The 56822-nt window shown below is 75.2% G+C and carries 56 protein-coding genes (2 of these 56 running past the window's edge); 15 read left to right on the plus strand and 41 right to left on the minus strand.

The features are described 5' to 3' along the window. Positions 1 to 108, plus strand: the 3' end of a protein-coding gene (locus ACI781_RS08895) for a GGDEF domain-containing protein (protein WP_456565727.1). The gene continues 819 nt to the left of window position 1, outside the view; the window shows 108 of its 927 coding nt (coding positions 820-927); its start codon lies off the left edge, out of view; its stop codon occupies positions 106 to 108. Between the two features lie 16 nt (positions 109 to 124). Here ACI781_RS08895 and ACI781_RS08900 read toward each other — a convergent pair whose 3' ends face one another. Together ACI781_RS08900 and ACI781_RS08905 are read right to left on the minus strand one after the other, a co-directional pair. Continuing rightward, entirely contained in the window at positions 125 to 931 is an 807-nt protein-coding gene (locus ACI781_RS08900) for an SDR family oxidoreductase (protein WP_456565728.1), read from the minus strand. Between the two features lie 39 nt (positions 932 to 970). Then, complete coding sequence (locus ACI781_RS08905; RefSeq protein ID WP_456565729.1) at positions 971 to 1939, minus strand: helix-turn-helix transcriptional regulator; 969 nt, start codon at positions 1937 to 1939, stop codon at positions 971 to 973. Between the two features lie 91 nt (positions 1940 to 2030). Between ACI781_RS08905 and ACI781_RS08910 the strand changes: the two genes are divergently transcribed. Then, complete coding sequence (locus ACI781_RS08910; protein ID WP_456565730.1) at positions 2031 to 2561, plus strand: DinB family protein; 531 nt, start codon at positions 2031 to 2033, stop codon at positions 2559 to 2561. A gap of 43 nt (positions 2562 to 2604) precedes the next feature. Here the strand turns inward: ACI781_RS08910 and ACI781_RS08915 are convergent, their stop codons facing one another. The 4 genes from ACI781_RS08915 to ACI781_RS08930 all read right to left on the minus strand — a co-directional run bounded on the left by ACI781_RS08915 (position 2605) and on the right by ACI781_RS08930 (position 7352). Further along, on the minus strand, positions 2605 to 3570 hold the full coding sequence (locus tag ACI781_RS08915) for a hypothetical protein (protein ID WP_456565731.1): 966 nt from the start codon (positions 3568 to 3570) through the stop codon (positions 2605 to 2607). 88 nt (positions 3571 to 3658) lie between these two features. Beyond that, complete coding sequence (locus tag ACI781_RS08920; protein ID WP_456565732.1) at positions 3659 to 5260, minus strand: hypothetical protein; 1602 nt, start codon at positions 5258 to 5260, stop codon at positions 3659 to 3661. Further along, on the minus strand, positions 5257 to 6180 hold the full coding sequence (locus tag ACI781_RS08925) for a phosphatase PAP2 family protein (protein ID WP_456565733.1): 924 nt from the start codon (positions 6178 to 6180) through the stop codon (positions 5257 to 5259). Before ACI781_RS08925 ends, ACI781_RS08920 begins: the two co-directional genes overlap by 4 nt. 329 nt (positions 6181 to 6509) lie before the next feature. Continuing rightward, complete coding sequence (locus ACI781_RS08930; protein WP_456565734.1) at positions 6510 to 7352, minus strand: phosphatase PAP2 family protein; 843 nt, start codon at positions 7350 to 7352, stop codon at positions 6510 to 6512. A 574-nt stretch (positions 7353 to 7926) separates the two neighbouring features. On the opposite strand from ACI781_RS08930, the gene ACI781_RS08935 reads away from it, so the two are divergent. After that, the gene (locus tag ACI781_RS08935) at positions 7927 to 8241 is read left to right on the plus strand and encodes a YciI family protein (RefSeq protein ID WP_456565735.1); all 315 of its coding nucleotides are present in this window, start codon (positions 7927 to 7929) and stop codon (positions 8239 to 8241) included. 10 nt (positions 8242 to 8251) lie between these two features. Here the strand turns inward: ACI781_RS08935 and ACI781_RS08940 are convergent, their stop codons facing one another. From ACI781_RS08940 to hppD, 4 genes are all read right to left on the minus strand, one after another. Further along, positions 8252 to 9139, minus strand: a complete 888-nt coding sequence (locus tag ACI781_RS08940) for an NAD(P)H-hydrate dehydratase (RefSeq protein ID WP_456565736.1) — start codon at positions 9137 to 9139, stop codon at positions 8252 to 8254. Beyond that, a complete protein-coding gene (locus tag ACI781_RS08945; RefSeq protein WP_456565737.1) occupies positions 9132 to 9905 on the minus strand; it encodes a histidine phosphatase family protein in 774 nt (257 codons plus the stop codon). The genes ACI781_RS08940 and ACI781_RS08945 overlap by 8 nt, the downstream gene beginning before the upstream one ends. A 96-nt stretch (positions 9906 to 10001) precedes the next feature. Next, positions 10002 to 10892 (minus strand): phenylalanine 4-monooxygenase, encoded by an 891-nt coding sequence (locus tag ACI781_RS08950; RefSeq protein WP_456565738.1) that lies wholly within the window; start codon positions 10890 to 10892, stop codon positions 10002 to 10004. Positions 10893 to 10900: 8 nt separating this feature from the next. Next, complete coding sequence (hppD, locus tag ACI781_RS08955; protein WP_456565739.1) at positions 10901 to 12103, minus strand: 4-hydroxyphenylpyruvate dioxygenase; 1203 nt, start codon at positions 12101 to 12103, stop codon at positions 10901 to 10903. Positions 12104 to 12259: 156 nt separating this feature from the next. On the opposite strand from hppD, the gene ACI781_RS08960 reads away from it, so the two are divergent. Further along, positions 12260 to 12784 (plus strand): Lrp/AsnC family transcriptional regulator, encoded by a 525-nt coding sequence (locus ACI781_RS08960; protein WP_456565740.1) that lies wholly within the window; start codon positions 12260 to 12262, stop codon positions 12782 to 12784. Between the two features lie 19 nt (positions 12785 to 12803). Here the strand turns inward: ACI781_RS08960 and arr are convergent, their stop codons facing one another. From arr to ACI781_RS08985, 5 genes are all read right to left on the minus strand, one after another. Next, positions 12804 to 13214: an NAD(+)--rifampin ADP-ribosyltransferase gene (arr, locus tag ACI781_RS08965; protein ID WP_456565741.1), complete on the minus strand. Its 411-nt coding sequence runs from the start codon at positions 13212 to 13214 to the stop codon at positions 12804 to 12806. A gap of 409 nt (positions 13215 to 13623) precedes the next feature. Continuing rightward, a complete protein-coding gene (locus ACI781_RS08970) occupies positions 13624 to 16497 on the minus strand; it encodes a vitamin B12-dependent ribonucleotide reductase (RefSeq protein ID WP_456565742.1) in 2874 nt (957 codons plus the stop codon). A gap of 92 nt (positions 16498 to 16589) precedes the next feature. After that, the gene (nrdR, locus tag ACI781_RS08975) at positions 16590 to 17147 is read right to left on the minus strand and encodes a transcriptional regulator NrdR (protein WP_456565743.1); all 558 of its coding nucleotides are present in this window, start codon (positions 17145 to 17147) and stop codon (positions 16590 to 16592) included. Positions 17148 to 17622: 475 nt separating this feature from the next. Then, on the minus strand, positions 17623 to 18207 hold the full coding sequence (locus ACI781_RS08980; protein ID WP_456565744.1) for a hypothetical protein: 585 nt from the start codon (positions 18205 to 18207) through the stop codon (positions 17623 to 17625). Between the two features lie 137 nt (positions 18208 to 18344). Further along, positions 18345 to 18641, minus strand: a complete 297-nt coding sequence (locus tag ACI781_RS08985; protein ID WP_456565745.1) for a LysM peptidoglycan-binding domain-containing protein — start codon at positions 18639 to 18641, stop codon at positions 18345 to 18347. 502 nt (positions 18642 to 19143) lie between these two features. Between ACI781_RS08985 and lexA the strand changes: the two genes are divergently transcribed. After that, complete coding sequence (lexA, locus tag ACI781_RS08990; RefSeq protein ID WP_456565746.1) at positions 19144 to 19917, plus strand: transcriptional repressor LexA; 774 nt, start codon at positions 19144 to 19146, stop codon at positions 19915 to 19917. Positions 19918 to 20043: 126 nt separating this feature from the next. Here lexA and ACI781_RS08995 read toward each other — a convergent pair whose 3' ends face one another. From ACI781_RS08995 to hflX, 3 genes are all read right to left on the minus strand, one after another. Beyond that, positions 20044 to 21123 carry a hypothetical protein gene (locus ACI781_RS08995; RefSeq protein ID WP_456565747.1) on the minus strand — a complete coding sequence of 360 codons (1080 nt, stop codon included), beginning with the start codon at positions 21121 to 21123 and terminating at the stop codon, positions 20044 to 20046. Continuing rightward, complete coding sequence (locus ACI781_RS09000; protein WP_456565748.1) at positions 21095 to 21841, minus strand: phosphatase PAP2 family protein; 747 nt, start codon at positions 21839 to 21841, stop codon at positions 21095 to 21097. The genes ACI781_RS08995 and ACI781_RS09000 overlap by 29 nt, the downstream gene beginning before the upstream one ends. Positions 21842 to 21915: 74 nt before the next feature. Next, entirely contained in the window at positions 21916 to 23412 is a 1497-nt protein-coding gene (gene hflX, locus ACI781_RS09005; RefSeq protein ID WP_456565749.1) for a GTPase HflX, read from the minus strand. 164 nt (positions 23413 to 23576) lie between these two features. Between hflX and ACI781_RS09010 the strand changes: the two genes are divergently transcribed. Next, complete coding sequence (locus ACI781_RS09010; RefSeq protein WP_456565750.1) at positions 23577 to 23780, plus strand: hypothetical protein; 204 nt, start codon at positions 23577 to 23579, stop codon at positions 23778 to 23780. Here the strand turns inward: ACI781_RS09010 and dapF are convergent, their stop codons facing one another. From dapF to ACI781_RS09025, 3 genes are read right to left on the minus strand one after another with little or no spacing between them, the layout of a single operon-like run. After that, positions 23781 to 24683: a diaminopimelate epimerase gene (gene dapF, locus ACI781_RS09015; RefSeq protein WP_456565751.1), complete on the minus strand. Its 903-nt coding sequence runs from the start codon at positions 24681 to 24683 to the stop codon at positions 23781 to 23783. It abuts the gene before it with no gap. Further along, positions 24680 to 25609: a tRNA (adenosine(37)-N6)-dimethylallyltransferase MiaA gene (miaA, locus tag ACI781_RS09020; protein WP_456565752.1), complete on the minus strand. Its 930-nt coding sequence runs from the start codon at positions 25607 to 25609 to the stop codon at positions 24680 to 24682. Before miaA ends, dapF begins: the two co-directional genes overlap by 4 nt. Continuing rightward, entirely contained in the window at positions 25606 to 26328 is a 723-nt protein-coding gene (locus ACI781_RS09025; RefSeq protein ID WP_456565753.1) for a hypothetical protein, read from the minus strand. The genes miaA and ACI781_RS09025 overlap by 4 nt, the downstream gene beginning before the upstream one ends. A 40-nt stretch (positions 26329 to 26368) precedes the next feature. On the opposite strand from ACI781_RS09025, the gene ACI781_RS09030 reads away from it, so the two are divergent. Then, the gene (locus ACI781_RS09030; protein ID WP_456565754.1) at positions 26369 to 28015 is read left to right on the plus strand and encodes a DUF349 domain-containing protein; all 1647 of its coding nucleotides are present in this window, start codon (positions 26369 to 26371) and stop codon (positions 28013 to 28015) included. Positions 28016 to 28076: 61 nt separating this feature from the next. Here the strand turns inward: ACI781_RS09030 and miaB are convergent, their stop codons facing one another. Next, positions 28077 to 29555 (minus strand): tRNA (N6-isopentenyl adenosine(37)-C2)-methylthiotransferase MiaB, encoded by a 1479-nt coding sequence (miaB, locus tag ACI781_RS09035; protein ID WP_456565755.1) that lies wholly within the window; start codon positions 29553 to 29555, stop codon positions 28077 to 28079. A gap of 142 nt (positions 29556 to 29697) precedes the next feature. Here miaB and ACI781_RS09040 point away from each other — a divergent pair, with 142 nt between their 5' ends. The 5 genes from ACI781_RS09040 to ACI781_RS09060 all read left to right on the plus strand — a co-directional run bounded on the left by ACI781_RS09040 (position 29698) and on the right by ACI781_RS09060 (position 33524). Beyond that, positions 29698 to 30426, plus strand: a complete 729-nt coding sequence (locus ACI781_RS09040; protein ID WP_456565793.1) for an amino acid ABC transporter ATP-binding protein — start codon at positions 29698 to 29700, stop codon at positions 30424 to 30426. 32 nt (positions 30427 to 30458) lie between these two features. Further along, entirely contained in the window at positions 30459 to 31358 is a 900-nt protein-coding gene (locus ACI781_RS09045; RefSeq protein WP_456565756.1) for a glutamate ABC transporter substrate-binding protein, read from the plus strand. Between the two features lie 85 nt (positions 31359 to 31443). Further along, positions 31444 to 32094, plus strand: a complete 651-nt coding sequence (locus ACI781_RS09050) for an amino acid ABC transporter permease (RefSeq protein ID WP_456565757.1) — start codon at positions 31444 to 31446, stop codon at positions 32092 to 32094. Then, on the plus strand, positions 32091 to 32996 hold the full coding sequence (locus ACI781_RS09055; RefSeq protein ID WP_456565758.1) for an amino acid ABC transporter permease: 906 nt from the start codon (positions 32091 to 32093) through the stop codon (positions 32994 to 32996). Before ACI781_RS09050 ends, ACI781_RS09055 begins: the two co-directional genes overlap by 4 nt. Positions 32997 to 33101: 105 nt before the next feature. Beyond that, positions 33102 to 33524, plus strand: a complete 423-nt coding sequence (locus tag ACI781_RS09060) for a hypothetical protein (RefSeq protein WP_456565759.1) — start codon at positions 33102 to 33104, stop codon at positions 33522 to 33524. 98 nt (positions 33525 to 33622) lie between these two features. On the opposite strand, the gene ACI781_RS09065 is transcribed toward ACI781_RS09060, so the two are convergent. The 8 genes from ACI781_RS09065 to ppk2 all read right to left on the minus strand — a co-directional run bounded on the left by ACI781_RS09065 (position 33623) and on the right by ppk2 (position 40334). After that, positions 33623 to 34264, minus strand: a complete 642-nt coding sequence (locus ACI781_RS09065; protein ID WP_456565760.1) for a regulatory protein RecX — start codon at positions 34262 to 34264, stop codon at positions 33623 to 33625. 4 nt (positions 34265 to 34268) lie between these two features. Further along, positions 34269 to 35303 (minus strand): recombinase RecA, encoded by a 1035-nt coding sequence (recA, locus tag ACI781_RS09070; protein ID WP_456565761.1) that lies wholly within the window; start codon positions 35301 to 35303, stop codon positions 34269 to 34271. 241 nt (positions 35304 to 35544) lie between these two features. Further along, a complete protein-coding gene (locus tag ACI781_RS09075) occupies positions 35545 to 35739 on the minus strand; it encodes a DUF3046 domain-containing protein (RefSeq protein WP_456565762.1) in 195 nt (64 codons plus the stop codon). A gap of 9 nt (positions 35740 to 35748) precedes the next feature. Beyond that, the gene (locus ACI781_RS09080; protein ID WP_456565763.1) at positions 35749 to 36387 is read right to left on the minus strand and encodes a hypothetical protein; all 639 of its coding nucleotides are present in this window, start codon (positions 36385 to 36387) and stop codon (positions 35749 to 35751) included. Beyond that, positions 36384 to 36836, minus strand: a complete 453-nt coding sequence (locus ACI781_RS09085; protein ID WP_456565764.1) for a MarR family winged helix-turn-helix transcriptional regulator — start codon at positions 36834 to 36836, stop codon at positions 36384 to 36386. The genes ACI781_RS09080 and ACI781_RS09085 overlap by 4 nt, the downstream gene beginning before the upstream one ends. 152 nt (positions 36837 to 36988) lie before the next feature. Next, on the minus strand, positions 36989 to 38260 hold the full coding sequence (locus tag ACI781_RS09090; protein WP_456565765.1) for an MFS transporter: 1272 nt from the start codon (positions 38258 to 38260) through the stop codon (positions 36989 to 36991). Between the two features lie 2 nt (positions 38261 to 38262). Next, positions 38263 to 39408, minus strand: a complete 1146-nt coding sequence (locus ACI781_RS09095) for an acyl-CoA dehydrogenase family protein (protein ID WP_456565766.1) — start codon at positions 39406 to 39408, stop codon at positions 38263 to 38265. 50 nt (positions 39409 to 39458) lie between these two features. Next, the gene (gene ppk2 / locus ACI781_RS09100) at positions 39459 to 40334 is read right to left on the minus strand and encodes a polyphosphate kinase 2 (protein ID WP_456565767.1); all 876 of its coding nucleotides are present in this window, start codon (positions 40332 to 40334) and stop codon (positions 39459 to 39461) included. A gap of 105 nt (positions 40335 to 40439) precedes the next feature. On the opposite strand from ppk2, the gene ACI781_RS09105 reads away from it, so the two are divergent. Beyond that, a complete protein-coding gene (locus ACI781_RS09105) occupies positions 40440 to 45041 on the plus strand; it encodes an ATP-dependent helicase (protein WP_456565768.1) in 4602 nt (1533 codons plus the stop codon). 4 nt (positions 45042 to 45045) lie between these two features. Here ACI781_RS09105 and ACI781_RS09110 read toward each other — a convergent pair whose 3' ends face one another. Continuing rightward, positions 45046 to 45696, minus strand: coding sequence for a maltokinase N-terminal cap-like domain-containing protein (locus ACI781_RS09110; protein ID WP_456565769.1), 651 nt, complete (start codon positions 45694 to 45696; stop codon positions 45046 to 45048). Between the two features lie 43 nt (positions 45697 to 45739). After that, complete coding sequence (locus ACI781_RS09115; RefSeq protein ID WP_456565770.1) at positions 45740 to 46312, minus strand: antibiotic biosynthesis monooxygenase; 573 nt, start codon at positions 46310 to 46312, stop codon at positions 45740 to 45742. 99 nt (positions 46313 to 46411) lie between these two features. Between ACI781_RS09115 and ACI781_RS09120 the strand changes: the two genes are divergently transcribed. Continuing rightward, on the plus strand, positions 46412 to 47269 hold the full coding sequence (locus ACI781_RS09120; protein ID WP_456565771.1) for a DNA-formamidopyrimidine glycosylase family protein: 858 nt from the start codon (positions 46412 to 46414) through the stop codon (positions 47267 to 47269). A gap of 43 nt (positions 47270 to 47312) precedes the next feature. On the opposite strand, the gene ACI781_RS09125 is transcribed toward ACI781_RS09120, so the two are convergent. Further along, positions 47313 to 48155, minus strand: coding sequence for a PspA/IM30 family protein (locus ACI781_RS09125; RefSeq protein ID WP_456565772.1), 843 nt, complete (start codon positions 48153 to 48155; stop codon positions 47313 to 47315). Positions 48156 to 48298: 143 nt separating this feature from the next. On the opposite strand from ACI781_RS09125, the gene ACI781_RS09130 reads away from it, so the two are divergent. Next, positions 48299 to 49312 carry a carbohydrate kinase family protein gene (locus ACI781_RS09130; RefSeq protein WP_456565773.1) on the plus strand — a complete coding sequence of 338 codons (1014 nt, stop codon included), beginning with the start codon at positions 48299 to 48301 and terminating at the stop codon, positions 49310 to 49312. Between the two features lie 24 nt (positions 49313 to 49336). Here ACI781_RS09130 and ACI781_RS09135 read toward each other — a convergent pair whose 3' ends face one another. The 8 genes from ACI781_RS09135 to pgsA form a co-directional block, all read right to left on the minus strand. Further along, entirely contained in the window at positions 49337 to 50632 is a 1296-nt protein-coding gene (locus tag ACI781_RS09135) for an ABC transporter ATP-binding protein (protein WP_456565774.1), read from the minus strand. 67 nt (positions 50633 to 50699) lie between these two features. Beyond that, entirely contained in the window at positions 50700 to 51533 is an 834-nt protein-coding gene (locus ACI781_RS09140) for a carbohydrate ABC transporter permease (protein WP_456565775.1), read from the minus strand. Beyond that, positions 51533 to 52492 carry a carbohydrate ABC transporter permease gene (locus ACI781_RS09145; RefSeq protein ID WP_456565776.1) on the minus strand — a complete coding sequence of 320 codons (960 nt, stop codon included), beginning with the start codon at positions 52490 to 52492 and terminating at the stop codon, positions 51533 to 51535. The genes ACI781_RS09140 and ACI781_RS09145 overlap by 1 nt, the downstream gene beginning before the upstream one ends. Continuing rightward, the gene (locus ACI781_RS09150; protein ID WP_456565777.1) at positions 52489 to 53748 is read right to left on the minus strand and encodes an extracellular solute-binding protein; all 1260 of its coding nucleotides are present in this window, start codon (positions 53746 to 53748) and stop codon (positions 52489 to 52491) included. Before ACI781_RS09150 ends, ACI781_RS09145 begins: the two co-directional genes overlap by 4 nt. 163 nt (positions 53749 to 53911) lie before the next feature. Beyond that, positions 53912 to 55144 carry a DUF4032 domain-containing protein gene (locus ACI781_RS09155; RefSeq protein ID WP_456565778.1) on the minus strand — a complete coding sequence of 411 codons (1233 nt, stop codon included), beginning with the start codon at positions 55142 to 55144 and terminating at the stop codon, positions 53912 to 53914. A gap of 103 nt (positions 55145 to 55247) precedes the next feature. After that, positions 55248 to 55757: a TetR/AcrR family transcriptional regulator gene (locus ACI781_RS09160; RefSeq protein WP_456565779.1), complete on the minus strand. Its 510-nt coding sequence runs from the start codon at positions 55755 to 55757 to the stop codon at positions 55248 to 55250. A 67-nt stretch (positions 55758 to 55824) separates the two neighbouring features. After that, positions 55825 to 56229 (minus strand): helix-turn-helix domain-containing protein, encoded by a 405-nt coding sequence (locus ACI781_RS09165; protein WP_456565780.1) that lies wholly within the window; start codon positions 56227 to 56229, stop codon positions 55825 to 55827. Positions 56230 to 56433: 204 nt separating this feature from the next. Continuing rightward, positions 56434 to 56822 carry the 3' portion of a CDP-diacylglycerol--glycerol-3-phosphate 3-phosphatidyltransferase gene (gene pgsA / locus ACI781_RS09170; RefSeq protein ID WP_456565781.1) on the minus strand. The gene runs 286 nt beyond the window's last position, so 389 of the gene's 675 nt are visible here — the last part of the coding sequence; the start codon falls outside the window, past its right edge; its stop codon occupies positions 56434 to 56436.

The following is a 56822-nucleotide window of genomic DNA, read 5'->3' on the forward strand; positions in this document are numbered from 1 at the left end:
CCGTGGTCGCTGGGCCTGGCCACCGCGCGGCCCGGGGACACGCTCGACGAGCTGCTGCGCCGGGCCGACGAGGAGCTCTACCGGGCCAAGCGGGCCCGCGTCCGCTGACGGCGTCCCCGCACGCTCAGCCGCGACGCCAGTCGTCCCGGCGCAGGTGGGAGCCGGCCATCGGCCCCATCTGCAGCATCCCGCCGTCGACCGCCCACGAGGCGCCGGTGACGTACCCGGCCGCCGGCGAGGCGAGGAACGCCACCACGGCGGCGACCTCCCGGGCGTCCCCGGGACGGCGCAGCGGCACGCCCGGCCGCTCGTGCCCGGGAGCAGTCGGGTCCTCGTCCTCCTGCCCGGTCATCGCGGTGGCGATCTCCCCCGGCGCGACCGCGTTGACCGTGATGCCGTGCTCGGCCAGTTCCAGCGCGGCCACCTTCGTCAGCAGCCCGAGGCCGCCCTTGGCCGCGCAGTAGGCGGCGGCGCCCACCCGCGGGGCGACCTCGTGCACGCTGGTGACGTTGACGATCCGCCCGCCGCGGCCGCCGGCCACCATCCGCCGCGCCGCCCGCTGCAGGCACAGGAACGCGCCGTCCAGGTCGGTGGCCAGCACCTCCCGCCACGTGGCGAGGTCCAGCTCCAGCAGCGGCGTGCGGTGCCCGGTGCCCGCGTCGTTCACCAGGACGTCGAGGCCGCCCAGGGCGTCGGCGAGCTCGTCCACCACGTCGGCGGCCGCGGGCAGCCGGGTCAGGTCCAGCCGGCGCAGCTCGGCCCGCCGCCCCAGCGACCGCACCTGCTCGACCGTGGCCCGCCCGGCCGCCTCGTCCCGGTACCAGGTGACCCCGACGTCGTGCCCCTGCTCGGCGAGCGCCACCGCGACCGCGCGCCCGATCCCGGACTCCGACCCCGTGACCACCGCGACCCGGTGCCCGTGCTCGGTCACGCCTGCCCGCTCCCGACCGCCGCCCCCATGCCCTGCACGCTAGGCAGGTGCCGCCGGGCCCGCAGCCCGGAGGAAGCGCTCGCCCCAGCCCCGCAGCCGGTCGAGGAGCTCCGGCGGTTCGAGGACGGTGAACTCCGCCTCCGTCGTCCCCAGGGCGAACACCGCCCACTCCAGCGCGTCGGACTCCATCGACACCCGGGCGCCGCCCGCACCGTCGTCGGTGACGGTGGCCCAGCGGCCGATCCGGGCGCGGACCTCGGCGGCCGGGGCCCGGACCAGCGCGGTCACCGGCGTCCCCGGCCGCATGCCGAGGCCGGCCTGCACGAAGGCGACCACGTCGTCGGCCGGGAGCCGGCGGGGCGCGAAGCGGGCGCCGGTGGCCCGCGGCCCGGCCACCCGGTCGAGGCGGAACGTGCGCCAGTCGCCCCGGCCGGTGTCGAAGGCCACGAGGTACCAGCGGCGGCGCAGCGGGACCAGCCGGAAGGGCTCGACGAGCCGCTCGGAGCGCTCCCCGGCCCCGGAGGTGTAGTCGAAGGCCAGCCGCACGGTGTCGCGGCAGGCCTGCGCGACCGTGGTGAGGACGGCGGCGTCCACGCTGCCGTCGCCCGTGTCCCACGGGACGGCGACGGTGGCCGCGGCCAGCGCGTCCACCCGGCGGCGCAGCCGCGGCGGGAGCACCGGCACGACCTTCGCCAGCGCCCGCACCGACGACTCCGCCATGCCGGTCACGGCCGCCTGCGCCGCGGCCTGCAGCCCGACGGTGAGCGCGACGGCCTCCTCGTCGTCGAGCACCAGCGGGGGCAGGGACGCGCCGGGCGCCAGCCGGTAACCGCCGGAGACGCCGGGGCTGGCCTCCACGGGGTAGCCGAGGTCGCGCAGCCGCTCGACGTCCCGGCGCAGGGTGCGCAGCGAGACGCCCAGCCGGTCGGCGAGGTCCGGCCCCGCCCAGTGCCGGCGGTCCTGCATCAGCGACAGCAGTCGGAGCGTGCGGTTCCCGGTGTCGGCCACGATCCCAGAGTCTCCGCCATCGCGGCCAGGATCTGACACCGATCGCCGACAGGCTCCTCCCATCGGATCCCGACGACGGAAGGCGGACGCCATGAGCAGCACCACGGAGACGAGCACCCTGACCCGCGAGCGCGCCGACATCCTGGAGACCCTGCGCGCCCACCGCTTCTTCCTCCGCTTCACCGTGCAGGGGCTCACCGAGGAGCAGGCCCGGCAGCGCACCACCGTCAGCGAGCTCACCCTCGGCGGGCTGGTCAAGCACGTCGCGCACACGGAGAGCAGCTGGGCGGACTTCATCGAGCAGGGCACGTCCGCGATGGCCGGACCCGACGACGCCGAGCAGATGGCCCGCTGGCAGGCCGAGTGGCACCTGGCCGACGGCGAGACGCTGGCCGACGTCCTCGCCCACTACGACGAGGTGGCCGCCCGCACCGACGCGCTGGTCGCGACGCTGCCCGACCTGGACGCGGACCACCCGCTGCCGCCCGCGCCGTGGTTCGAGCCGGGTGCGCGCCGCTCGGCCCGCCGGGTGTTCCTGCACATCGTCGCCGAGACCGCCCAGCACGCCGGGCACGCGGACATCCTGCGCGAGTCCCTCGACGGCCAGAAGACCATGGGCTGACCGGCCGCCCCGTGCGCGACCGCGCCCCTGCACGGGGGCGGGGTCAGCCGCCGTCCGCGAGCTCGCCCAGGTGGGCCTCGGCGCGGTCGCGGGCGGCGGCCGCGTCGCGGGCCTGCCGCTCGGCGGTCGTGCGGTGCCGCTGCGCCCGGCGCAGCTCGGCGGCGACCTCCCCGGCCTCCTCCTCCGCCCGGGCGAGCTCGGCGGTCAGCGCGTCGACGCGGGCGCGCAGCTCCTCCTCGCGGGCGGCCAGCGCGTCGGCCCGCTCCCGCTCCTGCGCGGCGCGCTCGGCGGTCTCCTCGGCCAGCGCCGCGGCGGCCCGGGCCTCCTCGCGCGCCTCGGCCACCTCGCGCCGGTGCCGCTCCTCCGCGGCACGGCGCGCGGCCTCCTCGCGCTCCCGGCGCCGCTCCTCCTCGCGGGCGCGGCGGTCGCCGGCCGCCTCGCCGCCGCCCGCCGCCCCGCCGTCCGCCCGCCGACCCCGGCGCGGTGGCTCGGCCGCCGGCTCGGGGACGACGCGCAGCGCGGGGCGGATGCCGGTGACGCCGCCCATCCCGCTGTAGGACAGCGGCGAGGTGAGCCGGCCGGCCAGCACGGCCTCGCCGGCGGCCGGGTCGGCCATCGCGGCGCGCAGCGTGTCCTCGACCTGCCCGGAGACCGCGGAGCTCACCGTCGCCCCGTGCTCCCGGGCGCCGGCCGCGGCCTGGCGGGTCAGCGCGGACAGCAGCCGGCCGCGCTGGGTGTTCAGCTCGCGGAGCTGGTCCCCGGCCAGGGACTCCTGCGCCTCGCGCAGCAGGCCGCCCAGCTCGACCAGCGACCGGATCTCGTCCCGGTGCGCGCGCACGAGCAGGTTGACCACCCAGGCCGCCGTCGAGGGCTTGGCCAGCCCGCCGATCGCCGTGGCCAGCGGCCGGTCCCCCGCCGCCCTCGCCTCGTCGACCCGCGCCGTGCGGGCCGCGACGAACTGCTCGGGCGGCACCGCGTACAGCGCGTCGGCGACGTCGTCCAGGTCCACGCCGTTCCCTCCCCGGTCGCCGTCCGGCCCGCTCCCGTGTTCGTAGCACCCGGGCGCCCCCGCCGTCGCGGGGCGCCGGCCGGACCGGTCAGCCGCAGCCCTCCGGCGCCTCGCCCAGCACGGTGGACACGGTGAGCTCGCCCTCCAGCACGTAGCGGCCCGGGACGGGGACCCGCAGCTGGACCCAGCCGGCACCGGTCGCGCCCAGGCAGGCCACGGTCGCCGGGTCGTCGAGGCCGTGCGCCACCAGGTAGCGGCTGGCGCGCACCCGGATCTCGTGGGTGCCGGTGTCGGGGACGTCGACGACCATCCGCGCCGGCGTGGTCTCCACCAGGGTCAGCGGCGCCGGGACGATCGGCGTGGGGTCCGCGACCCGGTAGAGCGTCCAGTTGCGGTCGGACCAGACCTCGGTGAGGTAGGGCAGGCCGGCGCGCACCAGCCGGAGCTCGGACCGGGTGCGCACGTTGTCCAGGGGCTGCGCCGCGACCGCGACGTAGGCGACGGCGTTGTCGTCCAGCCACGCGCGGTAGCCCGGGGCGTCGACCGCGTGCGGCTCGATGAGCACCTCGTTGTAGCGGGCGTCGGTCTGGTTCTCCCAGCCGCGCGCCAGCGCGATGTCGGGCCCCAGCTCGTGCGAGCCGGCGTGCGAGGTGTTGTCGAGCAGCTCGACCCGGTGCCCGTCGAGGTCGGGCAGCGCCGCGAGCGCGTCGCGCAGCGGCGCGTAGTCCGCGGCGGTGTAGCCCGTGTCGATGGCCGTGACCTGGTCGGTGACGCCCGCGTAGACCATCCAGGCGGCCGCGGGCAGCAGCGCGAGGAGGACGCGCCACCGGCTCCAGGCGCTCCAGGCCAGGACCAGGCACGGCAGCACGAGGTAGGAGAACCGGCCGAGGTTGGAGCCGACGCCGGTCGGCACGAGGAACAGCACGACCGCGGTGACGGCGGCCAGCGGCACCAGCCAGCGCTGCGGCCGGCCGTGCAGCGCCGGGTAGGCCCCCAGCGCCACGGCGCCGCACCAGATCAGCGTGGTGAGCGGGAACGGCTGGAAGCCCGGCGCACCGAACAGCACGTACGGGACGACGACGCCGACCGTGGCCCCCGCGAGCGTGGCGAGCACCGGCCGCGAGCGGTTGCCGGCCAGCAGCAGCGGGACCGCGGCGAGCCCGGCGAACGCCGGCACCAGGGGGCTGGCCAGGCCGGACGCGGCCAGCGCCACGGCACCGGGGACCGGCCGCCCGGCCCGGACCGCCAGCACGCCGGCCAGGGCGAGCGCGGCCCCGACGGCGAAGGCCACCCGGCCCGAGGCCATGTTGCTCACGACCCCGGCGGCCACCGCCCAGCGGAACAGCACCGGGTGCGCGGTGCCGCGGGACAGCGGGTACGCCGCGGCCACCACGGCCAGCGAGGCGAGGAAGAGCAGGCCGGTGGACCCGACCAGCTGCGACAGCAGCGGGACCACGAACGAGTAGCTGCCGGGTGAGACGCCCCCGTACCAGCCGAACCAGTAGGTGAGCCCGACCCCCGCGCCGGCCGCCTGCTCCCGCGCGATGGCCGCCTGCAGGTCGGCGACCGGGGAGTCCAGCAGCCAGACGACGGCGACGCCCGCCAGCGTGGCCAGCAGCGGCCCGGCCAGCAGGAACCGCGACCGCGCGCCCCGCGGGCCGCCCCCGGGGACGCCCGCGACGGCGGTCACGCGGCGGTGGCCGGCGCCTGCCGGGCGGCGGGCTGCCGGCCGGCCGGCCGCCGGGCGCGCAGGTGGCGGGTGCCCAGGTGCAGGACCGCGCCGACCAGCGCCAGCAGGGCGACGCCGGCGACGATGTCGAGCAGGTAGTGGTTGCCCGTGCCCATGACGACCACGAAGGTGCTCAGCGGGTAGAGCACCGCCAGGACGCGCACCCAGGTGCGGCGGACCAGCAGGTACACCGTGATGCCGCACCACGCCGCCCAGGCGCAGTGCAGCGAGGGCATGGCGGCGAACTGGTTGCTGATCGTGTCGGGGCCGGGCGCGCCGGAGGTGGCCCACCAGCCCCACGTCGAGGTCTCGCGCATGACGTCGACGAAGCCCTCGCCGTCCATGAGGCGGGGCGGCGCGGTCGGCAGCAGGTAGAAGCCCACGAGCGCGAAGAACGTCGTCCCCACCCACACGGAGCTGACCATCCGGTAGGCGGCCCGGCGCCGGCGGTACACCCAGATCATCACGATCGGCGTCACGTAGAAGTGCAGCGTGGCGTAGTGCAGCGCCATCGCGCCCGAGAGGAACCACGAGTCGCTCACCCACGCGTTGAGGGTGCGCTCCACCGACAGGTACAGGGAGTCCTCGAACGCCAGGATGTCGCGGCCGTTGGCGTAGGCGGCGGTCCGGGCCTCCCAGCCGACGCCGTTGCGGATCACCGAGTAGAAGCGGTAGAGGCCGTAGAGGAGGACGACCTCGAACCACCACGGGAGGCCACCCGAGCCGCACACGAACCGCGTCAGGCGTGCGCGGACCGCCGACGGCGCCGCCGGTGCGGGCGGCGCCGCCGGTGCGGGCGGTGCGAGCGGCGCGGACGCGTCCGGACGGTCGGCCAGGTCCCCGGTCGCCCGGGTGTCGCTGCCCGCGACGGTCTCGGTCACGCCCACTCCCTCTGCTCGGTCCTCGTGTCCGTGCCGGCTGCCCGGACACGCACCCCGGAACCGGGAGGCTGGCCCCCTCGGGTCCGGCGCCCCGGAGGCGCGTGACACCCACCGCGAGCGGTGCACCGCCGGGCGTAGCCGGCTGGGAGGACCCGGTCCCGGGTGGGGACGTCGGCCGGCCCCGCCCGCGCGCGGCGCCGGACGCCCCCGTGAGGGGGCTCGTCAGCGCCGCCCGGCCAGCCTAGGCGAGGACGGGCCGTTCCGGTTGGTCCGGACACGGCGTGCCCGGCTCCCGGACCGTGGGCCCGGACACGGCACCCGGGCGGGCGTCAGGCGGTCAGCGACACCAGCCGCCGGTTCTGCAGTTGCCGGTGCCCGATCAGCACCGCGCCGCCCACCAGCAGCAGCAGGCCCGCGCCGGCCACCACGTCGAGCACGAAGTGGTTTCCCGAGCCCATCACCACGAAGAAGGTGCTGAGCGGGTAGAGGACGCCGAGGACGCGCACCCACGTGCGGCGCACCATGACCGCCAGCACGATCCCGCACCACAGGGCCCACGCGCAGTGCAGCGACGGCATGGCCGCGAACTGGTTGCTGATCGCGTCGCTGGCGGGCGCGCCCGAGGACGGCCACCAGCCCCAGCTCGCCGTCTGGCTCATCACGTCGACGAAGCCCTCGTGCGGGAGCAGCCGCGGCGGAGCGGTGGGCAGGAGGTAGAAGCCCAGCAACGCCACGGCGGTGGTGGCCATCAGCGTCGCGCTGACCAGGCGGTACTGCTCGCGGCGGCGGCGGTAGAGCCAGACCAGGACCGCGGGGGTGACGATGAAGTGCAGCGTGGCGTAGTGCAGCGCGACCAGCGCGGCCAGCACGCCGGAGCCCTGCACCCAGTCGTTGAGCCCCCGCTCCACCGCGAAGTCCCAGGCGTCCTCGAGGTGCAGGATCGCGCCCGCGTTGCGGAAGGCGACGACGCTCACGTCCCCGACGCTGTTGCGGACCAGCGAGTAGATCCCGTACAGCGCCGCGAGCAGCAGCACCTCCGACCACCAGGTCAGCCCCGTCGCGCTGCGCAGCCAGGAGCGGCGGGCGCCCGGCACCGGGGCGTCCGGCGCGACGGCACCCGGGCGGTTGTCGTGCACGAGCGGCCCCCGGGGGGCCACCGTCGTCTCAGCCACGCCCGCTCTCCCGTCTCGCCGTCCTGCTGTCGCCGTCTCCATCGGCGCGTCCGCGGTCGGACCTGACCGATCTGGACCCGACCGGTCCGGAACCCTCACCCTTCCAGGGGGGTCCGACAGGCACCGGTCCGGCGCGCCGGGGGCCCGGAGGCGGCGGACGGGCACGGGGTCGACGCGGGGGCGGGGCGGTGGCTCATGGTGGGCTCGTCCTCTCCGTCCGACCGCGGCCTCGGGGCGGGCGCGGGAGCGCGCCCGGCGGGACGCCGCCTCCGGCGGGCCGCGTCCTGCCCCCTCCCGGGGGCCGGCGGTGGTCGGGGTGGTCGGACTCCCCTCCCGCGCCGCGCGCAGCGCCCGGCCCGACCCGGTGGCGGGCGTGCCGAGGCTGCGGAGAGTCACCCTACGCACCGCCGCCGGATCCGGTGAACAGGACGTATCCGTCCGCGAGCCGCCGCGCCGGGGACGACGCTCACCGCTGGTGACCGGGACCTCACCGGCTCACCGGCCCCTGGACGCGGCGCGGGGCGCGGGCGTTGGATGTCGCCCGGCGGACCGCCGCACCCGAGGAGGAGCTCCCGTGACCGGCAAGCAGTACTTCCTCTACAAGCTCCTGCCGCCCCGCCCGGACTTCGCCTTCACGATGTCCGAGGAGGAGGCGGCGGTCATGGCCGAGCACGCCGCCTACTGGCAGGGCCTGCTGACCGGCGGCACCGCCGTCGCCTTCGGCCCGGTCGTCGAGCCGGCCGGCGCCTGGGGGCTGGGCCTGCTCGAGGTCGACGACCCCGCCGAGGCCGAGGGGGTCCGGGAGGGTGACCCCGCCGTCCGCTCCGGGCGGCTGACCGCCGAGGTGCACCCGATGGTCACCGCCACGGTGCGGCCGGCCGCCGGCTGAGGCGTCCCCCTCAGATCTCGATCTCGGCGAGCACGCGCGGGATCTCCGCCGGCAGCTCGCGGGCGAGGAAGCCGAGCCCGCCGACCGCGGCGGCCAGCCGCTCCCCCGCGCGCCCGTGCAGGTGCGCGGCCCAGACCGCGGCCTGGTCGGGCTCGGCGCCGCGGGCCAGCAGCCCGGCCGTCACCCCGGCGCGGACGTCGCCGGAGCCGGAGACGCCGAGCCCGGCCCCGCCGCTCTCGTCGCGCCACACGTCCCCGCCCGGGGAGGCGATCCAGGACACGACGCCGCCGACGGCGACCGTGACGCCCGTGGCCCGCGCCAGCTCCCGCGCGGCGCCGGCGAGGTCGGCCTCCATCTCGTCCTCGTCGCGGTGCAGCGTCAGCGCCAGCTCGGTCGGGTTGGGGGTGAGGACGGCGCGCCCGTCCAGCCCGCCGAGGCACCCGGCGTCCGCGGTGACGCTGGCGATGCCGAGGGCGTCCAGGACGACCGGGCAGCGCAGCTGCGGCAGCAGCCGGTCGGTGAGCCGCTGCGCCTCCTCGACGTCGGTCATGCCCGGGCCGACGAGGACGGCGGAGGCGCCGGCGGCCAGCTCCTCCAGCCGATCGACGCCCTCGGCGGCCAGGGCACCGCTGTCGGTCTCGGGCAGGGCGCGCACCAGCGCCTCGGGCAGCGCCACCGAGAGGGTGCTGGCGACGCTGGCCGCCGTCGCCACCTGGAGCTTGCCGGCGCCCGCGCGCATCGCGGCCTCGGCCGCGAGCAGGACCGCGCCGGGGACCTCGGCGCTGCCGCCGACGATCAGGATGCGGCCGCGGGACTCCTTGCCGCCGGTGGGCGAGGGCAGCGGCCAGCGGCGCAGCAGCTGCGGGGTGACCAGTTGCGGCCCGGGACCGTCAGCCACGGCCACCGGCCACGGCGCCGACGCCGGGTTCCCCGGGCACCGGCTCCTCCTCGGTGACGGCCTCGTCGCGGCGGGTCAGGTGGTCCACGGCGTTGGCCTCCACCAGCGCCAGGACGCCGTCGTCGCCGGCCTCGTAGCGGGTGATCGAGCAGTTGGCGATGCGCTCCTGCTTGTCCAGGTCCAGCAGCTGGCGCTCGGTGAGCTCCTCCAGCACGTAGCGGAAGACCATCACCACGGCCTGGTGGGAGGTCACGAGGAGCCGCTCCCCCGGGTGGTCCAGGCGCGCCTCGAGCAGCACGGCGCGGATCCGCATGGCGACGTCGGCCCAGCTCTCGCCGCCCGGCGGGCGGTAGTAGAACTTGCCGAGCAGGTCGCGGCGGTGGGCCTCGGCCGGGTACTCGGCGCGGATGCCGGCGCCGGTCATGCCGTCGAAGGCGCCGAAGTCGCGCTCGCGCAGCCGCTCGTCGCTGCGCACCGGCAGGTCGATCCCGGCGGTCTCGACGGCGATGCGCAGGGTGTCGGCCGCCCGCGTGAACGGCGAGCTCAGCAGCACGGTGGGCCGCTGCGCGTCGGGCAGCTCGCGCAGCCACGCGCCGACCGCCTCGGCCTGGCGGCGCCCGGTGTCCGACAGCGGGACGTCGGGGTCGCGGACGTCGAGCTCCAGCCGCGCCGCCCCGCTCTCCCCGGCGGCGGCGTCGGCGAGGTTGCCCTGGCTCTCCCCGTGCCGCACCAGCCACAGCGCGCTCGGTCCCGGTGTCGCGGCCATCTGGCTCCCGTCGGCGTCGGCGTCGCACCGGGGTCCCGGCGCCGTCGCCCCCTAGCCGGTGCGCCGACCCGCCAAACGGGGCGGTCGGGGCGGCGGTCAGGCGGGCGCGGCCGCCGCCAGGCGCCGGGGCGTCTCGTCGTCCATCCCGGCGAAGAACCCGCCGACCACGTCGAGCAGGTGCTGCAGCGACTCCGCGCGGTAGAGCACCGGTTGGAAGTGGGTGATGTCGTACTCGGCGGTGCCCATCGCGAGCAGGTCCAGGGCGCGGACGTCGGCGGAGCGGAACTGCTCGATCTCGCCGTAGGAGGACAGCAGGCCGGCGCCGTAGCAGCGCAGCTCGCCGTGCTCGACGACGACGCCGAACTCGCAGGAGAACCAGAAGACCTTGGCCAGGAAGCGGAGCGCCGCCTCGTCGGTCAGCCGGCGGGCCGCCTCACCGGTGAGCCGGTGCAGCTCGGCGAACGGCGGGGCGGCCAGCATGACGCCGTGCCCGATCACCTCGTGCACCAGGTCGGGCTCGGGCGTGTACAGCGGCTGGGAGGGGTGGCGCAGGTACTGGGTGGAGTGGAAGGTGCGGTCGGCGAGGGCGCCGTAGAACTGCCGCAGCGGCACCAGCCCGGGCGCGGGGTCGAAGGTGAACCCGGTGCGGGCGCCGACGCGGGCGGACACCTCGGTCAGCTGCGGCACCCGGTCGGTGGGCAGGTCGACGTCCTCCCAGGCCGCCAGGTACGCCGAGTGGGCCAGCCGCCGGTGCTTGGCGGTGAGCTCGCGGCAGACGGTGCGCCAGACCTCGTGCTCCTCGTCGGTGTATTCCACGGCGGGCACCGGCTCCCCCGGCCGCCAGTCGAGGGCGACCCGGGCGATCTGCCCGCGGCGGGCGAGGTAGGCGGCGTCGTCGCCCCCCGGGTGGTTCGGGGCCAGGTGGACGGTGACCCGACCGGCGGCGTCCACCTCGACCGGCGAGTAGAGCTGCCCCTCCTCGAACACGGCTCCTCCTAGGAGTTCCCGCGCCGCGCCTGCTCACGCTCGATGGCCTGGAACAGCGCCTTGAAGTTGCCCTTGCCGAACCCGAGGGAGCCGTGCCGCTCGATCAGCTCGAGGAAGACGGTCGGCCGGTCGCCGATCGGCCGGGTGAAGATCTGCAGCAGGTAGCCGTCCTCGTCGCGGTCGACCAGGATGCCGCGGGACTGCAGCTCCCCGATCGGCACCCGCACCTCGCCGATCCGCGCCCGCAGCTCCGGGTCCTCGTAGTAGCAGTCCGGAGTGGCGAGGAACTCGACGCCCTCGGCGCGCAGTGCGTCGACGGTGCCGAGGATGTCGCCGGTGGCCAGCGCCACGTGCTGGGCGCCGGGGCCGCCGTGGTACTGCAGGTACTCGTCGATCTGCGAGCGCTTCTTCCCCGGCGCCGGCTCGTTGAGCGGGAACTTCACCCGGTGGTTGCCGTTGGCCACGACCTTGCTCATCAGCGCTGAGTAGTCGGTGGCGATGTCCGCGCCGACGAACTCCGCGAGGTTGGTGAAGCCCATGACACGGTTGTAGAAGGCCACCCACCGGTCCATCTCGCCGAGTTCGACGTTGCCGACGACGTGGTCGATGGCCTGGAACAGCCGCCGCGGGGCGCCGGGGCGGCGGACGTGGGTGGAGGTGCGGGCGACGTAGCCGGGCAGGTGCGGGCCGGTGTAGCGGGACCGGTCGACCAGGGTGTGCCGGGTGTCGCCGTAGGTGGCGATGGCGGCCGTGCGGACGGTGCCGTGCTCGTCGGTGACGTCGTGCGGCTGCTCCAGGACGGTCGCGCCGGTGGCGGCCGCGTGGGCGATGCAGCGGTCGACGTCGGGCACCGTCAGCGCGATGTCGGCGATGCCGTCGCCGTGGCGCCGGTGGCGCTCGGCGAGGGGGCTGGCGGGGTCGTAGGCGCCGGTGAACACGAAGCGGGCCGCGCCGGAGCGCAGCACGTAGGCGAGGTGGTCGCGGTTGCCGGTCTCCGGGCCGGAGTAGGCGATGAGCTCCATGCCGTACGCGGACTGGAAGTGGTGCGCGGTCTGGGTGGCGTTGCCGACGACCCACACGAGCGAGTCCCAGCCGGCGACGGGGAACGGGTCGTCGGCGGGGTCGTGCTCGACCCAGCCGACCAGCCGCCGGAGCTGCTCGAGGTCCAGCTCCGCGGCCCGCTCGTCATCGAGTTCCTGCTCCAGGGTCATGCCGGTCCCTCCGTCGAGCAGTGCGTCTTGTGGTGCAGGACACACCCGGCCACGCTGCTGGGCAACCGGCGTCGCTGGAGGTGTGCCGGCTGCCCAGCCGGCCCAGCCGGCGGGGTCGGGAGCTGGTCGCGGTGGCCAGTTCGACGGGAGGCGGACATGGCGGACGGCGTCACCCTGGACGCGCTCGACGTGGCGCTGCTGGAGGCGATGCGCGAGCACCGGCGGGCCGGGGTGCTCGAGCTGGCCCGGCTCACCGGCGTCGCGCGGGGCACGGTGTCGGCCCGGCTGCAGCGGATGGAGGACGCCGGGGTGGTCACCGGGTACGGGCCGGAGGTCGACGTCCGCGCGGCGGGGTTCGGCGTCGAGGCGTTCGTGACGCTGGAGATCGCGCAGGGCGCCGTCGACGAGGTGCAGCGCGACCTCGAGGACATCCCGGAGGTGCTCGAGGCGCACGCGACGACCGGGCGCGGGGACGTGCTCTGCCGGGTGGCCGCGAGCTCGCACGAGGCGCTGCAGCGGACGCTGGTGCGGCTCGACCGGTCCTCCTGCGTGGTCCGCTCGACCAGCGTCGTCGTCCTGTCGCGGCTGGTCCCGCTGCGGGCGCTGCCGCTGCTGCGCACCGGAGCGGCGCCGGACGCCGGCCGGTCCGCGCACCGCGGCCCGGCGTCCACCGGGGAGTGACCCGGCCGGCGCTGCGCCGTCAGTTGATGATCTCGCCGCGCTCGACGGTGAGGATGGCGGCCAGCCGGTCGCGCCACGCCTGCAGCGCCTCTGGGGTCAGGCGTGTCCAGTCGGGCACCTCACCGACGATCCGGAGCGGGGCGGTGCTGCGGTAGGAGCGAGTGGGGTTGCCCGGGAACTTCTTGTCGGTCACGTTCGGGTCGTCCTCGAACGGGCCGGTGGGCACGACCTCGTAGACCCGCGGCGCACCCGGGCCGGCGGCGAGCTCCGCGGCCAGGCCGGCGCCGTCGCGGAGCGCGGTGAAGTACACGTGGTTCATGACGATCTCGGGGCGGTAGTTCGAGCGGAACCCCGCCGTCAGCAGGTCGCCGACCTGCAGATCGGCCTTGGTGCCGTGGAAGAACGGCCCGTCGTCGGTCGCCTGGCGCACCGCGGGAGTGTAGATGGCGACCGTCCCCGCGCCGGGCTCCCGCGGACACCGTCTCCCGCGAACCCCGTCTCCCGCGAACCCCGTCTCCCGCGAACCCCGCCTCCCGCGCCCACGTCTCCCCGCGGAGACCGTCTCCCGCGGGAGCCCGGGGTGGTCCGGGAGCAGGGCCGGCCCGCGCGGTCCGCTGGGAGCCGGACCGGACACGACCGCCCCCGTCCTCCGAGGAGGGCGGGGGCGGTCGTGGGGCTCAGGGCTGCGACGGGAGTCCGCGGTGCCGGCCGGCCGGCCGGAACCGGACGGTCGGCTCCGGTGACGTCCCGCCGGAACCGGTCTCGGCTCCTAGGGACGCCCCGACGGGCTCACCGGGGCGTCCCGCGTCGATCGCGGGACGTCCCGGCGAGCACCGGTGTCAGCTGCAGCCGCTGGTGGAGCCGCAGCCCTCGCAGACGTAGCAGCTGCCGGCCGGGCGCATCTTCGTGCCGCAGGTCATGCACAGCGGCGCGTCGGTGGCGGTCCCGGTCACCAGCTCCAGCAGCTCGGCGGAGCTGTGGGCCTCCTTGAGGTCCTTCTTCGGCGCCTCGGGCTTGACGGGCGTCTCGGTCGGGACGGAGCCGCGCAGCGCTTCGACGTCGACCTCGTCCTCCGCCTCGACGACCGCGGCGGTCGAGGCGGGGGTGTCGTAGCCCGACACCTGCGCGGCCCGCTCCTCGGCGCTGAAGATGCCCAGGTTGGCCCGCTTGTCCACCGGCAGGTGGTCCAGCGCCAGGCGACGGAAGATGTAGTCCATCACCGACTGGGCGATCCGGATGTCCGGGTCGTCGGTCATGCCGGCCGGCTCGAAGCGCATGTTGGTGAACTTCTGGATGTAGGTCTCCAGCGGCACACCGTGCTGCAGCGCGATCGAGATGCCGATCGAGAAGGCGTCCATGACACCGGCCAGGGTCGAGCCCTGCTTGCCGAGCTTGAGGAAGACCTCGCCGAGGCTGCCGTCCTCGTACATGCCGGCGGTCATGTAGCCCTCGGCGCCGGCGACGCTGAACGACGTCGTCAGGCTCGTCCGCTTCTTGGGCAGGCGCTTGCGGACCGGGTGGGACAGCGCCGCGGGCGCGGCCGCCTCGACCGTCTCAGTGCCGGCCTTGGCGCCGTCGTTCTTGCCCTTGCCGTCGGACAGCGGCTGGCCGACCTTGCAGTTGTCGCGGTAGATCGCCAGCGCCTTGAGGCCGAGCTTCCAGCCCTGGAAGTAGATGTTCTCGACGTCCTCGACGGTCGCCGTCTCCGGCATGTTGACCGTCTTGCTGATCGCGCCGGAGATGAACGGCTGCACCGCGGCCATCATCCGCACGTGGCCCATCGGGGAGATGGCCCGCTCGCCCATCGCGCAGTCGAAGACCTCGTAGTGCTCCGGGCGCAGGCTCGGGGCGTTCACGACGTGGCCGTGCTCGGAGATGAACTCGACGATCGCCTCGACCTGCTCGTCCTGGTAGCCCAGGCTGCGCAGCGCACGCGGCACGGTCTGGTTGACGATCTGCATGGAGCCGCCGCCGACCAGCTTCTTGAACTTGACCAGCGAGAAGTCCGGCTCGATGCCGGTCGTGTCGCAGTCCATCATGAAGCCGATGGTCCCGGTGGGGGCCAGCACGGAGGCCTGGGCGTTGCGCCAGCCGTTGTCCGCGCCGATCTCCAGGCACTCCTGCCACTGGGCGGTGGCGGCCCGCAGCACGTCGGCGTCGTCCGCACCGAGCGGGCGGATCGCGTCGTTGGCGGCGGCGTGCTTGCGCATGACCCGGGCGTGCGCCTCGGCGTTGCGGGCGAAGCCCTCGTACGCCCCGACGATGCCGGCCAGCTCGGCCGAGCGGCGGTAGGCGGTGCCGGTCATCAGCGAGGTGATGGCCGCGGCCAGCGTCTGCCCGCCGCGCGAGTCGTACGCGTGGCCGGTCGCCATCAGCAGCGCGCCGAGGTTGGCGTAGCCGATGCCCAGCTGCCGGTAGGCGCGGGTGGTCTCGGCGATCGGCTCGGTCGGGAAGTCGGCGAAGCAGATGGAGATGTCCATCGCCGTGATGACCAGCTCGACGGCCTTGACGAAATTCTTGGCGTCGAAGGTGCCGTCGTCCTTGAGGAACTTCATGAGGTTCAGCGACGCCAGGTTGCACGAGCTGTTGTCCAGGCTCATGTACTCCGAGCAGGGGTTGGACGCGTTGATCCGGCCCGTCTCGGGGTTGGTGTGCCAGTCGTTGATCGTGTCGTCGTACTGGATGCCCGGGTCGGCGCACTCCCAGGCGGCCTGGGTGACCTTGCGGAACAGGGTCTTGGCGTCGACGGTCTCGATGACCGAGCCGTCCATCCGCGCACGCAGACCGAACTCCGTGCTGTCCTCGACCGCACGCATGAACTCGTCGGAGACGCGGACCGAGTTGTTGGCGTTCTGGTACTGGACGCTGGTGATGTCCTTGCCGCCGAGGTCCATGTCGTACCCGGCGTCGCGCAGCGCGCGGATCTTGTCCTCCTCGCGCGCCTTGGTCTCGATGAACTCCTCGATGTCGGGGTGGTCGATGTCGAGGACGACCATCTTGGCCGCGCGGCGGGTGGCGCCACCGGACTTGATCGTGCCGGCCGACGCGTCGGCACCGCGCATGAAGCTGACCGGGCCGGAAGCGGTGCCGCCGGAGGAGAGGAGCTCCTTGGAGGACCGGATGCGGGAGAGGTTCAGGCCCGCGCCGGAGCCGCCCTTGAAGATCAGGCCCTCCTCGCGGTACCAGTTGAGGATCGAGTCCATCTCGTCGTCGACGGCGAGGATGAAGCAGGCGCTGACCTGCTGCGGGGCGCTCGTGCCGACGTTGAACCACACGGGCGAGTTGAAGCTGAAGTACTGGTGCAGCAGCATCCAGGTCAGCTCGTGCTCGAAGATCTCGGCGTCGCCCTCGGTGGCGAAGTAGCCGTGCTCGCGGCCGGCCGCGCCGTAGGTCAGCACCACCCGGTCGATGAGCTGGCGCAGGCTGGTCTCGCGCTGCGGCGTGCCGACGGCACCGCGGAAGTACTTCGTCGTGACGATGTTGGTGGCGTTGATGCTCCACTCGGCGGGGAACTCCACGCCGCGCTGCTCGAAGTTGATCGAGCCGTCGCGCCAGTTGGTCATGACGACGTCGCGCCGCTCCCAGGTCACCTCGTCGTACGGGTGCGCACCGGGGGTGGTGAAGACCCGCTTGATCTTCAGGCCCTTCCCCCGCGCCGGCGCCTTGGCGGTGCGACGCGTGCGGCCCGACAGGCGGTCCTCGGTCTCGGTCACTGAGCTCTCCCTCGGTTGTGGCTCTGCTGGTGTCGCTGACGGCTTGGGGAAGAGAGCCGCACTCTGTTCTAACGGGCGGTACTGACGTTTTCTCACGGGACGGCGACGGTGCCGTCGGACGGGGTCGGGCCGCGCGAACCACCCCGCCGGCGACCGGCCGGCGGTTCCGGCTGCATGCCCGGCAGCGGCAGGGTGCCGGCGGTCAGGTGCCGGGCCCGCAGCTCGGTGATCTCCTTCTCGAAGTCCTCGATCGAGGTGAAGGCGCGGTAGACACTGGCGAACCGGAGGTAGGCCACCTCGTCGAGCTCGCGCAGCGGCCGCAGGATCGCCAGCCCCACCTCGTGGCTGGGCACCTCGGCGGCGCCGGTCGCCCGGATCGCGTCCTCGACCTGCTGGGCCAGCTTCTGCAGCTGGTCCTCGTCGACCGGCCGCCCCTGGCAGGCGCGCCGCACGCCGGCGACGACCTTGCTGCGGTTGAACGGCTCGCTCACGCCGCTGCGCTTGACGACGGCGAGGACCGCCTCCTCCACCGTCGTGAACCGGCGCCCGCAGGCGGGGCAGGAACGACGCCGGCGGGTGGTGGCACCCTCCTCGGCCTCCCGGGTCTCGATCACCCGGCTGTCCGCGTTGTGGCAGAAGGGACACCGCACGGCGACTCCTCCTCCCTCGCCTCGTGCACCGCCGCCCCTCCCGGGGTGGACCGGCCGCCCGCGGGGTCCGCTGTGGACCCTCCTGGGGACAACCGGTGCACATCCCGGGGAGGAGCTGAGGACGCCCTGTGGACGGACTTACATCGGTGCAACTACTAGATGTAGGGGAACCCTAGGCGGGCCTCCACTAGATGTGCAAGAGCGGCACGGTGTGGCGTGTTCCCGCGCAACACGGTCGTGACCAGCGGTCGACCGACACACCAGCAGTCACACGGACACGCCGACGAGCGCGTCGAGAGGGGTGCGGGACCACCCGTGCGCGGTGTGGTGGCGTGTCGCCGAGGCGTCGTACCGGCCGCCGGGCCCGGAGGCGGCGACCCCGGGACACGCCGCACACCACGGGCCCAGGGCCCAGGAGGCGCGAGACCTCGGAGGAGCGGGGGCCCCGCACGGGTGCGACCGCCCCGCCGCGCGCTCAGCCGAGGGGTGAGGTGGCGCTCCACGGCCGGCCGGCGACATCGCCGAGGCGGATGGGCCGGGTGAGCGGCTCCCCCGCGCCGGCGAGGGGCACGGAGCCGGCCAGGGCGCCGACGCCGGGGCGGGCGGCAGTGGCGGGGACTTCGTCGCCGGCCCGGTGACGACCGGCGGGCACCCCGGCCCGGTGGCGCCCCTCCGCCTCGGCGCAGCGCACCACGGGCAGCTCGGCGGTGAGGTCACTGGCGTGCCGGCGCCGTCGAGCGACACCCCGGGCGGGCAGCCCGTCCCCGAGCATCCGGCGCAGCTCGACCCGGCTCATCTGGACGGTCTCGACGCTCCCGGACAGCCGCGCGGCCGGGCCGACCTCGGCGACTCGGGCGACGATCGGCTCCGCGGCGGGCGCCGGGACCGGCTCGGGCAGCCGTACCGCGGCGAGCTCGACCCACATCTCGCGTGCCGCGGCACCGATCAGGGCGCGCACCGAGGCCTCGCAGGCCCCGGACCGGTCGTGGCGCCAGCCCAGGACCGCACCGGGCCACCACGTCCCGTCGACGTACACCTCGGCGTCGAGGGGCTGGGACATGGCGGCTGCTCGTCCGTGCTGGTCCAGTGGCACGCCGGGAACGGTAGGTCGGCACCCCCTGGCGAGCGGGGCAGGACGCCGCCCCGAGGGTTGACGAAGATGGGCCGCAGGATTGTGCACGTCGCCGCGCCGACCGCTCACGGGACGGCGAGGACCTGGCCGGGCACCACGACGGCTCCCTCCAGGTCGTTCAGCTCCTCGATGGCGTCCACCACCGCCCGCACGTCCTCCCCCGGGCCGGCGACCTCCGCGGCGATGGACCAGACCGTGTCCCCGGGCCGGACCACGACGTCGCTCTCCCCCGCGGGCCGCAAGCCCTCCGGCCCGGCCACGAGCGCCGACAGGACCAGCAGGCCCAGCGCGGCCACCGCGACGGTCAGCGCCGTCAGCGCGCACCACCCCCGGCGGGTCAGGCGCAGCGGGACCCGCGGCACGTCCGCACGGCCGCGCCCACCGGCCGGCCGGACCCGTCGCACGGGCGGCTCCCCCAAGCGCACCGGACGCGCGCCCGGGCGCACCGTGTCGCGACGGACCGGCGGCGCCCCGGCCACCGGTCCTCCGGCCCGCACCGCGGCCCGGGACACCGCCCGCCCGGGCACCGGGCGCACCGGCCCGGCGACCCGCAACCCCGTGCCGTTCCCCGAGCACCCCGCCACACCGCGCTCCGCGACCGCCACCCCAGCGCCTCCTCCACGACGGCCACCGGCAGCGCCGGCGACCGAACACGCGTTCGATTCGAACATCAGTGCGATGTCTACCGCACGGCGCCGACAGGATCGACCCGACACCCGAGGACTTCGAACATGTGTTTGAGGACGGGGCCCGGACACGCTACGGTCCGACTGACACCACCCCCGCGCCGGTCGCACCGCACGTGGCCGACGACGAGGAGGGCGGACGGACGAGTCGTGGGGACACGGCCGGCGAGGAGGAGACGTGGCGGGCACGAGCGGGACGTCGGGCGGGCGCGGCGGGTCGCGCCGGGCGGGCGGCACGGCCACCGGCGGCGCACCGGAGAGCACCGCGCAGGTGCGCACCTTCCCGGACCGCGGCGAGGCCGGTGACGGGTTGACCCAGCGGCAGCGCCGCGTCCTGGGGGTCATCCGCGACTCCATCGACCGCCGCGGCTACCCGCCCTCGGTGCGCGAGATCGGCGAGGCCGTCGGGCTGTCCTCGGCCTCCTCCGTCGCCCACCAGCTGTCGGTGCTGCAGAAGAAGGGGTGGCTGCGCCGGGACCCGAACCGGCCGCGCGCCCTCGACGTGCGTCTGCCGGGCGAGATCGCCGCGGCCGCGGCCGGCCCGCCGCCTCCGGTGGCCGAGGACTCGGCGAGCCCGGCGCCCACCTACGTGCCGCTCGTGGGCCGCATCGCCGCCGGCGGCCCGGTGCTCGCCGAGCAGGCAGTGGAGGACGTCTTCCCGCTCCCCCGCGAGCTCGTCGGCGAGGGCACGCTGTTCATGCTCAAGGTCACCGGTGACTCGATGGTCGAGGCAGCGATCTGCGACGGCGACTGGGTCGTGGTCCGCCAGCAGCCCACCGCCGAGAACGGCGAGATCGTCGCCGCGATGATCGACGGCGAGGCGACGGTGAAGACCTACAAGCGCAAGGACGGGCACGCGTGGCTGCTGCCGCACAACCCCGCCTACGAGCCCATCCCCGGCGACGACGCGACCGTCCTGGGGCGCGTCGTCACGGTGCTGCGCCGCGTCTGACCGGCGCCGCGCCGGGGAGCCGCCACGAGCGGCCGCCCCGGCGCGGGGCGGCCTCAGCGCAGGGCCGCGCCGGCGCGGGGCCGCACCGGCGCGGGGCGGCCGCAGCACGGAGCGCCGGCGACGGGCTCAGGCCCGGGAGGACCCGCCCGGCGGGGAGCCACCACGGCGCAGCCGGCCCACCAGCCAGAGCAGCACGCTGGCCACGGCGGCCGCGACCAGTGCGGCGGTGACCGGGCTGACCCCGTCCTCGGTCTCGGTGAGGACGTCGGGCAGGGAGCCGTCGGTCGCACCGGTGGCCCCCGCGGGCACGGTCGCGGCCGGCACCGGCACCACGGTGACGTCGCTGGGCAGGCCCTCGCTGGCCACGACCAGGGACGTGCCGTCGGCCGAGAAGCTGATGGCCTCGCCCTGCGGGGAGTCCGGCAGCGCCACCCGCACCGGCTCGGCCGCCAGGGCGGCGGGCACGTCCGACCCCGCCAGCGGCCAGACGTAGGCGTCGGTGTAGGTCCGCAGCGCGATCGCGTGCCCGTCGGACGCCACCGCGCCCCCCGTGACCAGCAGCTGGCCCGCCCGACCCACCGGGCCGCCTGGGGTGCCCGTCAGGGTCAGGTCCACCGAGGCCACCTCGACCAGACCGACGGTGCCGGCGGGCTCCAGCGCCGCAGCCGGGCGGAAGACGTCGCTGGCGCCCAGGACCTCCTTGGTCACGACGTAGGGCGTGCCGTCCGGAGCCAGCAGCAGCGCCTCGGCGTCGCGCGGGCCGTCGGGATAGGTGAGCCGGAAGACGTCCGTCGTCCCGTCGGGGTGCAGGGCGATGAGGGCCACCGTCTCCCGGGTGCCGTTGTTGTCGCCGGTGTCGCAGAGCCAGACGCTCCCGTCCGGCCCGACGGCCAGGTCCTCGGGGTCGTAGGGGTCCACGTCGGCGGTGTGCACGTCGGTCACGGCGCAGGCCGCGTCGAGGACGTACACCGTGACCTGGTCGCCGCCGTCGTTCATCGCGAGCATGTTCCCGTCGCCGCCCACGACCAGCCCGGACAGCTCGGGCAGCCGCGGGTCGGTGATCTGGCACTGCGGGACCGGCGCGGCCTCCTCGGCCGACGCCGCCGGGGCGGGGACGAGCGCGAGGGCCGGGGCGCACACCGCGAGCGCCGCGACGGTCAGCCCCGCGGGCAGCCCGTCACGACGTCGGGGGAACGGGCCGCGCACCCGACCAGCGTGACAGCACGCGCGCGTCGAGCGCGTGAACCACGCCCAACAGCAGCAGGCCGACCGCGGCGCCGACCACGGCGTCGCTGACCCAGTGGAAGTCGAGCGCGACCATCGACAGCGTCGTCAGCACGGGGCCCACCACGGCCAGCGCCCACAGCGCCCGCTGCACCCACGGGTGCATGCCGTACTCCACCGCCTGCCAGCGGACCACGCCCCACAGCAGCACGGCGTTGGCCACGTGCCCGGAGGGGAAGGACTGGCCGTCGGGGTCGTGCAGGAAGTGGCCCGGGTGCTGGGGCGCGGTCCGGCCGATGCCGTACTTGATGCTGTAGACGACGAGGCCGAGCAGCAGCATCGCCAGCAGCAGCCGCACCAGGGGCAGGAACGTGCGGTGGCGGCCGGCCAGAAACGCGACGACCGCGAACAGGTACAGCTGCATCGTGCCCTGGCCGCCGATGCGGGTGACCACGTACAGCGGGCCGTAGGCGTCGGAGTCCCGCAGCCCCCAGCCGCCGACGGTGTCGGAGACCCAGATGTCGATCTGCTCGGTGACCCCGCGGGCCAGCAGGTCGACGGTCACCCACACCGCGATGAGCAGCGCCAGGACCAGCGCCCACCACGGCGGGCGCCCCACGGTGACCACGCGCGGGTGCTCCGGCACCGGCAGCCCGCTGGGCGAGGCGCCGAGCGAGCGTCGCACCACCCCGCTGGTCACCGCCCGAGCGTACCGGCCCGTGACCGGTTCGTGACCTCGACCGGCCGGTACGGCGGGCCGCACCGGCCGACCGGTCAGCCGACGGGCGAGGAGAAGCCCTCGAGTGCCGAGGCCAGCGCGCCGTCCACGCGCGCGGACAACCGGGTGCCGCCGGCCTCGTGGCTCTCGCTGAGCACCTCGCCGTCCCGGTGCACCCGGGAGACCAGGTCGCCCCGGTGGTAGGGCACCAGGACCTCGACCTCGACGTCGGGATGCGGCAGCCGGGCGGCGACGACGTCGCGCAGCCGGTCGATCCCCTCTCCCGTCCGCGCCGAGACCCAGACGGCGCCGGGCAGGGCCTGGCGCAGGGTGAGGACGTCGTCCTCGGTCATCGCGTCGACCTTGTTGACCACGATGAGCTCCGGCACCGCGGAGGCGTCGATCTCCTGCAGCACCACGTGGACCGCGTCGATCTGGCCCAGCGGGTCGGGGTCGGAGCCGTCGACGACGTGCAGCAGCAGGTCGGCGGCGGCCACCTCCTCCAGGGTGGAGCGGAAGGCGTCCACCAGCTGGTGCGGCAGGTGCCGGACGAAGCCGACCGTGTCGGTGAGCGTGTACTCCCGGCCCTCGTCGGTCTGCGCGCGCCGGACCGTCGGGTCGAGGGTGGCGAACAACGCGTTCTCCACCAGCACCCCGGCGCCGGTCAGCCGGTTGAGCAGGCTGGACTTGCCGGCGTTGGTGTAGCCGGCGATCGCCACGCTGGGGACGGCGTTGCGGCCGCGGCTGGCCCGCTGCGTCTCGCGGGCGGTGGCCATGCCGGCGATCTCCCGCCGCAGCTTGCTCATCCGCGAGCGGATGCGCCGCCGGTCGGTCTCGATCTTCGTCTCACCCGGGCCGCGGGTGCCGATGCCGCCACCGCCGGCGACGCGGCCACCAGCCTGCCGGGACAGCGACTCACCCCAGCCGCGCAGCCGCGGCAGCATGTACTGCATCTGGGCGAGCTCGACCTGGGCCTTGCCCTCCCGGCTGCTCGCGTGCTGGGCGAAGATGTCGAGGATCAGCGCCGTCCGGTCGACGACCTTGACCTTGAGGATCTTCTCCAGGGCGTTGAGCTGGCCGGGGGTCAGCTCGCCGTCGCAGATCACGGTGTCGGCGCCTGTCGCCGCGACGATGTCGCGGATCTCGTTGGCCTTGCCGGAGCCGACGTAGGTGCCGGCGTCGGGGGTCTGCCGGCGCTGGCTGACGGCCTCGAGGACCTGCGAGCCCGCCGTCTCGGCGAGTGCGGCCAGCTCGGCGAGGGAGCGGTCGGCGTCGGCCTGGGTGCCCTCGGTCCACACGCCCACCAGCACGACGCGCTCCAGGCGCAGCTGGCGGTACTCGACCTCGGTGACGTCGGCGAGCTCGGTCGACAGCCCGGCGACGCGCCGCAGCGCGCCGCGCTGCTCGAGGTCGTAGCTGCCGGTGGTGTCGTCGGGCTCGTCCCACTGGCCGGCCGGCGCGGGGCGCACGGTCTCCTCGGTGGGCGCGCCGGTGGCGCGGTCGGCGCGGGCCTGCGCGTCGGCGAGCACGGCGCGGTTCTGTGCGGTCGTCATCGGGTCCAGCGTGGCACGCCCCTCGCGGCGGGGCACGTGAGTTGTCACTTCCGGGGAGGTCCCTGCTCGTGTCATCGCCGGGTGCAACACCGCCGGGCTCCGCATGCATCCCGCCGCGGGGCGGGTAGGGGCAGGCCGACGAGCACGCCGACCGAGGAGGAACCGTGAGCACGAGCAGCACCGAGGGCATCGACGACCCGGGCCGCGACCCGAAGGGGCTGAACCCGCCGCGCAACCCGTTCGGGGGCGCCGACCAGGACACCGGCCGCGGGGAGCCGCGCGGTACCGGGAACGTGGGTCCGGCCGACAAGCCCGAGGCACCCACCGACGAGCCGGAGACGCGGGCGGACGAGCCCGACCGGCCCTGATCAGCCGCGGGTCGCCGCCGGGGTGCCCGCCAGCCACTCGGCGGTGAGCTCGCCGGCGGCGACCACCACGGCCGGACCGCGCAGCACGGTGGTCTCCGGGGTCACGTCGACGGTGAGCCGGCCACCGGGGACGTCGACCACGACCGTCCCGGCGGTCGCGCCGCCGGCGGCGAGCGTCGCGTAGGCGACGGCGCACGCGCCCGTGCCGCACGAGCGGGTCTCCCCCACCCCGCGCTCGTGCACCCGCAGCCGGACGTGCGCGTCCGCCCCCTCGCCGGCCGCCCGCAGCACGGTGACCAGCTCGACGTTCACGCCGTCGGGGAACAGGGTGGGGTCGAAGCGCGGGGCCCCGGTGAGGTCGAGCGCGTCGAGGTCGACGTCGGTGAGGCACGCCAGGTGCGGGTTGCCCATCGACACCGCGAGCCCGTCGAAGCGGCGCCCGTCCAGCTCGGCGGACCCGCGGCCGAACTCCCGGGCCGGCCCCATGTCGACCCAGTAGCTGCCGTCGGGGCCGGCGCCGACCCGCCGCGGGCCGCCGCGGGTGCCCACCCACACGCCGTCGGCGCAGGCGCCGCGGTCCAGCAGCCCCTCGGTCACCAGCACGTGCAGGAACAGGCGGATGCCGTTGCCGCACATCTCGGCCAGCGACCCGTCGGCGTTGCGGTGGTCCATGAACCACTCGCAGCGCGCCAGGTCCGCGCCGAGGACGGCGGGGGCGTCGGGCACGTGCACGCTGCGCACCACCCGCAGGACGCCGTCCCCACCGAGGCCGGCGCGGCGCTCGCACAGCCGGGCCACCATCGCCGCGTCCAGCCGGGCCTCGGGCCAGCGGTCCCCGTCGGGGTCGGGCAGGACCACGAAGTCGTTCTCCGTGCCGTGCCCGACCAGCACCCGCTCAGTCACGTCCCGATGGTACGGGCGGCCAGCAGCGCGCCGACGGCGTCGACCAGGTCGGGCCGGCCCGCGTCGAACCAGGTGGTGCCCGCGTCGCGGCGGAACCAGGACCGCTGCCGGCGGACGAACCGCCGGGTGGTGACCACGGTGCGCTCCCGCGCCTCGTCGGCGGACAGCTCGCCGTCGAGCTGCGCCAGCACCTGGGCGTAGCCCAGCGCCCGGGAGGCGGTCGGGCCCTCCCGCAACCCGTCGGCGGCCAGCGCCTCCACCTCGGCGACCAGCCCGGCCGACCACATCCGGTCCACGCGCAGCGCGATGCGCCCGTCCAGCTCGGCCGGTTCCCGGTCCAGGCCGACCACGACCGCCGGGTAGTGCGGCCGCGGCTCGGGCAGCGACGCGCGGAACGGCCCGCCGGTCAGCTCGACCACCTCCAGTGCCCGCACGATCCGCCGCCCGTTGCTGGGCAGGACGGCGGCCGCGGCGACCGGGTCGACGGCGGCCAGGCGGGCGTGCAGCGCGGCCGGCCCGACCTCGGTCAGCTCGGCCTCCAGCCGCGCCCGCACCGCCGGGTCGGTGCCGGGGAAGTCCAGCTCGTCGAGGACGGCGCGCACGTACAGCCCCGAGCCGCCGACCAGCAGCGGCACCACGCCGGCGGCCCGCAGCCGGTCGACCTCCGCCCGGGCGCGCCGCCGGTACTCCGCGACCGACGCCGGCTCGCGGACGTGCCACAGGTCCAGCAGGTGGTGCGGGACGCCGCCGCGTTCGGTGAGGTCGGGCTTGGCGGTGCCGATGTCCATCCCGCGGTAGAGCTGCATCGAGTCGGCGTTGACGACCTCGCCGCCCAGCCGCTGCGCCAGCGCCACCGCCAGCGCCGTCTTGCCCGTGGCGGTGGGGCCGACCACCGCGACCACCGGGGGCGGCGCCACCGCCGTCACGGCGCCGTCCAGGTGGCCACGAGGTAGCCGACGCCGAAGGGGGCGGCGTCGTGCAGCAGCCGCGGCGCGACGACCGCCCGGCCGCCGAGGACCCGCCCGACCGCCCGCCACACGGGGACGCCGGCAGCCAGCAGCCGCTCCCCCGCCGCGGCGTCGAGGCCGGCGAGTGCGCCCGCGTCCCCGGAGGCCAGCGCCGCGGCGACCGCGGCGTCGAACGGGGCGGCATCGTCGTCGAGGTAGCCGGGGGCCTTCACGGTGCGGCGGGCCGACCCGTCGCCGAGGGCGAGGACCGCCGCCCCGCCGGGGAGGCCGGCCAGGGCGCCCGCGAGGTCCTCCGGCCCGACCCCCAGGCGCGGCCCGGTGTGCCCGGCCCGGTCCAGCAGCCAGGCGCCGACGGTCAGGGCGGTCGGCGTGCGCCGTCCCCCGGGGCGGGCGCCGCCGGCGAAGGGCACGGCCAGGTCCACCCCGACCCCGCGCAGGTCCCCGGCGTCCCCCGCGCCGTAGCGCCCGGAGGCGCCCGGCCCGACCACGACGACGGTCTCCGGGCCGCCGGCGAGCACCGCCTCGACGGCGGCGGCGCACGCCGCGCGCAGCGCCTCGGTCTCCGGCGCGGCCCGTCCCTCCACGGCGGGCAGCAGCAGCGGCGGGCACGGGCAGAAGGCGATCGACAGCGGCGCGGCCGGGCCCGCGACGGGGGATCCGGCCTGTTCAGTCGTCACGGCAGCAGTGTCGCCGATGCGACGTGGGACACTGCGGTGCGTGTCCAGCACGGAGAGCCCCGCAGACGGTTCGCAGCAGGTCCCCCAGCCGGTCGAGGCCGGCGCGGCAGACAGCACCGGAGCCACCGAGACCACCGGCGCCGAGGCCCCCGCCGCCGGGGTCGGCGGCTCCGCCGCGGTCGGCCCGGAGGCAGGGACCGCGGCGGCGCCGACCCCCGAGGACGCGGCCCTGGCCGACCCGACCGCGCCCGCCGCCGACGGTGCGCCCGCCGCCGACGGTGCGCCCGCCGGGGAGGACGCCGCCGGGGAGGACGCCGCCGGGGAGGACGCCGCCGGGGAGGACGCCGTCCCCGCGCCGGTGCTGCCGGCCGTGCTGCCGGAGGAGGCGGCCGCGCCCGTGGCCGCCGTCGCCGCCGCGGTGGCCGCGCCGGGCGACGTCCCGACGCACGCCCCGGGCGAGCCGAGCGCGCCGCCCGCCTCGGACCCCACCGCCTGGGGGCGCGTGGACGAGGAGGGCACCGTCTACGTCCGCACCGCCGACGGCGAGCGCGCCGTCGGCTCCTGGCAGGCCGGCGACCCGGCCGCGGGGCTGGCCCACTACGGGCGCCGCTACGACGACCTGGCGACCGAGGTCGGGCTGCTCGAGGCGCGGCTGCGGGCGCACACCGGCAACCCCGCCGAGATCAAGGCCAAGGCCCAGGCGCTGGCCGAGCAGATCCCCACCGCGACCGCCGTCGGGGACCTGGACGGCCTCGCCGCCCGCGCCCGCGCGATGGTGGACACGGCGGACTCCGCGGCCGCCGAGTCGCGGGCGGAGAAGGCCGCGCACCGCGCCGCGCAGATCGCCCGCAAGGAGGCCCTCGCCGCGGAGGCCGAGCAGATCGCCGCGGACTCCACCGCGTGGAAGGCCGCCGGCGACCGGCTCAAGGCCATCGTCGAGGAGTGGAAGACCATCCGCGGCATCGACCGCAAGACCGACGAGGCGCTGTGGCAGCGCTTCGCCGCCGCCCGGGACGCCTTCGGCCGTCGCCGCGGCGCGCACTTCGCGGCGCTGGACGCCCAGCGCGGTGAGGCGCGGGCGGCCAAGCAGCAGCTGATCGCCGAGGCGCAGCGGCTGTCGACGTCCACCGAGTGGGGCCCGACCAGCGCGGCGATGCGCTCGCTGATGGACCGCTGGAAGGCCGTGCCGCGCACCGGCCGCGACGGCGACGACGACCTGTGGAAGCAGTTCCGCGCCGCCCAGGACGTGTTCTTCGCCGCCCGCACCGAGTCGGACAAGGCGCGCAGCACCGAGGAGCTGGCCAACCAGCAGGCCAAGGAGGAGATCCTCGCCGAGGCCGAGAAGCTCGACCCGGCCAAGGACCTGCGCGGCGCGCAGAACGCCCTGCGCAAGCTGCAGGAGCGCTACGACGCCATCGGCCACGTCCCGCGCAGCGCCATGCGCGGCCTCGAGGACCGGATGCAGGCGGTGGAGCAGCGCGTGCGCGGGGCGGCCGACGCCGGCCGGGTGCGCACCGCCCCGGAGAACCCGATGGTGACCTCGATGCGCGCCGCCGTCGCCAAGGCCGAGGAGCAGCTCGCGAAGGCCGAGGCCGCCGGGGACCAGCGCCGGGTCGACGAGGCCCGCGCCAACCTGGCCACGCGGCAGGAGTGGCTCGCCGAGGCGGAGAAGTCCGCGCGGCGCTGAGGCAGGACCCCGATTCCCCCCGCCCCGCGCACGCCCGGGGCGGGGGGGAGCAGCGGAACCGCTAGCAGCCGGTCGCGGCCGGGAGCGGCTCGGGGACGCCGACCCGCGGGATCCCGAGCGAGACGCCGGGGGTGGTCGGCCGGGTGCCCGCCTCGTGCGCGTCGCCGGCGCGGGTCCGGCGGTGCGACAGCAGCGGGCCGTCGGCGACCAGGTGGTGCGGCGCGGCCTGCGTGACGACGGTCTCCACGACGTCGCCCGGCCGCACGCCCTCGGCCGCGGTGAAGTGCACCAGCCGGCCGTCGCGGGCCCGGCCGGACAGCCGCCCGGTGCGGGCGTCCTTGCTGCCCTCCCCCGCGGCCGCCAGCAGCTCGACCCGGCGGCCGACCTGCGCGCGGTTCTCCGCCCAGCTGATCTCGTCCTGCAGGGCGGTCAGCCGCAGGTAGCGCTCCTGGACGACCTCCTTGGGCAGCTGCCCGTCCATCTCCGCGGCCGGCGTCCCCGGGCGCTTGGAGTACTGGAAGGTGAAGGCGCTGGCGAACCGCGCCTGCCGGACCACCTCGAGGGTCTGCTCGAAGTCGGCCTCGGTCTCGCCGGGGAAGCCGACGATGACGTCGGTGGTGATCGCGGCGTCGGGCATCGCGGCGCGGACGCGGTCGATGATCCCCAGGTAGCGCTCCTGCCGGTACGCCCGGCGCATCCGGCGCAGCACCTCGTCCGACCCGGACTGCAGGGGCATGTGCAGCTGGTGGCAGACCGCCGGGGTCTCGGCCATGGCGGCGATGACGTCGTCGGTGAACTCGCGCGGGTGCGGGCTGGTGAACCGGATCCGCTCCAGCCCCTCGATGCGGCCGGCCGCGCGGAGCAGGTCGGCGAAGGCGCCCTGCTGGCCGAACTCGACGCCGTAGGCGTTGACGTTCTGGCCGAGCAGCGTGACCTCCAGGACGCCCTGGTCGACCAGCGCCTGCACCTCGGCGAGGATGTCGCCGGGCCGGCGGTCCTTCTCCGTGCCGCGCAGCGCCGGGACGATGCAGAACGTGCAGGTGTTGTTGCAGCCGACGCTGATCGACACCCAGCCCGCGTAGGCCGACTCCCGCCGCGCCGGCAGCGTCGACGGGAACACCTCGAGCGCCTCGGCGATCTCCACCTGCGCCTCGGCGTTGTGCCGGGCGCGCTCCAGCAGCGCCGGCAGCGAGCCCACGTTGTGCGTGCCGAAGACGACGTCCACCCAGGGGGCGCGCCGGACGATCTCGCCGCGGTCCTTCTGCGCGAGGCAGCCACCGACGGCGATCTGCATGCCGGGGTGCGCGTCCTTCACCGGCCGCAGGTGGCCCAGGTTGCCGTAGAGGCGGTTGTCGGCGTTCTCCCGGACGGCGCAGGTGTTGAGGACGACGACGTCGGCGTCCTCCTCGTCCCCGGCCGCGGTGTAGCCCGCGGCCTCCAGCAGCCCGGCGAGGCGCTCGGAGTCGTGCACGTTCATCTGGCACCCGTAGGTGCGCACCCGGTAGGTGCGCGCCGGGGCCCGGTCCGCGAGTGGGGTCATTCCGCTGTCCATGTCGCCGACGAGGGTACGGCGCGACCACCGCCACCCGGCTTCGTTACCGCTTCGTGACGGCGGCGGACTGCCGAGGGCCGGTCGTCGCCCTATGGTCCGGGGTGTGACTGGCCTCACATCGCAGCACCCGCTGGTGCAGCTGTCCGGTGTGCAGAAGTGGTTCGGCGAGCTGCACGTCCTGCAGGACGTCGACCTGTCCATCGGCGCCGGGGAGGTGGTCGTCGTCATCGGCCCCTCCGGCTCCGGCAAGTCGACCCTGTGCCGGGCGATCAACCGCCTCGAGCCGATCCAGCAGGGCGAGATCCGCATCGACGGCGAGCTGCTGCCGGAGGAGGGCAAGCCGCTGGCCCGGCTGCGCGCCGACGTCGGCATGGTCTTCCAGAGCTTCAACCTGTTCGCGCACAAGACGGTGCTGGAGAACGTGACGCTCGGACCGGTGAAGGTGCGCCACCGGCCGAAGGCGGCGGCCCAGGAGCGGGCCCGCGAGCTGCTGGACCGCGTCGGCGTCGGCAACCAGGCCGGGAAGTACCCCGCCCAGCTGTCCGGCGGCCAGCAGCAGCGGGTGGCGATCGCCCGGGCACTGGCCATGGACCCGAAGGTCATGCTCTTCGACGAGCCGACCTCCGCACTGGACCCGGAGATGATCAACGAGGTCCTCGACGTCATGACGTCGCTGGCCCGGGACGGCATGACGATGGTCGTGGTCACGCACGAGATGGGTTTCGCCCGCCGCGCGGCCGACCGGGTCGTCTTCATGGATGGCGGCCGGATCCTCGAGTCGGCCGACCCCGAGACCTTCTTCACCCGGCCGACGTCGGACCGGGCCAAGGACTTCCTCTCCAAGATCCTCACCCACTGACCCCCCGCCCGACCCGAGAGGAGCACGTCCCGATGAGGTCGCTACGCACGACGACGACGCTGACCGTCGCCGCCCTCGCCCTCGCCCTGGCCGCCTGCGGCGACGACGACGGCGGGGACGGCGGAGGCGACTCCGCCGAGCCCTCGGTCGCCGAGGCCCCGGAGTTCGAGGCCGGCACGACGATGGCCCGGCTCGCCGACCAGGGCACCATCCGGATCGGCACCAAGTTCGACCAGCCCGGGTTCGGCCTGGAGAACCTCGACGGCGAGGTCGAGGGCTTCGACGTCGAGATCGCGAAGATCATCGCCGGCGCCCTCGGCATCGAGGAGGGCGACATCGAGTGGGTGCAGACCCCGTCGGCCGTCCGCGAGGAGGTCCTGGAGGGCGGCGAGGTCGACATGGTCGTGGCGACCTACACGATCAACGACGCCCGGCGGGAGCGGATCTCCTTCGCCGGCCCGTACTACGAGGCCGGGCAGCAGATCATGGTCGCCTCCGACAACGACGAGATCACCGGGCCGGAGTCGTTCACCGACAACCCCGACGCCACCGTCTGCTCGGTCACCGGCTCGACGCCCTCGGAGACGATCCGCCAGTACCTCGCCAGCGACGCCCAGCTGGTGCTGTTCGACGAGTACTCGCAGTGCGCCGACGCCCTGGGCAACGGCCAGGTCGACGCCGTGACCACCGACAACGTGATCCTCCTGGGCTTCGTGTCGGAGTCCGACGGCGACTTCAAGCTCGTCGGGGACCAGTTCACCGAGGAGCCCTACGGCATCGGCATCACCAAGGGCGACGTCGCCTTCTGCGAGTTCATCAACCAGACCCTGGCGGACAACCAGGACGCCTACACGCAGGCCTGGGAGAGCACCGCGGGCCAGGTCGAGGGCACCGAGACCCCGGAGCTCCCCGAGCCCCAGCCCTGCTCCTGACCCCTGACCGTGCCGCGGCCGGCCGCTCCCCCGGCCGGCCGCGGGCACGCCGCCCGTCACGGCCCCCGGCCGGGGAGGAGGACGCATGAGCCCGGTCACCGACAACCTCGACCTGTACGTGAGCGGTTTCCGGACCTCGCTGGAGATCATCCTGTGGTCGCTGGCCGGCGCGCTGGTCCTGGGCGTGCTCGTGGCGGCGTGCCGGGTCTCGCCGGTGCCGCCACTGCGGACGTTCGGCACCGTCTGGGTGACGACGTTCCGCAACACCCCCCTGTCGGTGGTGCTGTTCTTCTGCGCCTTCGGCCTGCCCGAGCTCGGGATCAACCGCAGCTTCTTCTTCTTCGGCGTCCTCGGCCTGGTCGTCTACACCTCGGCGTTCGTCTGCGAGGCGGTGCGCTCGGGCATCAACTCGGTGCCGGCCGGGCAGGCCGAGGCCGCGCGGTCGCTGGGGCTGACGTTCCGCCAGACCATGGGCGGGGTCGTGCTGCCCCAGGCGCTGCGGACGGTGGTCCCCCCGCTGGGCAGCGTGCTCATCGCGATGTTCAAGAACTCCGCGGTGGTGGGTGCCTTCGGTGTCGGCGGCGACCTGTGGAGCACCGGCGCCACCCTGACCAGCGCCCGCGGCCTGGAGACGCTGCCCGTGTACACCGGCGTCGCCATCGGCTACCTGGTCATCACGCTCACCGCCGGCGCCCTGTTGCAGGTCGTCGAGCGGAAGGTGGCGGTCGCGCGATGAGCGAGCAGACGGTCCTGTACGACGCGCAGGGGCCGCGCGCGCGGCGACGGACGAGGATCGGCACGGTCGTGGCCCTGCTGGTCCTGGCCGCCCTCGGCTTCCTCGTGGTGCGCCGCCTCGCCGACGAGGGCCAGTTCTCGATGGAGCTGTGGGGCCCCCTGATCGACCCGGGCAACGAGGCCTTCGACGCGGTCTGGCGGCTGCTCGGCATCGGCATCGTGAACACGCTGAAGGCCGCCGCCGTGGCCATGGTCCTGTCGCTGGTCCTCGGCACGCTCATCGCCGTCGCCCGGCTGTCGCTGGGGCGGGTGGCGCGGATCCCGCTCATCGGGCTCGTCGAGCTGTTCCGGGGGCTGCCGGTGGTCCTGCTCGTGTACTTCGGCGTGCGCGTGCTGGACGACGTCGGCGCGGACCTCGACGGGCTGCCCGGCGGCCAGGTCTTCTGGGGACTGGTCATCGGCCTGACCGCCTACAACATGGTCGTCTTCGCCGAGGTCATCCGGGCCGGCGTCGCCGCCCTGCCCCGCGGGCAGCGCGAGGCTGCGCTGGCGACCGGCCTGACCAACGGCCAGACGATGCGCATCGTGCTGCTCCCACAGGCCTTCCGGCTCATGCTGCCGTCGGTCATCAGCCAGCTCGTGGTGGTGCTCAAGGACACCTCGCTGATCACCTTCGTGGCCAACTACGACGAGCTCCTGAGCCAGGGCGAGAGCATCCAGCGCAACCTCGACAACCCCATCCAGACGTTCACCGTGGTCGCGCTCATCTACATCGTCATCAACTACACGCTCGGCCGGCTGGCGCAGGTCGTCCAGGCCCGGCAGGCCCGGGGTGGCCGCGCGGGCCGGACGGCTGCCGCCCGGGAGCCGGTCGAGCCGACGCCGGTGCGCACCGGCGCCTGACGCACTCCGCGCCACCCGAGGCCCGCGACGGGGCGGACGGGACGCCGGGGACGCGTGGGACGGCGGGCGGTCATCGGCGGCCGCCGTACTGCCGAGTAGGGATCCGTGGACACCGCTCTTCGCCCCGCCGTGCCGCTGCCGTCGGTGACCCGGCTCTCCGACGGCCAGCCGGACGCGGCCCAGGAGTTCGTCAACCGGGTCCGCGCCGCGGGACCGGACTTCGCCCTCGCCGCCGGCGCGGAGACCGCCGTCGTGCGCGAGGTGGTGCCCCCGGCGCGGCACCGGCGCTCCCGCTGCCGCCTGGTGCTGCGCTTCGCCGGCGACGTCGAGGTGGACCTGACGTTCCTGGGCCCGGTGAGCCGCGGCCCCGCCAGGGAGTCCGCCTTCGACGGGCAGATCCTGGCCTGGCTGGGCAGCGACCGCAGCAACGAGCAGGCCTGGCTGGTGACCGACGACGAGTCCCCCGACGGCCTGGCCATCGACGTCACCGCCTGGGCGAAGCTGCAGTCCCCCGCCGCGGTCTCGTAGCCCGCGGTCCGACCACCGCGCGCCGCTCGCCTCGACGGCCCCGCTCCCCGGTCTGCGGGGTGCGGGGCCGTCGGCGTCGGTCGGGCCGGGGCGCGCGGTCAGGGCAGGAAGGCGTCCAGCCCCAGCTCGGGATGGCCGGGGCCGTGCTCGTCGTCGCTCCACTCGGCGTCGAGTGCCTCCCGGACGACGATCCCGGCCAGCCCCGAGCCGTAGCCCTTGCGCGCGAGCATGCCGAGCAGCCGCCGATGGGCGGTCTCCCGGTCGACGCGGCGGAGCGAGGGAACGCGGCGGGCGACGAGGCGCCGGGCGGCGTCCCACTCGTCCTGGTCGTCGACGAGGGCGAGGGCCTCCTCGGCGTCGTCGCCGTCCACGCCCTTGGCCCGCAACTCGGCCTTCAGCGCCCGGCGCGACAGGCCACGCCCGGCCTGTCGCGAGTTGACCCAGGCGCGGGCGAAGGCGGCGTCGTCGATCAGCCCGACCTCGCCGAAGCGGTCCAGGACCGCGGTGGCCGCGTCGTCCGGGACGCCCTTGCGCGCCAGCAGCTCCTGAAGCTGCCGCCGCGTCTTGGCCGCGCCGGTCAGCGCCCGCAGGCAGATGGCCCGCGCCACCGCCTCGGGGTCACCGGCGTCGTCCTCCGGGCCGTCCGGCGGCTCGGCCGCGTCCCGCTCCGCGGGTGCGGCCGGCCGCCGGCGGCGGGACCGGACCGGGGTGCGGCCGTCGACCCCGAGGTCGGTGTCCACCGACTCAGAAGTCGGGGGTGTCGGCCGTGGCCGGCGCGTCGACCTGCGGGCCGATGCCCAGCTTCTCCTTGATCTTCTTCTCGATCTCGTCGGCCAGGTCGGGGTTGTCGCGCAGGAAGTTGCGCACGTTCTCCTTGCCCTGGCCCAGCTGGTCGCCCTCGTACGTGTACCAGGCACCCGACTTCTTCACGATGCCCTGCTCGACGCCGATGTCGATGAGCCCGCCCTCGCGGCTGAAGCCGGTGCCCCACAGGAGGTCGAGCTCGGCCTGCTTGAACGGCGCGGCGACCTTGTTCTTGACGACCTTGACGCGGACCCGGCTGCCGACGGCGTCGGTGCCCTGCTTGAGGGTCTCGATGCGGCGGACGTCGAGGCGGACCGAGGAGTAGAACTTCAGCGCACGGCCACCGGTGGTGACCTCCGGCGAGCCGTAGACGACACCCACCTTCTCGCGCAGCTGGTTGATGAAGATCGCGGTGGTGCCGGAGTTGTTCAGCGCACCGGTGATCTTGCGCAGCGCCTGGCTCATGAGGCGGGCCTGCAGACCGACGTGGCTGTCGCCCATCTCGCCCTCGATCTCGGCGCGGGGCACCAGGGCGGCCACCGAGTCGATGACGATGATGTCGAGGGCGCCGGAACGGATGAGCATGTCGGCGATCTCCAGCGCCTGCTCACCGGTGTCGGGCTGGCTGACCAGCAGCGCGTCGGTGTCGACGCCGATGGCCCGCGCGTACTCGGGGTCGAGGGCGTGCTCGGCGTCGACGAAGGCGGCGATGCCGCCGGCCGCCTGGGCGTTGGCCACCGCGTGCAGGGCGACCGTCGTCTTGCCGGAGGCCTCGGGGCCGTACACCTCGATGACGCGGCCACGCGGCAGGCCGCCGATGCCCAGCGCGATGTCGAGCGCGATCGAACCGGTCGGGATGACCTTGATCGCCTGCGCGGTGCTGTCGCCCAGCCGCATGACCGAGCCCTTGCCGAACTGCTTGTCGATCTGGGCCAGGGCCATGTCGAGGGCCTTGTCGCGGTCGAGCGTTGCCATGGTGTTCACCTTCGGGAAGTCACGGTGTCGTGGGTGTCGAGCGGGTCGGTGCCGACGCTAGGGACGAGGTCTGACACTTCCGGGGGACCGACCGGACCTGTGGAGGAACACCCGGCCTGTGGACCACAGTATGCCGAACGTGTGTTCGACCGCCACCGGCGACACGCCGTCCGTCCCAGGCGCCCCAGGCGCGTCCGGCGGCCGGGCCCGCGAGCCCTCCGCGCGGCCGCCGGAGGGCGCGTCAGCGGTCCTTCGCGGGGACCTCGTACTCCTCGCAGATCGCCAGCCACACCCGGCGCACGGGCAGCCCGGCCTCGATCGCGTCGGCCGCCGTCCGGCCGCCGAGGGTCGAGAAGACGTGGTCGCGCACCACGCTCTGCGCGCGCATCGACCCGAACTGGTCCTCGAGCCGGGACCAGAACTCCTGCAGGCGCATCCCCCGACGCTAGCGCGCCGGCGCGGCACCCATCCCGGCACGCACCCGCCGCACGAGGGCGGCCGGGTCGTCCGCGGCGATGCGCAGCTCGTCGACGGGCTCGGCACCGGCGCGGCGGTGCGGGACCACGCGCGGCGTCCGCAGCTCCAGCTCGACCTGGGTCGAGGAGGCCTCGTTCACCGAGACGGCGCGGCGCGGACCCTCGGCGTGCAGGTGCACGGTGCGCGACCCCTCGACCGACCTCCGGCGCACGCGGACCGCGGCGATGTCCTCCCACGGCACGTGCAGGTCGACGCCGGCGAAGCCGTGCCGCACCCGCAGCCCCGAGTCGTCCACCCAGTGCGGCGTCGTCCGGAGCGCCGCGAGCAGGCCGAGCATCCACAGGACGCCGTAGACGCCGGCGAGGTCCAGCGCCAAGCGCAGCCCCTCCCAGGGGACGACGACGTGGACGACGACGACCTCGACCGCCGACACGACGACGAACGCCCAGATCACCGGCGTCGAGGCGCCGGCGTACGGGAACGCCGTCGCCCCCTCGGGCACCCGGCGGCGGCGCAGCCCCCAGCGGACCAGCGCGCGCCACATCGCGAGCTCGAGCGCCAGCGCCCGGCGCGCCACGTCGACGGCGACGCGCACGGCCCGGCTCACGAGGCCGCGCCCGGCACGAGCTCCCGCAACCGCTCCAGCACCGCGTCCAGCCCGGACACGAGTCCGGCGAGACCGACGTCGTCCAGCCCGCCGAGCAGCTGGCCGGCCAGCTCGGCCTGCCCCGCGGCGAGGTCGGCGGCCAACCGGGCGCCCCGGTCGGTGAGGGACACCAGGACCGCCCGCCGGTCGGTCGGGTGCGGGTCGCGCACGACCAGCCCGGCGCCGGAGAGCCCGTCGACGAGGCCGGTGACGTTGCGCGGTGTCGTGCCGAGGACGTGGGCGATCGCCCGCTGGGTGTCCGGTCCGCGGGCGTGCAGGTGCCACAGCAGGGTGGCCCGCGGGACGGTCAACCCCAGGGCGGTCAGACCCTCGGCCATGTCCCGGCCGAGCAGGACGGTGACCTCCAGCAAGCGGTCGAGCGCGGCGACCGGGTCCGACGTGCGCGACATGCTGAACTCCATTCACCGTGAAGGGACTTCACGATACTCGCGCGGTCCTAGGCTGGCGGGGTGATCACCACCGGCTCGGACGCGCTCGACACGGTCCTGGAGATCGGCATCGCCCTCTGCCTGCTGCTGTCGCTGGTGCTCCTCTGGCGCAACTACCGCGGGCGCTGACCCACGCCCGCCAGGAGGCCGACCAGCGGGAGCACCAGGACCGCGGAGACGCCGGCGACCAGGCCGTAGCCACCCCAGCCGAGCAGCGGTCCGCCGACCGCCCCGGCCAGCGCGGCGCCCAGGCCCATGAGCAGGTCGGTGCCGCCCTGCGCGGTGGGCCGCTGCTCCGGGCCGACCGGCTCGGTGACCAGCGTGGAGCCCGCGACGAGCCCGCACGACCAGCCCAGGCCGAGCAGCAGCAGCCCGGCGCCCAGCCGGCCGGCGTCCGCGGGCCCGGCCGTCCCGGCGAGAGCCGCGGCGGCCAGCAGGAGCCCGCACCCGAGCGCCACGACCGCGCGCCGCCCCGCGCGGTCGGCGAGCCAGCCCACGACCGGGGAGAACAGGTACATACCGGCCACGTGCACGCTGATCACCAGGCCGATCAGCCGCAGCGTCGTCCCCTCGAGGCCGTGTGCGTGCCCCATGTGCACGGGCGTCATCACCATGACGCCGACCATCACCGCGTGCGAGACGACGACGGCGGTGACCCCCAGCCGCCCTCCGGGGTCGGACCACACGGCGGCCAGGGCGGCCCGCGTGGCCCGCTGCGGCCGGACCGGTGTCCCGACCCCGCCCGCACGCAGCCGCCGGGCCAGCAGCAGCGGGTCCGGGCGCAGCGACGTCGCGTACAGCACGGCGACGAGCAGGAGCACGGCGGCCGACAGGGCGAAGCCGCCCCCGAGCGGCGGCAGCCCCAGGCGCACGCCGAGGTCGGCCCCCGGACCGACGAGGTTGGGTCCGAGCACCGAGCCCACGGTCGTGGCCCACACCACCAGCGACAGGTCGCGGCCCCGCCGCGCGGGGGCGGCCAGGTCGGCGGCGGCGTAGCGCGCCTGCAACCCGCAGGCGGTCGCCGCCCCGAAGGCGAACAGCCCGGCCAGCAGCAGCGGCAGCGACGACAGCGCGGCCGCGACCACCGTTCTCACCGCGCCGGCGACCGCGACCGCGAGACCGGCCGCCAGGCCCGCCCGGCGCCCGGCCCGGTCGCTGACCCGGGCCAGCGGGACGGCGAGCACGGCCGCGCCGAGCACGCCGGCGGTCTGCCCCAGGCCGGAGACGGCGTCGCTGCCGGCGACGTCGCGGGCCAGCAGGCCCCCCAGGGTGATGCCGATGGTGACGCCGAGACCGCTCAGCGCCGTCCCGCCGCCGAGGACGGCGAGGGTCCGCCGCTGGACCCGCGCCACGTCGGGCGCGGACGCCGTCTGCGTGGTGTCCACCGTCAGAGGCCCAGCGACCGGCCGATGATCTCGCGCATGATCTCGTTCGTCCCGCCGTAGATGGACTGCACGCGGGCGTCGCGCCAGGCGCGGGAGACGGGGTACTCGTCCATGTAGCCGTAGCCCCCGTGCAGCTGCAGGCAGCGGTCGGCGACCCGGTTCTGCAGCTCCGTCGTCCAGTACTTGGCCATCGACGCGTCGACGGCGCTCAGCTCCCCGGCGTTCAGCCGGCGCACGCACTCGTCGACGAAGGTGCGCGCGATCGTCGTCTCCGTGTGCAGCTCGGCCAGGACGAAGCGACTGTGCTGGAAGCTGCCCACGGGCCGGCCGAACGCCGTCCGCTCCCGGACGTACTCCAGCGTCTGCGCGAGGACCGTCTCGGCCGACGCGACGGCGGTGACCGCGATCGACAGCCGCTCCTGCGGCAGGTTGTCCATCAGGTGCGCGAACCCGCGGTTCTCGGTGCCGAGCAGGTTCTCGGCGGGCACGCGGACCTCGTCGAAGAACAGCTCGGCGGTGTCCTGCGCCTTCAGCCCGACCTTCTCGAGGTTGCGGCCGCGGGTGAAGCCGGGCATGCCGCGCTCGACGACGAGCAGGCTGGTGCCCCGCGCGCCGGGGGCGTCGGGATCGGTGCGCGCGACGACGATCACCAGGTCGGCGTTGATGCCGTTGGTGATGAAGGTCTTCGCGCCCGACAGGACCCAGTCGCCGCCGTCGCGGCGGGCGGTCGTGCGGATCGCCTGCAGGTCGCTGCCCGTGCCCGGCTCGGTCATCGCGATCGCGGTGACGAGCTCGCCGCTGCAGAAGCCGGGCAGCCAGCGCTCCTGCTGCTCGGGCGTGGCCAGGTCCCGCAGGTAGGGCCCGACGACGTCGTTGTGCAGGGTGAACCCGACGCCGGTGGCGCCGCTGCGGGTCAGCTCCTCGTCGACCACGACGTTGTAGCGGAAGTCGCGCACGCCCCCGCCGCCGTGCTCCTCGCCGATGTCCGTGCCGAGCAGGCCCTGCGCGCCGCCGGAGGTCCACACCTCGCGGGGCACGATGCCCGCGGCCTCCCACTCCGCGTGGAAGGGGGCCACCGACCTCTGCGCCCACGCCCGCACCGTCGCGCGGAACGCCTGGTGGTCGGCCTCGTGGAGGGTGGAGCGCATGGCCCGGAGTGTGCCGCAGTGTGTCGTGGGTCACCGACCGGCCCGCCCGCTCAGGGGACGACGTCGGGCACCAGGTGCTGGCTCTCCTTCGGCGGCCGGACGTAGTCGTCGCGCACCGGCGGCCGGGGCGGCAGCGCCGGCGGTTCGGGCGTGAGGTCCTGGTAGGGGACCTGGCCGAGGAGGTGGGTCATCACGTTGAGCCGGGCGCGCTTCTTGACCTCCGCCTCGACCACCCACCACGGGGCCTCCGGGATGTCGGTCGCGGCGAACATCGCGTCCTTGGCGCGGGAGAAGTCCACCCAGCGGTTGCGCGCCTCCAGGTCCATGGGGCTGAGCTTCCAGCGCTTGGTCGGGTCCTTCAGCCGCGACTGGAACCGCTTCTCCTGCTCGGTGTCGCTCACCGAGAACCAGTACTTGACGAGCGTGATCCCGCTCCGGATGAGCAGCCGCTCGAACTCCGGGCACGAGCGCAGGAACTCCCGGTACTCCTCCTCGGTGCAGAAGCCCATCACCCGCTCGACGCCGGCGCGGTTGTACCAGGACCGGTCGAACAGGACCATCTCCCCGGCCGCGGGCAGGTGCGCCACGTAGCGCTGGAAGTACCACTGCGTCCGCTCGCGCTCGGTGGGGGCGGCGAGGGCGACGATGCGGGCGGCGCGGGGGCTGAGGCTCTCGGTGATCCGCTGGATCGCCCCGCCCTTGCCCGCGGCGTCGCGGCCCTCGAAGACGACGACGACGCGCAGTCCCCGGGCGCGGATGTACTCCTGCTGCTTGACGAGCTCGACCTGCAGCCGGGCGAGCTCCTTCTCGTAAAAGGCGTTGTCGACCTTCGCCGTCGACCGCGGGGCCACCTCGACCGAGGGCGACACCTCGGTCCGCGGCGCCGGCGCGGCGGTGGACTTCGTCGTGCTCCGGGTGTGGGCCATGAGGCAGCCTCGACCCCCGGGAGCGGGCGGGCAATGCCCCTGCTCGCGCCGGTGCGCGGAACGCTGCGACGGCGGAGTGTCGTACCCCCGGGTGACACTGGCTGCGTGTCCGCTCTCGACCGGTTCTCCGAGGCCACGCGCGCGTGGTTCACCGGCGCGTTCGCCGAGCCGACGGCCGCGCAGGAGGGGGCCTGGTCGGCCATCAGCTCCGGCGGGCACGCCCTCGTCGTGGCGCCCACCGGCTCGGGCAAGACCCTGGCCGCCTTCCTCTGGTCGCTGGACCGGCTGGCGAGCAGCCCGCCGCCGGCCGAGGAGATCCGCCGCTGCCGGGTCCTCTACGTGTCCCCGCTCAAGGCGCTCGCGGTCGACGTCGAGCGCAACCTGCGCGCGCCGCTGACGGGTATCGGCCAGGCGGCGCTGCGGCTGGGGCTGCCCCGGCCGGAGATCACGGTGGGCATCCGCTCGGGCGACACCCCGGCCGAGGAGCGCCGGGCGTTCGCCCGGCGCCCGCCGGACATCCTCATCACCACCCCCGAGTCGCTGTTCCTGCTGCTCACCAGCCAGGCCCGGGAGGCCCTGCGCGGGGTCGAGACGGTGATCGTCGACGAGGTGCACGCCGTCACCGACTCCAAGCGCGGCGCCCACATGGCGGTCACGCTCGACCGGCTCGACGAGCTGCTGGACCGCCCGGCCCAGCGCATCGGCCTGTCGGCGACGGTGCGGCCGATCGAGGAGGTGGCCACGTTCCTGGCCGGCGGCCGGCCGGTGGAGGTGGTGGCACCCGGCTCGGCCAAGCAGTGGGACCTGTCGGTCGTCGTCCCCGTCGAGGACATGGGCACCCTGGGCCAGCCCACCGGGGAGCTGGACGGGTCGGCCGCCGGCAACCAGCCGCGGACGTCGATCTGGCCGGCGGTCGAGGAGCGGGTGCTCGACCTCGTCGAGGACGCGCGCAGCACCATCGTGTTCGCCAACTCCCGGCGCCTGGCCGAGCGGCTGACCAGCCGCCTCAACGAGCTCGCCTACGAGCGGCAGACCGGCGAGCCGGTGCCGCCCGGGTCCACCCCGGCGCAGCTGATGGCGCAGGCCGGCGCCGGCGGCGGCGTGCCCGAGAGCTTCACACCGGTGGCCGCCGCGCACCACGGCTCGGTCTCCCGCGAGCAGCGGGCGGTGGTCGAGGAGGCGCTGAAGTCCGGGCAGCTGCCCGCCGTCGTCGCCACCTCCAGCCTGGAGCTCGGCATCGACATGGGCGCGGTCGACCTGGTCGTGCAGGTGGAGGCGCCGCCGACCGTGGCCGCCGGGCTGCAGCGCGTCGGCCGGGCCGGCCACCAGGTCGGTGCGGTCAGCCGCGGGGTGCTGTTCCCCAAGTACCGGGGCGACCTCGTGCAGTGCGCGCTGGTCGCCGAGCGGATGCGGGCCGGCGCCATCGAGTCCATCCGCTACCTGCGCAACCCGCTGGACGTGCTCGCCCAGCAGGTCGTGGCCATCGTGTCCGAGCGGCCGCGCACGGTCGACGAGGTCGGGGAGCTGGTCCGCCGCTCGGCACCGTTCGCCGGGCTGCCGGAGTCCGCGCTGCACGCGGTGCTGGACATGCTGGCCGGCCGCTACCCCTCCGACGCGTTCGCCGAGCTGCGGCCGCGGCTGACCTGGGACCGCGTCACCGACACCCTCACCGCCCGCGGCGGCGCGCAGCGGCTGGCGGTCACCAGCGGCGGCACCATCCCCGACCGCGGCCTGTTCGGCGTCTTCATCGTCGGCGCCGAGGGCACCGGCGGGCGGCGGGTCGGCGAGCTGGACGAGGAGATGGTCTACGAGTCCCGGGTGGGCGACGTCTTCCTGCTCGGGTCGTCGTCCTGGCGGATCGAGGAGATCACCCACGACCGGGTGCTGGTCTCCCCCGCCCCGGGCCAGCCGGGGAAGATGCCGTTCTGGCACGGGGACGCCCCCGGCCGCCCGCTGGAGCTCGGCCGGGCGCTCGGCGCGTTCCTCCGCGAGGTCGGCTCGGCCGGCCCCGACGCGGCACGTGAGCGTGCCCGCGCGGCCGGTCTCGACGAGTGGGGCGTGGACAACCTGCTCGCCTACCTGGCCGAGCAGAAGGCCGCCACCGGCCACCTGCCCGACGACCGGACGTTGCTGGTCGAACGGTTCCGCGACGAGCTCGGCGACTGGCGGCTGGTCGTGCACTCCCCCTTCGGCGCGCAGGTCAACGCCCCGTGGTCGCTGGTCCTCGCCGCCCGGCTGCGCGAGCGGTACGGCGTCGACGTCGCCTCGATGCACTCCGACGACGGCATCGTGCTGCGGCTGCCCGACACCACCGGCGAGCCACCCGAGGCCGACCTCGCGGTGCTCGACCCCGACGACGTCGAGCGCGAGGTGACCGCCCAGGTCGGGGACTCGGCGCTGTTCGCCAGCCGCTTCCGCGAGTGCGCCGCCCGCGCCCTGCTGCTCCCCCGCCGCGACCCGCGCCGGCGCACCCCGCTGTGGCAGCAGCGCCAGCGGGCCGCGCAGCTGCTGTCGGTGGCGAGCGAGTTCCCGGGCTTCCCCATCACGCTGGAGACCGCCCGCGAGGTGCTGCAGGACGTCTACGACGTCCCGGGCCTGGTCGAGCTGATGCGGGACGTGCAGGCCCGCCGCGTGAAGGTCGTCGACGTGCAGACGCAGACTGCGTCGCCGTTCGCCTCCTCCCTGCTGTTCGGTTACGTGGGGCAGTTCCTCTACGAGGGCGACGCGCCGCTGGCCGAGCGCCGCGCGCAGGCGCTCGCCCTGGACACCGGCCTGCTCGCCGAGCTGCTGGGGCGTTCCGAGCTGCGCGAGCTGCTGGACGCCGAGGCGCTGGGCGAGATCGAGGCCGAGCTGCAGCGGCTGCCCGCGCCGCGTCACCCGCGCGACGTGGACGGCGCCGCGGACCTGCTGCGCGTCGTCGGCGACCTGACACCGGCGGAGGCGGCGGCGCGCGGCGTGCCGGCGGAGTGGCTGGCGGAGCTGGTCGCCTCGCGCCGGGCGATCGTCGTCCGGATCGCCGGCGAGGAACGGCACGTGGCGATCGAGGACGCCGGCCGGCTGCGCGACGCCCTGGGCACCGCGCTGCCCGTCGGCGTGCCCGAGGTGTTCACCGAGCCGGTGAGCGACCCGCTCGGCGACATCGTCGGCCGCTACGCCCGCACCCACGGCCCGTTCCAGCCCGACGAGGTGGCCCGCCGGCTCGGCCTCGGCGTCGCCGTGGTCACCGCGACGCTGCAGCGGCTGGTCTCGGTCGGACGGCTCGTCTCGGGCGAGTTCCGCCCCGGCGGCACCGGGCAGGAGTGGTGCGACGCCGACGTGCTGCGCTCGATCCGCCGCCGCAGCCTGGCCAGGCTGCGCCAGGAGGTGGAGCCGGTGCCGATCGGCACCCTGGCGCGGTTCACGCCCGCCTGGCAGTCGGTGGGCAGCCGGCTGCGCGGCACGGACGGCGTCCTCGCGGTGGTCGAGCAGCTGGCCGGGGCGCTGGTCCCGGCGAGCGCGCTGGAGTCCCTGGTCCTGCCCTCGCGGGTCCGCGACTACTCCCCCGCGATGCTCGACGAGCTGACCAGCGCCGGGGAGGTGCTCTGGGCCGGGGCCGGCGCCCTGCCCGGCAACGACGGGTGGGTCAGCCTGGTGCCGGCCGACGTCGCGCACCTGCTGCTGCCCGAGCCGCTGGAGCTGCCGGAGGAGGGCGGCTACGCCGCGGCGGTGCTCGACGGGCTCGCCGGCGGGCAGGCGATGTTCTTCCGCGGCCTGGCCGACCTGGTGGGCGCCACCGACGACACCGCGCTGGCCGACGCCGTGTGGGACCTCGTGTGGTCCGGTCACCTCACCAACGACACGCTGGCCCCGCTGCGCACCCGGCTGGCCGGGGCCGGCACCCACCGCCGGGCGCCGGCCCCGCCCCGCGCCCGGGTGTCGCGCTACGGCCGCCCCCGGCTCGGCCGGCCCGCGATGCCGACCCGGAGCGGGCCGCCGACGGTGGCCGGCCGCTGGTCGCGGCTGCCCGACCGCGAGGCGGACCCCACGCGGCGCACCACCGCCCGCGCCGAGGCGCTGCTCGAGCGGCACGGGGTGCTCACCCGGGGCGCGGTCATGGCCGAGCAGGTGCCCGGTGGCTTCTCCGCCGTCTACCCGGTGCTGCGGGCGTTCGAGGAGAACGGCCGGGCGCGGCGCGGCTACTTCGTGGAGACCCTCGGCGCCGCCCAGTTCGGCACCCCGGGCTCGGTGGACCGCCTCCGCGGCTTCGCGTCCCCGGACCGGGCGCCCGCCGGCACCGTCGTGCTCGCCGCGACCGACCCCGCCAACGTCTACGGCGCGGCGCTCCCGTGGCCGGAACGGCCCGACCCGGCGGCGACTCCCGACGGCGCGGCCGCCGCGGCCGTCGACCTCGGCGAGGGCACCGGCGGCCGCCGCGGCAGCGGGCACCGCGCCGGGCGCAAGGCCGGCGCGCTCGTCGTCCTCGTCGACGGCGAGCTGGTGCTCTACGTCGAGCGGGGCGGCAAGACGCTGCTGTCGTGGACCGAGGACGAGCAGCTGCTCAAGGAGGCCGCCACCGCGCTGTCCGGGGCGGTCGCCGCCGGCGCGCTGGGCCGGATGGTGGTGCAGAAGGCCGACGGGGCGTCGGTGCACGAGTCGACCCCGCTGTCCGCCGCGCTGCAGGCCGCCGGCTTCGCCGCCACGCCCCGCGGGTTGCGGCTGCGGGGCTGAGGGGTCACCCGGCCCGGCGCACGACCGCGACCGTCCGGCGGACCACCTCCCCGTCGGGCAGCCGCACATCGGCCGTCACCGTCCCGGGCGGCTCGGCCTCCGGCGCGGGGGCCGGGTCGAGCACCCGCACCACCTCCAGGACCAGCGGCTGCCCGGAACCGCCGCCGCGGACCTCCACGGCCACGCCCGGCCCGCGCGGGGACGGCGGAGCGGCGAGCACCGGCGCCCCGGGGCCGGTCCAGCGGCCGGTCACGGTGGGGTCGGCGGTGTCGCTGCGGGTCTGGTGGGCGGCCACGACGTCGCCGGCGACCAGGGCGAGCAGCTGCTGCATCGCGACCGGATCGGCCACCGCGTCGGAGATCCAGCGGGCACCCAGGACCCCGTGCTGCGCGGTGCCGACCAGCGCGCCGTCGTCGGTCGGCGGCGCACCGCGGTAGGTCAGCGGGGTGGCGTACGTCGTCCCGGGTCCGGCCGTGTCGGTGACGAGGAGGAACTCGATGCCAACCTCCCCCGCCGGGTCGTCGAGCCGGAAGCCACCCGACCGGACCAGCACCGGCGGGCCCGCGTGGTCCCGGTACCACGGCTGGCGGGGCAGCCACGCGGTCAGCAGCTCCAGCTTGCCCGGCGTCAGCGTCGTGTCGTGGATGGTGGCCATGACCGAGCACCCTGGCACGGCGGGATGGGGCCGGCGCGGCCGGTCAGCGCGGCGGGTGCAGCCAGCCGCGGAGGAGCCGGGTCAGCGCCGGCATGACGACGTGGCCGAGCAGCAGCACCACGACGCAGGCCGACAGCAGCAGCCGCGCCGGCAGCGGCCAGCTCGACACGTGCGGCGCCACGAGCAGCTGGAGGCCCAGGGTGATGACGAAGACACCCAGGACCGTGAGCACGGTGGTCCGCCACCGCGGACCCGGCCGGGGAGGGCGGGTGGCGAAGGCCGCCAGCCCCGACACCCGCGAGACCCGCTCGCCGTCCACCATCCCCCGCATCCGCTCCAGGGCGGCCCGCCGCTGCGGCGACCGCTCCCAGGCGGCCAGGGCCGCGTCGTCGCGGAAGCGGTAGACCAGGTGGTACTCCGAGCCGCCCGGCCCCGGCCGCAGCAGCGTCCCGCCCAGGTTGCCGGGGAACGCCCCGGCCACGCGCAGGACCTCGGTGGCCCACTCCTCGAACGCCTCCCGGTGGCGCGGCCGCACCACCCGGGCGGCCGTGACGGTGACCGGCTCGGTCGACTCGGGCCGGGAGCGGGAGGCGCGGAGCGCGGCGAGGGCCTGCACGCGGGGCTGCAGCGCCCGGGCGGCGCCGGATCGTCCCGGGTGTCGGCGGCCTCACACCGCCCGCGAGCAGCGGCGATGTCCAGCGGGGACACTGGGGAGGTGCCCGAGGGAGACACCGTGTGGCTGGCGGCCAAGCGGATGCACCAGGCGCTGGCCGGTGCCACGCTGCGCCGCGGCGAGCTGCGCGTGCCCCAGCTCGCCGCCACCGACCTGGCCGGCCGGACGGTGCGGGAGGTCGTCCCCCGCGGCAAGCACATGCTGATCCGGCTCGACGACGGCTGGACGCTGCGCACCCACTACCGGATGGACGGCAGCTGGCACGTCTACCGGCCCGGTGCGCGCTGGCGCGGCGGGCCCGCGTTCTCCGTGCGCGCCGTGCTCGCCACCGACGAGTGGGAGTGCGTCGGCTACCGGCTGCACGACATGGCGTTCGTGCCGACGGCGCACGAGGACCAGCTGGTCGGGCACCTCGGTCCCGACGTCCTCGGCCCCGACTGGGACCTCGACGAGGCGCTGCGCCGGCTGCGGGGCGGTCCCGACGTCGAGGTCGGCGTCGCGATCCTCGACCAGCGCAACCTGTGCGGCCCCGGCAACCTCTACAAGGTCGAGTCGCTGTTCCTCACCGGCGTCCACCCCTGGGCGCGCGTGGGCGACGTCGACGACCGGCTCGAGCCGCTGGTCACCCGCGCCCGGACGCTGATGCTGGCCAACCGCGACCACCCCGAGCAGAGCACGACCGGGGACCTGCGCAAGGGGTTCGACCACTGGGTCTACGGCCGCAGGAACAAGCCGTGCCGGCGCTGCGCGACGCCGATCCTCATGGGCGACCAGGGGCCGGAGCTGCAGGAGCGGGTCACCTACTGGTGCCCGCGCTGCCAGGCCGCACACTCCCCCGTCGACCCGCGGGCACGCACCGGCGAGCCCGGTCGCCCCCGCCCGATCGCCACCCCCGGGTGACGGTGGGGCCGCGCGTACGGCCCCACCGTCGACCTCGTTCCGCTCAGGCGGGGTCGGGGCGCTCCGCCGGCTGCGCCACCTGGTCGGTCACCGCGGTGCCGGCCACGGGCGGGGTGCCCTGCTCGATCGCACCCGCCGCCGGCGTGCCGGTCACCGCGAGGGTGCCGCCGCCCATCGAGGCGCGGATCTGGTCGAGGCGGGAGGCGCCCGCGACGTCGAGGGTGGCCTTCTGCACCTCGAGCATGCGGCCCTCGACCGAGGTCTGGGCCAGCTCCGCCTGCCCGAGCGCGTTGGCGTAGCGCGCCTCGATCTTGTCGCGGACCTCCGAGAGGCTGGGGGTGTTGCCCGGCGCCGACAGCTCGTTGACCTGACGCAGCGAGTCGGCGACGTGCTCCTGCATCTTGGCCTGCTCGAGCTGGCTCATCAGCTTCGTCCGCTCGGCCAGCGTGGTCTGCAGCCGCATGCGGCTCTGCTCGACCGCCCCGCGCGCCTGCTCGGCGGCCTGCAGCGCCTCGTCGTGGCTGCGCTTGAGGTCCTCCATGGCCTGCTCGGCCGCGACCAGCTGGGTGGCGAACGCCTGCGCCGCCTGCTCGTACTCGGCGGCCTTGGCGGCGTCGCCCTTGCCGCGGGTCTGGTCGGACAGCACGAGGGCCTGCCGGGCGGACGCCTGCAGCTTCTCGACCTCGCCGAGCTGCCGGTTCAGCCGCATCTCCAGCTGCCGCTGGTTGCCCAGCACCGCGGCGGCCTGGTTGGCCAGCGCCTGGTGCCGCTGCTGCTCGGCCTCGATGGCCTGGGCGATCTGGATCTTGGGGTCGGCCTTCTCGTCGATCTTCGCGTTGGCCGACGCCGTGAGGTACTTCCAGAGCTTCACGAACGGGTTGGGCATGGGTCCTCCGCTGTCTGTCGCCGGCTGTGCCCCGCACGGGGACCCGGTGGGCCCGGCGGACGTCGTCCCCGCCATCGTCCCAGGTCTCGCCGCCCACTAGCCACCACAGGCCGCGCGGCGCGGCCCGCCCTAGGCTCGGGGCCGTGGTCGAGGGCGAGCCCAACCTGACGGTGGTCGGTGAGCTGGTGGTCGATCTGCTCCCGGACCCGGACGCCGGCGCCGGCCCGCACGGGACGGCGCCGCACTACGTCGCCGCGCCGGGAGGGAACGCCCTCAACGTCGCCGTGGCGGCCGGTCGGCTGGGAGCGCCGGTCACGCTGCTCGCGCGGCTGGGCACCGGGCCGATGGCCGACCCGCTGCGGCGGCACGCCGAGCGCTCGAGCGTCGACGTGAGCCGCTTCGTGGCCGCGACCGAGCCGGTCAGCCTGGCCGTCGTGGGACTCGGCCCCGACGGGTCGCCGGACTACGGCTTCCACGTGGCCGGCGCCGCCGACTGGCAGTGGACCGACGAGGAGCTGGCCGCCGCGCTGCCGGAGACCACCGCGATCCTGCACGTCGGCTCGATCTCCAGCTGGACGCCGCCCGGCTGCGACGCGATCGCGCGGCTCGTCGAGCGGGTGAGCGGCCGGCTGCTGGTCAGCGTCGACCCCAACATCCGCCCGATGCTCGCCGAGGGCCCGGCCGGCGCCTCCCTGGGCAACGACCCCGCCGCCGTCCGCCGGCGGCTGCAGCGGCTGCTGGCCCACGCGGACGTCGTCAAGGTCAGCGCCGAGGACCTGGCCTGGCTGGACCCGGGTACCGACCTCGACAGCACCGCCGGCGGGTGGGCCGAGCGCGGGCCGGCCCTGGTCGTGGTGACCGACGGCGGGCAGCCGCTGAGGGTCGCCCGCCCGGGCCGGCCGGTGCTGCGCCGCGACATCCCGCCGGTGGCCGTCGTGGACACGGTGGGAGCCGGCGACTCGCTGGCCGCGGGGCTGTTCGCCGGCCTGCTGCGGCGGGGGCTGGCCACCCGGGCCGCGCTGGTGGGGCTGTCCGACGACGTGCTGACCGACGTCGTCGACGAGGCGGCGCTCGTGGCCGCGCTCAACTGCACGCGGGCGGGCGCCGACCCCCCGACCCGGGACGAGCTGGAGGCGGCCCGCGTCCGGCCCGCCTGAGGACGGGCCGGACGCGGACCTCCCCTACGCTGCCCCGGCGCGCGTGGCGCCGCCGCGCTTGGTCCCGGTGACCGTCTGCCCGGTGCTCTGCGCGTGCTCCACCTGCTCCAGCCGGTCCTCGGTGGCCATCTCGGTCAGCCGGGCGCCCGCCTCGGCGTCGCGGGTCAGGTTCTCCCCGGAGTGCGGGTCGAACACGTGCACCTTGCGGGTGTCGAGCCAGAACTCCGCCTCCCGGCCCTCGCGGATCCGGCTGGTCGAGTCGATCGACACGATGGCCTGGGTGCGCAGCTCCTCGGAGTCCAGCTCCCGCGACAGGTCCCGGAGCTGGTCGCGGATCGCATCGGGCGCGTCGTAGGGGATGTAGGCGAACTGCGAGTCGCCCAGCCACTCCGTGACGTCGACCCGGGCCCGGAACACGGACCCGTGCGGCCGCTTCGCCTCGTCGACCAGCGAGGCGTCCTCGAAGTACTCGGGCCGGATGCCGACCAGCAGGACGTCGCCCTTGCCCTGCAGCGCGGCCGCCCGCGTCTCGTCGAGCTCGATGGGCCCGAACGGGGTCGACAGCCGGTTGCCGTCCTCCAGGGTCGCCGGCAGGAAGTTCATCGGCGGCGACCCGATGAAGCCGGCCACGAACAGGTTGACCGGCTGCTCGTAGAGCTCTCGAGGCGAGGCGACCTGCTGGATCCGCCCCTTGCGCAGCACGCAGACCCGGTCCCCGAGCGTCATCGCCTCGGTCTGGTCGTGGGTCACGTAGACGGTGGTGATCCCCAGCCGGCGCTGCAGCCGGGAGATCTCGGTCCGCATCTGCCCGCGCAGCTTGGCGTCGAGGTTGGACAGCGGCTCGTCGAAGAGGAACGCCTCGGCCTGCCGGACGATCGCCCGCCCCATCGCCACGCGCTGCCGCTGGCCACCGGAGAGGTTCGCCGGCTTGCGCTCGAGGTGCTCGTCCAGGTCGAGCACCTCGGAGGCCTCCTTCACCCGGCGGCGGACCTCGTCGTCGGGCGTCTTGGACAGCCGCAGCGGGAAGGCGATGTTCTCGAACACCGTCAGGTGCGGGTACAGCGCGTAGTTCTGGAAGACCATCGACAGGTTGCGCTCGCGGGGTGCCAGGTCGTTGACCCGCTTCCCGCCGATGACCATGTCGCCGCTGGTGATGTCCTCCAGCCCGACGATCATCCGGAGCAGCGTCGACTTCCCGCAGCCGGACGGGCCGACGAGGATCATGAACTCCCCGTCGGCGATGTCCAGGCTGACGTCGTTGACCGCGGGGAAACCGTCGCCGTACTGCTTGACGATGTTGCGCATCTCGATGGAGGCCATCAGTTCTCGTCCCCTCGGGAGGTCGGTCGGTTCTGGGGGTGCGGTGCGATGAGGGACATGAGGCGCGTCACCCCTTGACCGCGCCGTTGGTGAGACCGGCGACGATGCGCCGCTGGAAGAGCAGGACCAGGACGACGACCGGGATCGTGACGATCACCGCGGCGGCGGCGATCGCGCCGGTCGGGTCCTCGAACTGCGAGGCACCGGAGAAGAGGCCGAGCGCCGCGGGCACCGGGCGGGCGGCGTCGGTCGAGGTCAGCGAGATGCCGTAGACGAAGTCGTTCCAGGCGATGAAGAACGCGATGATCGCCGTGGTGAACACGCCGGGGGCGGCCAGCGGCACGATCACCTTCCGGAACGCCTGCCAGGTGGTGGCGCCGTCCACCTGTGCCGCCTGCTCCATCTCCCACGGGATCTCACGGAAGAACGCCGACATCGTCCAGATGGAGATGGGCAGGGTCAGCGACAGGTACGGGATGATCAACCCCAGCCACGTGTCGTACAGCCCGATCTGCCGCCACACGTTGAACAGCGGCGTGACGATCGAGATGACCGGGAAGATCGCCACCACCAGCGCCGTCGACAGGATCAGCTTCTTGCCCGGGAAGTCCAGCCGGGCGATCGCGTAGGCCGCGAACATCGACAGCAGGCACGAGATCGCCGTGGCGATCAGGCAGATGCCGAAGCTGTTCCGCAAGGCCGGCAGGAACAGGTCGCTGGCGTCACCGGTGAGGATCTCGTTGTAGTTCGTCCAGCTCAAGCTGGACGGGAGGAACTGCCCGTTGGCGAGGTCCGACGGCGCCTTGAGCGACACCGAGACGATCCACGCGATCGGGAACAGGCAGTAGATGATGATCGCGATCCCGCCGATGATCCACCAGGTCTTCTCCTTGCGGGACATCACTCACCCCTCGCCTGGGACAGGTCGACCTTGAAGCCCTTGATGAAGCCCAGGGCGAGCAGCACCACGCAGACGAACAACAGGACCGACACCGCGGAGCCGAGTCCGATCTCCAACCGGGAGATCGTCTGGCGGTAGGCCAGGAACGACACCGACTCGGTCTTGTTGGCCCCCGCGGTCATGATGAAGATGCTGTCGAAGACCCGGAACGCGTCCAGGGTGCGGAACAGCAGGGCGACCATGATGGCCGCCTTCATGTTTGGCAGGGTCACCCGCCACAACCGCTGCCACCACGTCGCGCCGTCGACCTTCGCCGCCTCCTGCAGCACCTCCGGGACCTGCGCGAGACCGGCCAGCAGCAGCAGGGAGATGAACGGCGTGGTCTTCCAGATCTCGGCCAGGCAGATGACGAACAGCGACGAGGCGGTGCCGCCGAACCAGTCCGTGTCCCCGGAGACCCCGGGTATCCAGGCGAACCAGCTGTTGACGAACCCGGTGTCGATGTCGAACGCGAACTGCCACGCGAACGCCGAGACGACCGTGATGACCGCGTACGGGATGAGGATCGCGGCCCGCACGACCGGCCGCAGCGACCGCAGCATCTTCGCCATGACCATCGCCAGGGCGAAGCCGAGGACCAGCTCGACCAGGACGGTGACCACCGTGATGAGCAGCGTGACGCCCAGCGCCGTCCACCACAGGGAGTCGCTGAGCACGACCCAGTAGTTGGTGAGGCCGTTGAACGCCTTGTTGTCCGGGTCGGTGAGCCGGTAGCTGAACAGCGAGTCGTAGACCGCCTGCAGGATCGGATAGGCGGTCACGGCCAGCATCACGAGGAACGCCGGGCCGGCCAGCATCCAGCCGAGCTTGCGCTCGGCCCGCGACCGGTCGCTCAGCGCCCGACGCGGTGCCGAGACCGGTGGGGTCTTCTCGACCGGGGGGAGCGTCGTCTGGGTCATAGCAGCTCGTCTCCTGCCAGGACGGATTCGATGAGGTCGGTGGCCGCGTCCGGGGTCGACTGCGGGTCCACCGAGGCCGGCGGGTGGTACTCCCGCTGCAGGCCACCGGAGACCTCGCTGTAGTAGGGGGTCTGCGGTCGCGGCGCTGCCAGCTCGAGCGACTCCCGGATGGTGTCGGCCATCGGGTAGGCCTCCTGCACGTCGGGGTCGTCGTAGACGGCGATGCTGGAGGCCGGGTTGCCGTTGGTGATCATGTACTCGGCCTGGTTCTCGTCCGAGACGATGCACTCGGCTGCCTCGTAGGCCAGGTCCACGTGCTCGCTGTAGGCCCCGATGCCGAGGTTGACGCCGCCGTAGGGCGGGGCCTGCTCGGTGTCCGCGTCGACCCGCGGGTAGAGCGTCCAGCGGTAGTCCTCGGGGACCGACGCGTCGAGGTTCCCGGCCTCCACCGCGGACTGGGCGCGGGCGTAGACGTACGGCCAGTTGACCATGAAGCCGCCGCGGTCGCTCTCGAAGCCGGTGGCCGAGGCGTCCTCGTTCTCCGTGGAGAAGGCGGCGCTGACCTGGCCGGAGTCGGCGACCGCCCGCATGATCTCCGCCCCGCGCCGCCCCTCGTCGGAGGTGAGACCGAGCTGGATGTCCTCCGGGTCGTCGGAGTTCTCCGCGATGATCGCGCCGCCGGCCGACGAGATCAGCGCGTTCAGCCACACCGTCAGCGACTCGGCGCGGATGCCCTGGGCACCGATGAGCACGTCCTGGCCCTGCGCCGCCGCGATGATGTCGTCCCAGGTCCAGGTGTCCGCGGCGTCGGTGTCCAGGCCGGCGGCCTCGGCGACGGACGCCCGGTACCAGAGCAGCTGGGTGTTGGCCCAGAACGGCACGGTGACGAGCTCGTCGTTCCAGGTGGACCCCTGGATCGCGCTCTCGACGACGCCCTCGGTGACCCGCTGGGCGAGGTCCTCCGGGACGGGGGCGAGGAAGCCCGCCTCGGCGAACTCCGGGATGAACGGCGGGTCGAGGCTCATGATGTCGATCGAGGAGTCCTCGGCGGCCAGGCGCCGGATCAGCTGCTCGCGCTGGCCGGCCGCCTGGCGGGGCAGCACCTCGGTCGTGATCTCGTAGGCCCCGCCGGACTCCTCGGTGCACTTCGCCGCGATCTCGGCCTGCCCGCCGGAGTCGGGGTTGGTGTACCAGGTGAGTGTCGGGGGGCCGCCGTCGTCCCCGCCGCACGCGGCGAGGGTGGTGGCGAGGACCAACGCCGCCGCACCTCCGCCGAGACCTCTCCTCAACGCCTTGGGCACCAGTCATCGCCTCCATCTCGGCGAGCTCCGTCGATCACCGCACGTCCCGTACCGTGGCCTCCCTCACAGCCGGGCGCAAGTCGGTCGTCACTCGGCCGTTACCACCGATCTGCCGTGGTCAGGGCCGGTTGGCGATGACCGACGGCGTGGTGAACTCCTCGGGGGTCCGGGGCAGCACGGTGGCGAAGTAGGAGCGCGCCGCCCGCGTGGTGCCGACGTCCCGGCCGGCCCGCTCCGACAGGAACCAGCGGTGCTCCAGCACCTCGTGGAACACCTCGGCAGGCTCCAGCCGCCCGGCCAGCTCCGGCGGGACGGCGGAGACGACGGGCTGGTACACCTCGGCCAGCCAGCGGTGCGCGGCCACCGTCTCCGGCACCGCCCCGCCGGCCTTCTGCTCCAGGTAGGCCCGGAAGGCCCGGATGTCGTTGACCAGCCGCCGCGCCTGCCGCTCCTGGGCCTCCAGCCCGGTCAGCCGGAACAGCTCGCGCCGGTTCCCCCCGGGCTCGGCGACCCGGGTCTCCACGCGCAGCCGGACGCCGCCGTCCGGGCTGTCGACCAGCTCCACCTCCCCCACGTCGAAGCCCAGGTCGTTGAGCCGCTGCAGCCGCTCGGCCACCCGGTAGCGCTGCTCGTCGCGGGAGAACACCTCCTCCCGGGTGACCTCCTCCCACAGCGCCTGATAGCGCCGCGGCAGGTCGTCGGCGACGGCGACGGGGTCGATGCCCTCGGGGAGCAGGCCGCCCGCGCTCAGGTCCATCAGCTCCGCGCCGACCCGCTCGCGGGCGAGCTCGACGTCGTACATCCGGCGGCCGCGCGACAGGGTCGGCTGCCGGTCGGCGGTCTCGGCGTCGACCAGGTAGGCCGCCAGGGTGCCGGCGTCGAGCCGGAACAGCGTGTTGGACAGCGAGCAGTCGCCCCAGAAGATGCGGGCCAGGTGCAGCCGCACCAGGAGCACGACCATGGTGTCGAGCAGCTGCTCGGCGGAGTGCCCGCTGGTGGGCCGGGAGAACAGGTAGCGGTAGGACATCGAGTACTCGAGGTACCGGGTGACCAGGACCGCCTGCTGGTCGTGGGGCCGGTCGACGCAGATGCCCAGCACCGACACCGCCGGCAGCCCCTCCTCCTCGAACTGACCGAGCAGCGCGTACTCGTGCCGGGCGAGCGGCTCGGCGATCTCCTTGAGGGCGTACACCCGCCCCTCGGCGGCGACGAAACGGACGACGTGCCGGGAGATGCCGCGCTGGGGGACGTCGAGGGTCAGCTCGGGATCCCACTCCTCCAGCGGCAGGTGCCAGGGCAGCGGCAGGAGGGCGGCGCCGTCGGTGGCCGGGGGTCGGAAGAGGTACCGCAAGGCGTGCTCCGCAGGGCCGGACGCGCCGCACCGCTCCGTCGCGGCACGGCGAGGACCCCCACCATGGCACGGTGACCGGCCCGCCGCACGGACGCCCGGCGCCTCACCCGACCGGGGGCGGCGGGGGGACGGCGGTGAGGCGGCGGGCCTGCCGGCGCCGGCCGGGTGCGTCCCCGGGCTGCAGCACCAGCCCGACCAGCCAGCGCGCCGCCACCTGGGCGAGGTCGGCGTCGGCGTCCAGGACCCCGGCGAGCTCGCCGGTCACCTCCTGCCAGCGGTCGGGCGCGGCCCCGAGCAGGGCGACGAGCTCGCCGGGGTCCGTGCGCCGGAGGGTGCGCAGCACCGGGTGCTCGGCGACCGCGTCGGCCAGCAGGACGAGGGCCTCGGCCGGCGGGAGGGCGGCGGCCTCGTCGGCCAGCCGGCCGAGCTCGGCGGTGAGCAGAGCGCGGACCACCTCGTCCTTGGTGCGGAAGTGGTTGTACAGCGTCGCCTTGGACACGCCCGCCGCCGCGGCGATCTCCTGCATGGTGCTGGCCCGCAGCCCGGCACGGGCGAACGCGGTGAGGGCACCGCGGAGCAGCCCGGCACGGGTGCGGCTCAGCACCCGGGGCATCGACCCGGTCCCGGACGACCCCGGCGCCCGCCGCGACCGTGCGCGCGCCGGGCGGAGCCGGGTCCGCTCATGCGGCGAGCGAGACGGCCTCTCCGCGGCGCAGGGCGGAGCGGGCCGGCTGGCCGGCACCGACCAGCGCCAGGGCGGGCTCCCCGGCCGGGAGGTCGGCGCCCTCGGCGGGGGCCTCCGCCGCCGGGCGGGCGGCCGCGGCGGTGGGCGGCACGGGGCGCAGGCCGGGGTCGGGGGCGCGCAACTCGCGGCTGACCTCGGCCAGCAGGTCCGCCAGCTCCAGGTCCAGCGCGTCGCAGATGGAGGCGAGCAGCTCGGAGGAGGCCTCCTTCTGGCCCCGCTCGACCTCGGAGAGGTAGCCCAGGCTGACCCGGGCGGCGCCGGAGACGTCGCGCAGCGTGCGCCGCTGCCGCAGCCGGTGCCCGCGCAGGGTCGTGCCCAGCTGGGTGCGCAACAGCGTCATGCCCGTCTCCTGTCGTGCCTGTGCGGAAGCGGCGCCACCCCGGGGAGGTGTCGTGCGCTCACGGTACGCGGCGCCGGGGACGGGGAGCCGCCGGTCCCCACCGCGTCCGCTCACGGCGTAACGCCCAGGTCCGACCCCGGCTTCCCGGTCCCGGCGCAGCGGCCCGGCACCGGCCCGCCGGCGGCGGCGGTCACCGGGGCGGCCTCAGGCCGCGGTGTCGGTGCGCTCGCCGGCCTCGCCGGGCCCGCCGGCGGCGGCCCGCCGCGCGGCGGCCGCCCGCATCGCGCGGGCGCTCGTCCGGCGCAGGGCCAGTGCCCGGACGACGTAGTCCAGGCCGGTCACGACGGTGAGCGCGAGCGCGGCCGCCATCACCCACCAGCGGGCCGACGCGAGCACCCCGGTCAGCGGCAGGATGTAGAGCCCGATCGCCAGGGCCTGCACCACGGTCTTCGCCTTACCGCCGCGGCTGGCGGCGATCACGCCGTGCCGGATGACCCAGAACCGGAGCAGGGTCACCCCGACCTCGCGCAGGACGATCACGCCGGTCACCCACCACGGCAGCAGCTCCAGCACCGACAGCCCGACGAGCGCCG

Source organism: Blastococcus sp. SYSU D00695 (genome assembly GCF_054050555.1).

Bases quoted from the DNA above. Each gene is read 5' to 3' on its own strand.
- ACI781_RS08910 (WP_456565730.1), top strand. From the start codon at position 2,031: ATGAGCAGCACCACGGAGACGAGCACCCTGACCCGCGAGCGCGCCGAC.
- ACI781_RS08945 (WP_456565737.1), bottom strand. From the start codon at position 9,905: ATGGCCGCGACACCGGGACCGAGCGCGCTGTGGCTGGTGCGGCACGGG.
- hppD (WP_456565739.1), bottom strand. From the start codon at position 12,103: ATGACCCTGGAGCAGGAACTCGATGACGAGCGGGCCGCGGAGCTGGAC.
- ACI781_RS08960 (WP_456565740.1), top strand. From the start codon at position 12,260: ATGGCGGACGGCGTCACCCTGGACGCGCTCGACGTGGCGCTGCTGGAG.
- ACI781_RS08980 (WP_456565744.1), bottom strand. From the start codon at position 18,207: ATGTCCCAGCCCCTCGACGCCGAGGTGTACGTCGACGGGACGTGGTGG.
- hflX (WP_456565749.1), bottom strand. From the start codon at position 23,412: ATGACGACCGCACAGAACCGCGCCGTGCTCGCCGACGCGCAGGCCCGC.
- miaB (WP_456565755.1), bottom strand. From the start codon at position 29,555: ATGACCCCACTCGCGGACCGGGCCCCGGCGCGCACCTACCGGGTGCGC.
- ACI781_RS09045 (WP_456565756.1), top strand. From the start codon at position 30,459: ATGAGGTCGCTACGCACGACGACGACGCTGACCGTCGCCGCCCTCGCC.
- ACI781_RS09050 (WP_456565757.1), top strand. From the start codon at position 31,444: ATGAGCCCGGTCACCGACAACCTCGACCTGTACGTGAGCGGTTTCCGG.
- ACI781_RS09055 (WP_456565758.1), top strand. From the start codon at position 32,091: ATGAGCGAGCAGACGGTCCTGTACGACGCGCAGGGGCCGCGCGCGCGG.
- recA (WP_456565761.1), bottom strand. From the start codon at position 35,303: ATGGCAACGCTCGACCGCGACAAGGCCCTCGACATGGCCCTGGCCCAG.
- ACI781_RS09075 (WP_456565762.1), bottom strand. From the start codon at position 35,739: ATGCGCCTGCAGGAGTTCTGGTCCCGGCTCGAGGACCAGTTCGGGTCG.
- ACI781_RS09085 (WP_456565764.1), bottom strand. From the start codon at position 36,836: ATGTCGCGCACGTCGGACCCGGTCGCCGCGCTCGACCGCTTGCTGGAG.
- ACI781_RS09095 (WP_456565766.1), bottom strand. From the start codon at position 39,408: ATGCGCTCCACCCTCCACGAGGCCGACCACCAGGCGTTCCGCGCGACG.
- ppk2 (WP_456565767.1), bottom strand. From the start codon at position 40,334: ATGGCCCACACCCGGAGCACGACGAAGTCCACCGCCGCGCCGGCGCCG.
- ACI781_RS09110 (WP_456565769.1), bottom strand. From the start codon at position 45,696: ATGGCCACCATCCACGACACGACGCTGACGCCGGGCAAGCTGGAGCTG.
- ACI781_RS09125 (WP_456565772.1), bottom strand. From the start codon at position 48,155: ATGCCCAACCCGTTCGTGAAGCTCTGGAAGTACCTCACGGCGTCGGCC.
- ACI781_RS09135 (WP_456565774.1), bottom strand. From the start codon at position 50,632: ATGGCCTCCATCGAGATGCGCAACATCGTCAAGCAGTACGGCGACGGT.
- ACI781_RS09140 (WP_456565775.1), bottom strand. From the start codon at position 51,533: ATGTCCCGCAAGGAGAAGACCTGGTGGATCATCGGCGGGATCGCGATC.
- ACI781_RS09145 (WP_456565776.1), bottom strand. From the start codon at position 52,492: ATGACCCAGACGACGCTCCCCCCGGTCGAGAAGACCCCACCGGTCTCG.
- ACI781_RS09160 (WP_456565779.1), bottom strand. From the start codon at position 55,757: ATGCCCCGGGTGCTGAGCCGCACCCGTGCCGGGCTGCTCCGCGGTGCC.
- ACI781_RS09165 (WP_456565780.1), bottom strand. From the start codon at position 56,229: ATGACGCTGTTGCGCACCCAGCTGGGCACGACCCTGCGCGGGCACCGG.